The sequence below is a fragment of the Streptomyces sp. NPDC016845 genome (assembly GCF_044332585.1).
Taxonomy (GTDB): Bacteria; Actinomycetota; Actinomycetes; order Streptomycetales; family Streptomycetaceae; genus Streptomyces.
On the sequence record NZ_JBIRPI010000028.1, the window covers coordinates 1 to 57,311 of the forward strand.

At 69.9% G+C, this 57,311-nt stretch carries 49 protein-coding genes and 4 pseudogenes (1 of these 53 running past the window's edge); 21 read left to right on the plus strand and 32 right to left on the minus strand.

The features are described 5' to 3' along the window. Positions 1-1,189 precede the first annotated feature (1,189 nt). Complete coding sequence (locus tag ACH4RC_RS37175) at positions 1,190-1,678, minus strand: STAS domain-containing protein (RefSeq protein ID WP_398208718.1); 489 nt, start codon at positions 1,676-1,678, stop codon at positions 1,190-1,192. A 124-nt stretch (positions 1,679-1,802) separates the two neighbouring features. On the opposite strand from ACH4RC_RS37175, the gene ACH4RC_RS37180 reads away from it, so the two are divergent. Next, a complete protein-coding gene (locus ACH4RC_RS37180; RefSeq protein ID WP_398208719.1) occupies positions 1,803-2,132 on the plus strand; it encodes a helix-turn-helix transcriptional regulator in 330 nt (109 codons plus the stop codon). Between the two features lie 273 nt (positions 2,133-2,405). On the opposite strand, the gene ACH4RC_RS37185 is transcribed toward ACH4RC_RS37180, so the two are convergent. After that, positions 2,406-2,852, minus strand: coding sequence for an ATP-binding protein (locus tag ACH4RC_RS37185; RefSeq protein ID WP_398208721.1), 447 nt, complete (start codon positions 2,850-2,852; stop codon positions 2,406-2,408). 189 nt (positions 2,853-3,041) lie between these two features. Here ACH4RC_RS37185 and ACH4RC_RS37190 point away from each other — a divergent pair, with 189 nt between their 5' ends. Continuing rightward, positions 3,042-3,419, plus strand: a complete 378-nt coding sequence (locus ACH4RC_RS37190; RefSeq protein ID WP_398208722.1) for an STAS domain-containing protein — start codon at positions 3,042-3,044, stop codon at positions 3,417-3,419. A gap of 171 nt (positions 3,420-3,590) precedes the next feature. On the opposite strand, the gene ACH4RC_RS37195 is transcribed toward ACH4RC_RS37190, so the two are convergent. The 7 genes from ACH4RC_RS37195 to ACH4RC_RS37225 all read right to left on the minus strand — a co-directional run bounded on the left by ACH4RC_RS37195 (position 3,591) and on the right by ACH4RC_RS37225 (position 9,627). Continuing rightward, positions 3,591-4,541: an anti-sigma factor RsbA family regulatory protein gene (locus ACH4RC_RS37195; protein ID WP_398208724.1), complete on the minus strand. Its 951-nt coding sequence runs from the start codon at positions 4,539-4,541 to the stop codon at positions 3,591-3,593. Then, positions 4,538-4,873: an STAS domain-containing protein gene (locus ACH4RC_RS37200; protein ID WP_398208726.1), complete on the minus strand. Its 336-nt coding sequence runs from the start codon at positions 4,871-4,873 to the stop codon at positions 4,538-4,540. Before ACH4RC_RS37200 ends, ACH4RC_RS37195 begins: the two co-directional genes overlap by 4 nt. A 297-nt stretch (positions 4,874-5,170) precedes the next feature. After that, positions 5,171-5,815 (minus strand): hypothetical protein, encoded by a 645-nt coding sequence (locus ACH4RC_RS37205; RefSeq protein ID WP_398208728.1) that lies wholly within the window; start codon positions 5,813-5,815, stop codon positions 5,171-5,173. Between the two features lie 169 nt (positions 5,816-5,984). Continuing rightward, positions 5,985-6,755, minus strand: coding sequence for an ANTAR domain-containing protein (locus tag ACH4RC_RS37210; protein WP_398208730.1), 771 nt, complete (start codon positions 6,753-6,755; stop codon positions 5,985-5,987). Between the two features lie 128 nt (positions 6,756-6,883). Further along, positions 6,884-7,204 (minus strand): STAS domain-containing protein, encoded by a 321-nt coding sequence (locus tag ACH4RC_RS37215; RefSeq protein ID WP_398208732.1) that lies wholly within the window; start codon positions 7,202-7,204, stop codon positions 6,884-6,886. A gap of 952 nt (positions 7,205-8,156) precedes the next feature. Continuing rightward, complete coding sequence (locus ACH4RC_RS37220; RefSeq protein WP_398208734.1) at positions 8,157-8,552, minus strand: ANTAR domain-containing protein; 396 nt, start codon at positions 8,550-8,552, stop codon at positions 8,157-8,159. A gap of 439 nt (positions 8,553-8,991) precedes the next feature. Continuing rightward, positions 8,992-9,627 carry a GAF and ANTAR domain-containing protein gene (locus tag ACH4RC_RS37225; RefSeq protein WP_398208736.1) on the minus strand — a complete coding sequence of 212 codons (636 nt, stop codon included), beginning with the start codon at positions 9,625-9,627 and terminating at the stop codon, positions 8,992-8,994. Positions 9,628-9,936: 309 nt separating this feature from the next. Between ACH4RC_RS37225 and ACH4RC_RS37230 the strand changes: the two genes are divergently transcribed. After that, complete coding sequence (locus ACH4RC_RS37230; protein ID WP_398208738.1) at positions 9,937-12,159, plus strand: NACHT domain-containing protein; 2,223 nt, start codon at positions 9,937-9,939, stop codon at positions 12,157-12,159. Positions 12,160-12,344: 185 nt separating this feature from the next. Here ACH4RC_RS37230 and ACH4RC_RS37235 read toward each other — a convergent pair whose 3' ends face one another. Further along, positions 12,345-12,818, minus strand: a complete 474-nt coding sequence (locus tag ACH4RC_RS37235) for a DUF4238 domain-containing protein (protein ID WP_398208740.1) — start codon at positions 12,816-12,818, stop codon at positions 12,345-12,347. Between the two features lie 185 nt (positions 12,819-13,003). Here ACH4RC_RS37235 and ACH4RC_RS37240 point away from each other — a divergent pair, with 185 nt between their 5' ends. From ACH4RC_RS37240 to ACH4RC_RS37255, 4 genes are all read left to right on the plus strand, one after another. After that, the gene (locus ACH4RC_RS37240; RefSeq protein WP_398208742.1) at positions 13,004-13,372 is read left to right on the plus strand and encodes a DUF6313 family protein; all 369 of its coding nucleotides are present in this window, start codon (positions 13,004-13,006) and stop codon (positions 13,370-13,372) included. Further along, a complete protein-coding gene (locus ACH4RC_RS37245) occupies positions 13,369-13,629 on the plus strand; it encodes a DUF6313 family protein (RefSeq protein ID WP_398208744.1) in 261 nt (86 codons plus the stop codon). The genes ACH4RC_RS37240 and ACH4RC_RS37245 overlap by 4 nt, the downstream gene beginning before the upstream one ends. A gap of 339 nt (positions 13,630-13,968) precedes the next feature. After that, positions 13,969-14,151, plus strand: a complete 183-nt coding sequence (locus tag ACH4RC_RS37250) for a helix-turn-helix domain-containing protein (RefSeq protein ID WP_398208851.1) — start codon at positions 13,969-13,971, stop codon at positions 14,149-14,151. A gap of 40 nt (positions 14,152-14,191) precedes the next feature. Then, positions 14,192-14,635 carry a helicase associated domain-containing protein gene (locus ACH4RC_RS37255; protein ID WP_398208746.1) on the plus strand — a complete coding sequence of 148 codons (444 nt, stop codon included), beginning with the start codon at positions 14,192-14,194 and terminating at the stop codon, positions 14,633-14,635. A gap of 270 nt (positions 14,636-14,905) precedes the next feature. Here the strand turns inward: ACH4RC_RS37255 and ACH4RC_RS37260 are convergent, their stop codons facing one another. From ACH4RC_RS37260 to ACH4RC_RS37275, 4 genes are read right to left on the minus strand one after another with little or no spacing between them, the layout of a single operon-like run. Then, positions 14,906-16,432 carry an ISKra4 family transposase gene (locus ACH4RC_RS37260; protein WP_398208748.1) on the minus strand — a complete coding sequence of 509 codons (1,527 nt, stop codon included), beginning with the start codon at positions 16,430-16,432 and terminating at the stop codon, positions 14,906-14,908. Between the two features lie 60 nt (positions 16,433-16,492). Beyond that, on the minus strand, positions 16,493-16,996 hold the full coding sequence (locus tag ACH4RC_RS37265) for a hypothetical protein (protein ID WP_398208750.1): 504 nt from the start codon (positions 16,994-16,996) through the stop codon (positions 16,493-16,495). Beyond that, entirely contained in the window at positions 16,974-17,852 is an 879-nt protein-coding gene (locus ACH4RC_RS37270) for a hypothetical protein (RefSeq protein ID WP_398208752.1), read from the minus strand. Before ACH4RC_RS37270 ends, ACH4RC_RS37265 begins: the two co-directional genes overlap by 23 nt. Before the next feature lie 45 nt (positions 17,853-17,897). Next, positions 17,898-18,563 carry a hypothetical protein gene (locus tag ACH4RC_RS37275; protein ID WP_398208854.1) on the minus strand — a complete coding sequence of 222 codons (666 nt, stop codon included), beginning with the start codon at positions 18,561-18,563 and terminating at the stop codon, positions 17,898-17,900. On the opposite strand from ACH4RC_RS37275, the pseudogene ACH4RC_RS37280 reads away from it, so the two are divergent. After that, positions 18,552-18,683: pseudogene (locus tag ACH4RC_RS37280) on the plus strand (DUF664 domain-containing protein); the annotation flags it as partial. The gene ACH4RC_RS37275 and the pseudogene ACH4RC_RS37280 sit on opposite strands and share 12 nt — an antisense overlap. A gap of 50 nt (positions 18,684-18,733) precedes the next feature. Here ACH4RC_RS37280 and ACH4RC_RS37285 read toward each other — a convergent pair. Beyond that, positions 18,734-19,135: a hypothetical protein gene (locus ACH4RC_RS37285; protein WP_398208754.1), complete on the minus strand. Its 402-nt coding sequence runs from the start codon at positions 19,133-19,135 to the stop codon at positions 18,734-18,736. Between the two features lie 385 nt (positions 19,136-19,520). Between ACH4RC_RS37285 and ACH4RC_RS37290 the strand changes: the two are divergent. Further along, positions 19,521-19,712: pseudogene (locus tag ACH4RC_RS37290) on the plus strand (transcriptional regulator); the annotation flags it as partial. 189 nt (positions 19,713-19,901) lie between these two features. Further along, positions 19,902-20,072: a helix-turn-helix domain-containing protein gene (locus ACH4RC_RS37295; protein WP_398208756.1), complete on the plus strand. Its 171-nt coding sequence runs from the start codon at positions 19,902-19,904 to the stop codon at positions 20,070-20,072. Positions 20,073-20,084: 12 nt separating this feature from the next. On the opposite strand, the pseudogene ACH4RC_RS37300 reads toward ACH4RC_RS37295, so the two are convergent. The 3 genes and pseudogenes from ACH4RC_RS37300 to ACH4RC_RS37310 all read right to left on the minus strand — a co-directional run bounded on the left by ACH4RC_RS37300 (position 20,085) and on the right by ACH4RC_RS37310 (position 22,371). Then, positions 20,085-20,930, minus strand: a pseudogene (locus ACH4RC_RS37300) (IS5 family transposase). 390 nt (positions 20,931-21,320) lie between these two features. Further along, positions 21,321-21,824 (minus strand): hypothetical protein, encoded by a 504-nt coding sequence (locus ACH4RC_RS37305; RefSeq protein ID WP_398208758.1) that lies wholly within the window; start codon positions 21,822-21,824, stop codon positions 21,321-21,323. Positions 21,825-22,248: 424 nt separating this feature from the next. After that, positions 22,249-22,371: a hypothetical protein gene (locus ACH4RC_RS37310; protein WP_398208760.1), complete on the minus strand. Its 123-nt coding sequence runs from the start codon at positions 22,369-22,371 to the stop codon at positions 22,249-22,251. 512 nt (positions 22,372-22,883) lie between these two features. Between ACH4RC_RS37310 and ACH4RC_RS37315 the strand changes: the two genes are divergently transcribed. After that, on the plus strand, positions 22,884-26,186 hold the full coding sequence (locus tag ACH4RC_RS37315) for a hypothetical protein (protein ID WP_398208762.1): 3,303 nt from the start codon (positions 22,884-22,886) through the stop codon (positions 26,184-26,186). After that, the gene (locus ACH4RC_RS37320) at positions 26,183-32,035 is read left to right on the plus strand and encodes a toxin TcdB middle/N-terminal domain-containing protein (protein ID WP_398208764.1); all 5,853 of its coding nucleotides are present in this window, start codon (positions 26,183-26,185) and stop codon (positions 32,033-32,035) included. The genes ACH4RC_RS37315 and ACH4RC_RS37320 overlap by 4 nt, the downstream gene beginning before the upstream one ends. 118 nt (positions 32,036-32,153) lie before the next feature. On the opposite strand, the gene ACH4RC_RS37325 is transcribed toward ACH4RC_RS37320, so the two are convergent. Then, positions 32,154-32,504, minus strand: coding sequence for a hypothetical protein (locus ACH4RC_RS37325; RefSeq protein WP_398208766.1), 351 nt, complete (start codon positions 32,502-32,504; stop codon positions 32,154-32,156). A 193-nt stretch (positions 32,505-32,697) separates the two neighbouring features. On the opposite strand from ACH4RC_RS37325, the gene ACH4RC_RS37330 reads away from it, so the two are divergent. Beyond that, complete coding sequence (locus ACH4RC_RS37330; RefSeq protein WP_398208768.1) at positions 32,698-33,012, plus strand: transposase; 315 nt, start codon at positions 32,698-32,700, stop codon at positions 33,010-33,012. Positions 33,013-33,064: 52 nt separating this feature from the next. Beyond that, positions 33,065-34,537: pseudogene (locus tag ACH4RC_RS37335) on the plus strand (ISL3 family transposase). 214 nt (positions 34,538-34,751) lie between these two features. Here ACH4RC_RS37335 and ACH4RC_RS37340 read toward each other — a convergent pair. The 3 genes from ACH4RC_RS37340 to ACH4RC_RS37350 form a co-directional block, all read right to left on the minus strand. After that, entirely contained in the window at positions 34,752-36,044 is a 1,293-nt protein-coding gene (locus tag ACH4RC_RS37340; protein ID WP_398208770.1) for a serine hydrolase domain-containing protein, read from the minus strand. 225 nt (positions 36,045-36,269) lie between these two features. Continuing rightward, a complete protein-coding gene (locus tag ACH4RC_RS37345) occupies positions 36,270-36,935 on the minus strand; it encodes a response regulator (protein WP_398208772.1) in 666 nt (221 codons plus the stop codon). After that, a complete protein-coding gene (locus ACH4RC_RS37350; protein ID WP_398208774.1) occupies positions 36,928-38,121 on the minus strand; it encodes a sensor histidine kinase in 1,194 nt (397 codons plus the stop codon). Before ACH4RC_RS37350 ends, ACH4RC_RS37345 begins: the two co-directional genes overlap by 8 nt. A 144-nt stretch (positions 38,122-38,265) precedes the next feature. Here ACH4RC_RS37350 and ACH4RC_RS37355 point away from each other — a divergent pair, with 144 nt between their 5' ends. After that, on the plus strand, positions 38,266-40,524 hold the full coding sequence (locus ACH4RC_RS37355) for an RHS repeat-associated core domain-containing protein (protein ID WP_398208775.1): 2,259 nt from the start codon (positions 38,266-38,268) through the stop codon (positions 40,522-40,524). A 20-nt stretch (positions 40,525-40,544) separates the two neighbouring features. After that, entirely contained in the window at positions 40,545-40,742 is a 198-nt protein-coding gene (locus ACH4RC_RS37360) for a hypothetical protein (RefSeq protein ID WP_398208777.1), read from the plus strand. 776 nt (positions 40,743-41,518) lie between these two features. Here the strand turns inward: ACH4RC_RS37360 and ACH4RC_RS37365 are convergent. Next, positions 41,519-42,361: a helix-turn-helix domain-containing protein gene (locus tag ACH4RC_RS37365; RefSeq protein ID WP_398208779.1), complete on the minus strand. Its 843-nt coding sequence runs from the start codon at positions 42,359-42,361 to the stop codon at positions 41,519-41,521. 102 nt (positions 42,362-42,463) lie between these two features. Between ACH4RC_RS37365 and ACH4RC_RS37370 the strand changes: the two genes are divergently transcribed. Beyond that, positions 42,464-43,348 carry an oxidoreductase gene (locus tag ACH4RC_RS37370; protein WP_398208780.1) on the plus strand — a complete coding sequence of 295 codons (885 nt, stop codon included), beginning with the start codon at positions 42,464-42,466 and terminating at the stop codon, positions 43,346-43,348. A 59-nt stretch (positions 43,349-43,407) separates the two neighbouring features. Then, positions 43,408-43,596: a hypothetical protein gene (locus tag ACH4RC_RS37375; protein ID WP_398208855.1), complete on the plus strand. Its 189-nt coding sequence runs from the start codon at positions 43,408-43,410 to the stop codon at positions 43,594-43,596. A 779-nt stretch (positions 43,597-44,375) separates the two neighbouring features. On the opposite strand, the gene ACH4RC_RS37380 is transcribed toward ACH4RC_RS37375, so the two are convergent. Both ACH4RC_RS37380 and ACH4RC_RS37385 read right to left on the minus strand, forming a co-directional pair. Then, positions 44,376-44,735, minus strand: a complete 360-nt coding sequence (locus ACH4RC_RS37380) for a helix-turn-helix transcriptional regulator (RefSeq protein WP_398208781.1) — start codon at positions 44,733-44,735, stop codon at positions 44,376-44,378. Between the two features lie 2,480 nt (positions 44,736-47,215). Continuing rightward, complete coding sequence (locus ACH4RC_RS37385; protein ID WP_398208783.1) at positions 47,216-47,722, minus strand: STAS domain-containing protein; 507 nt, start codon at positions 47,720-47,722, stop codon at positions 47,216-47,218. Positions 47,723-47,794: 72 nt separating this feature from the next. On the opposite strand from ACH4RC_RS37385, the gene ACH4RC_RS37390 reads away from it, so the two are divergent. Then, positions 47,795-48,124 (plus strand): helix-turn-helix transcriptional regulator, encoded by a 330-nt coding sequence (locus ACH4RC_RS37390; protein ID WP_398208785.1) that lies wholly within the window; start codon positions 47,795-47,797, stop codon positions 48,122-48,124. Between the two features lie 865 nt (positions 48,125-48,989). Here ACH4RC_RS37390 and ACH4RC_RS37395 read toward each other — a convergent pair. The 5 genes from ACH4RC_RS37395 to ACH4RC_RS37415 form a co-directional block, all read right to left on the minus strand. Continuing rightward, positions 48,990-49,364 (minus strand): ANTAR domain-containing protein, encoded by a 375-nt coding sequence (locus tag ACH4RC_RS37395; RefSeq protein WP_398208786.1) that lies wholly within the window; start codon positions 49,362-49,364, stop codon positions 48,990-48,992. A gap of 775 nt (positions 49,365-50,139) precedes the next feature. After that, entirely contained in the window at positions 50,140-50,526 is a 387-nt protein-coding gene (locus ACH4RC_RS37400; RefSeq protein WP_398208788.1) for a hypothetical protein, read from the minus strand. Next, entirely contained in the window at positions 50,523-50,795 is a 273-nt protein-coding gene (locus ACH4RC_RS37405) for a hypothetical protein (protein WP_398208790.1), read from the minus strand. Before ACH4RC_RS37405 ends, ACH4RC_RS37400 begins: the two co-directional genes overlap by 4 nt. 840 nt (positions 50,796-51,635) lie before the next feature. Then, complete coding sequence (locus ACH4RC_RS37410; RefSeq protein WP_398208791.1) at positions 51,636-52,013, minus strand: hypothetical protein; 378 nt, start codon at positions 52,011-52,013, stop codon at positions 51,636-51,638. 169 nt (positions 52,014-52,182) lie between these two features. Next, entirely contained in the window at positions 52,183-53,010 is an 828-nt protein-coding gene (locus ACH4RC_RS37415) for an alpha/beta fold hydrolase (protein ID WP_398208793.1), read from the minus strand. A gap of 94 nt (positions 53,011-53,104) precedes the next feature. On the opposite strand from ACH4RC_RS37415, the gene ACH4RC_RS37420 reads away from it, so the two are divergent. Then, positions 53,105-53,533: a MarR family winged helix-turn-helix transcriptional regulator gene (locus ACH4RC_RS37420; RefSeq protein ID WP_398208852.1), complete on the plus strand. Its 429-nt coding sequence runs from the start codon at positions 53,105-53,107 to the stop codon at positions 53,531-53,533. Between the two features lie 185 nt (positions 53,534-53,718). Here ACH4RC_RS37420 and ACH4RC_RS37425 read toward each other — a convergent pair whose 3' ends face one another. Next, entirely contained in the window at positions 53,719-54,930 is a 1,212-nt protein-coding gene (locus ACH4RC_RS37425) for a glycosyltransferase (protein ID WP_398208795.1), read from the minus strand. Further along, on the minus strand, positions 54,927-55,727 hold the full coding sequence (locus tag ACH4RC_RS37430) for a MerR family transcriptional regulator (RefSeq protein ID WP_398208796.1): 801 nt from the start codon (positions 55,725-55,727) through the stop codon (positions 54,927-54,929). The genes ACH4RC_RS37425 and ACH4RC_RS37430 overlap by 4 nt, the downstream gene beginning before the upstream one ends. 732 nt (positions 55,728-56,459) lie before the next feature. On the opposite strand from ACH4RC_RS37430, the gene ACH4RC_RS37435 reads away from it, so the two are divergent. Further along, on the plus strand, positions 56,460-57,311 hold the 5' portion of the coding sequence (locus ACH4RC_RS37435; protein ID WP_398208798.1) for a hypothetical protein. The gene runs 51 nt beyond the window's last position; only the first 852 of its 903 coding nucleotides appear in the window; the start codon lies at positions 56,460-56,462; its stop codon lies off the right edge, out of view.

The window sequence follows — 57,311 nt, forward strand, 5'->3', positions numbered from 1 at the left end:
CTCGCTATGACGTGGGCAAAACGACCAGACGACCCGAGAGCATCGCTGAACGTAATCAACTCAAAGCTCACAAACCATAAAAAACAAGCTGAGGCGGAATCCAGTGCCTGGCACGCCGCGCCGATGTCGCCCTGGTCGGCCTGGTGCTGGGCCACCAGCAGGTTCACGGCCGCCAGGGCGTAGCCGGCGGCCGCGGTGGGGCCGGGGTCGGCGGGACGGTTCTCCGCGCGCGGTGGGGCGGGCGTCGCGGCGTTTCCTGGCCGTCGGGCACGTGATGACCGACTGCGGTGGCCCCCGTGGCCGGCCGAGGGACGGGCAGGGCGACGGACCGGCGGCCACGGCCTGTACACAGCCCCTGCCTCACCACGCGCAAAGGTGCTGGCCCCCTGCTCGAGGAACGGCTCACTGCCCCGCCTCCGGATTGACGCGGCGTCAACCGCACCGCACGGTCGCCGTAACCGCGGCCCGGGATGAGCGTTCATGTGATGAACGGCGGGTGCACCGCCGGTCTCCGGTCGGCCGCGGTCCTCGAACCCCTCGGCCGGCCGGAGGCCCTCTTCCGCCTTGTGCGCAGCCGTATCTGGTGTCTCGCTCCGTGCTGGCAGGACGAGCCCACGATCCACTCCGGCCCGGACCCCGGTGATGCGCATGATCGACGGGGCGTGCCGTGCCGGGCGGTGTCCACCCAGGCGCGTTTACCTGGTCGTACCAACCAGGCCCGCTAAGCGGAGGTTGAGTACCAAGGCGCGTTCCTGACCGGCTGAGCCTCGTGTGGGGGTGGAGCACCACAGAGGAGGGCGGTGCTCCACCAGTACCCCTGCCGACGGAAGACGAGCGGGAGGAGGCCCTCCGACAGCAGGGGACACCCACAGCCTCCACACTCCCGCACACAATCGGGAAAAAGAGGGCAGACACACCGCAATCGGACGGGTAGCACGTTCCGGTATGGGTCCCTCAGCGGACGTACCTGCGGCTTGCTGAGGCAGGCCAGGCTGGTCGCCCGAGACGCAGGGCACGCCGGAAGCGCTCGGCCTGGCAGGCACCGGCCACCGGGCCGGCAACTCCCGGCGAGCCAGATCCGGCCGGCTATCGGGTGGGACAAGTACGCGCAGTGCGGCGTCCGTCCCCGGACTCCCTTAAGCAATGCCCCCTGGCATGCCGGGGGTATCGCAGGATGCGTTCAGCCGGTTCACTGCGGCGTGGGCTGGGGGGCGGCCCGGGACGGCTGCGGGGGCAGTGCAGGAACCGTCGTCGTGAGGCAGGGCCGGCCTGCCGGGTCGGCGGCATCCGGGACATTGATGGTGGAGGCGGCGGTGAACAGGGCGGCCGTCTGGGTCAGGTGCAGCAGGCGGGTGACGGCCGGGCCGGCCGCGGCGATCGTCACCGTCTTGCCCGTCATCAGTGCCGCCCGGCGCACACGCAGCAGCGCGTTCAGGCCGGCGCAGTCGCAAAAGCGCAGGGCCCGCAGGTCAAGGGCTATGCCGTGGCGCGAGTTGTGGAGGGCGGAGCGCAGGTCGTGCTCCCAGCCGGGTGCGGCCTCCAGGTCGACCTCGCCGTGGACCGCGACCAGGGGGTAGGTGCCGTGTCCGCGCACCCGGACGCGCGCTCCGGGGCCGGGGTGCGAAGGGTGGGTGGCGGGCGGCGCGGGCGGGGCAGCGCCGTCTGCGTGATCTGGCATGGCTACCCCCAGGGGTCGGCTGCAGCGGTGGGTTCAGAATCGCCTGAAGCGTACGTCACGTCAACAGATACATGAAATCTCTTTCATGTATGTGGCGTCACAGGTTGTTCCGTAAACTGGCCGTATGCAGCCATCGAGCGAATCGCACACCGGGTGGACGTTCCTGACCAACCACGCCCGGGTCCTGGCCGCCATCGCTGATGACCGGCACGTGCGTGTACGGGACCTGGCCGTGCACTGCCGGCTCACCGAGCGCGCCGTCCTGCGGATCATCACCGACCTCGAAGAGGCCGGCTACCTCTCCCACGTCCGCGAGGGCCGCAGCAACCGCTACTCCATCGATCCCGCCAAAGTGCTGCGCCACCCCGCCGAAGCCGACGTCCCCGTCGCCTCCCTCCTCTCGGTGCTGGTCAAGGACGAAGCCGACCGCACCCGGCCCTTCGACCACGCCTGACCCCTCTCCAGGCATCACGACCCGCTCCGGCAGGGACAGAGCCAGGCAGGGCGCGAGGGACTCTGGCCATGTGCGGCGCACGCGGCACATGGCCGGGCGCGTGCGGTCGGCGGCTGGCCGAAGGCCCAGCGGGACACGTCCTATTCGTCCTGTTCGTCTGGGCGGCCGATGCACACCTGCGGCGAGGGACGGCCGGTGGCGAACGGCGGGCGCGCAGCATGGCCAGGGGTGTCGGGGATACGGCAGGCGGCGCTGGCGGGCGTGCTGGTGCCGCTACTGCGGGCGGCGGCCCGAGGGCGCTGCACCGGGGTCGTCGGCCAGGGCGACGGTGGCGATGACACGTTTGCCGACCGGCTCGCGCCGGGCCTCGAAACTCTGCGCGCACAGCAGGACGATCTCCAGGCCGTGCTGGCCGACCCGGCCCACGTCCGCCGCGCACGCCAGCGGCAGTAGCGGATCGGAATCACACACCTCCACCCGCACCGCGTGGGCCAGGAGGGTGAGGTCCATCAGCAGCGGGCCCGGGGCGTACTTGCAGGCGTTGGTCACCAGTTCGCTCACCACCAGCTGCGTCACCTCCACCGCCCGCCGGGACACCGCAAGGCGGCGGACGTGCTGGGCGCGGGTGAGGAAGTCCGCCGAGAAGCGGCGTGCCCGGGCGATGCAGCCACCGTCGCCCTCCAGGGCCAGGGAGGCGTGCAGGTTGCCGGTGTCCGTCATGATGCCGCCTTCGCGGGGGCCGACGGCGCAGTTTGAACCACTCGCTTCCCCCGGTCTGGGCCGCGCGTACCCCGCACTCCGCCTTCCACACCGGTTCGCACGAAAGCCCTCCCCCGTGTACAAAACGGTTGTCGTCAAAGGCCGTTGACCCCTCCGGCAAGCTCACCTGAGTGTGGGAGCATCCCGGATATGGCACCCCAACCGAGGACGGGATCCGCGGGCCCGGACCTGCCGGGCGCGCTGACCGTCACCTCGCACGTCCACGACGGTGTCCTCGTCCTGCACCTGGCAGGCGCCCTCGACCACAACAGCGGCCAGGCCCTGCGCCGCGCCCTGGACACCGCGGACCCGCAGCTCTGCCGCATCGTCTGCGACCTGGCCGAACTCACCTTCATGGACTCCACCGGCATCAACCTCTTCATCACCATCCACCAGCGCGTCTCCCCGGCCGGCGGCTGGCTGCGGCTGGCCGCCGCAGGTGAGACCGTCCTGCGTCCCCTGGAGATCGTCGGCCTGGACCAGATCATTGACCTGTACCCCACCCTGGGCGACGCCCTCACCGCCTGACGGCCACGGGCCGGAGCACCCCGTAACTGCCCGGGTGATCGCCCGCGCACCGGCCCGGCCGCGCATCCAGCACTACCTCACCGGGGACCTGCCCCGCCCGGAGTCAAGCGTGCACCGCGTTCTCCTCCACGGCCCTCGGTCTGGTCCTACGGGGGTAACCGGAGCTGGCCTTCAGGCGCGGAAGTAGACCTGGATGGTCGTCCCGTGACCCGGAGCACTGTGGGTGCGCACGAGGTCGGCCACCACGTTCACCAGGAGGAGACCCCGCCCGCCGAGCTGGTCGCGGGCGGGCAGGTGGCGCCCCGCGAGCGGATCGGTAAGGACTCCGTCGTCGTGGACCTCGAAGACGACCTGCCCGTCCTCCCACCACAGACGCAGGCGGCCCTCCTCGCCGCCGTGCACCACGCTGTTGGTCGTCAGCTCGCCGACGGCCAGTTCGAAGTCGCCCAGGCGGTCCTCGCCGAGGCCGAGCCTGGCCGCCCACGCGGTGGCGTACCGGCGCACGGCCGTCAGCGTCGCCTTCGTGAACACCGTCGCCACCACGCCGGGCGGTGCGGGCAGGGGCTCGTTGTAGCGGGCGACCAACGCTGTCGGGGCGAAGTGGCGGCTGCGCTGAACCGTGCCGGACCGGATCACGGTGGGGTGGGTGGCGAGGGCGTCGGCCAGGACCGGCTCGGTCAGGCGGGTGGCGTCGTAGGGGCAGAGAATCGTCACGCCGCGTCCCTCGAACGCCAGGTTGATCAGCGCCTCGTGCTGCGCGCAGGCGGGGTACTCAGCCGGGGTGCGGCCGGGCCAGATCGGTTCACCGATGATCCGCGCCCGGCGTGTGGGGTGGCTGTCGGCGAAGGCGCGCAGCACGCGGGGGATGATGCGGCCGGGGTTGCGTCCGGCCTGCTCCATGTCGAGCAGGCGCACCTGCCCGGCCTGCGCGCCCAGTTCGGCCCGGATCAGGGCGAGGTTGGCGGCGGGTACCGCCACCGCCACGGGGTCACCGGCGGCCAGCCCTTCGCGGACGAACGCGGCCGTGCCTGCCACGTACTCCTGTTCGTCCTTGTAGAAGAGCGCCGGGTGGTCGAAGTGCTCGGCGGCAGGCGGCAGACAAGGTGCGGACACGGTGCTCATACGGCGGCCACCTCGATGGCGGGCAGGTCGGGCCAGAAGAGTTCCAGCAGACGGCTCAGGGCGGCCGGTGGACGGTCCAGGACCAGGCGGTGGCCGGGGCCCAGTCCCTGAGCGGTGACTGCCAGGGCCGTGGCGCCTGCCATGTCGACGAAGGAGAGGTCGGAGAGTTCAAGGTGGACGGGGCCGCCCGGCTGCCGCGCCAGCCGACTCAGCGCGTGCTCCCACACGTCCTGCGTGCTCAGGCAGACCTCTCCGGCGACCTTGAGCCCGGCACGATCTGTCAGGGGGTGGATGCGCAACTCGGCCGCGGATGCGTCCTCTTCAGCGGGCACCGCATGCCTCGCCCGTGGTACGGACACTCGCTCCCCCGCCCTCTCGCAATGTCAAGCACTGTACTCCCCCGGTCACTGGCCACCGCGCCATGCAGGCGAGCGCCGGGATGCTGGTTCACCGCCTACCGGGACCACGTCGCGGCCGGATGGGAACGGTCGTATGCGTGATGCCACGCAGTCAGGGAAGGCCAGCGCCAGGGCATGCGATGAGCAGTTGCACCGAGGCGCCACGGCTCGGCAACTGCGGCGGGGCGAGGATGCGCGAGGTGCTGGCCCGAACGTCGGGACTGCACCGGCTCAACCCTCCAGCTCGTCGAGTAGATCGGTGCACACCTGCGGCAGGGGTCGGCCGGTGGCGAACGCGCGGGCGCGTAGCAGGGCCAGCGCGTCGGTGATGTCGATGTCGCGGCGGGCGGCCAGGCGTCCGGCGGCCCGCTGCGCCCGGCCCCAGTGGGCATCGATCATCTCGGCCGGCTCCCACGGCAGGGGCTGCGCGCCGCCGACGTGCTGCAGGGAACGCCGCAGCAGGATGCCGGCGACCGCCCTCGCTGCGGCGCTGGCCGCGGGGAGAGGGTCCTCGCCGTGACACCAGGGGGTGTGGCGGACCAGATCGATCGCGCCGATCGGCTGCCTGGTGTTTGCGGGCGTGAGCGGCAGGGCCAGGAGCAGCGCGACGTGGGGCAGCTCTTCGCGCAGGCGGGAGCCGAAGACGGGCCACTGGGACAGGTACTCGCCGGGGTCCAGGCACACCACCGGGCTCCCGTATTCGGAGGCCTGCATGCACGGCCCCTGCCCGGACTCGAACTGCAGCTCCTCCACGCGCAGCGCATCCGCGCCGCTGGCACACAGCACCTGGCGTGCCTCGGTGTGCGTCAGCAGCGACATCGAGGCCCCCGCCACGTTCAGGCTGTCGCACAGGGCGCGGCACAGCCGGTGGGGCAACCCGGCTTCCTCGCCTTTCGCGGCACGCTCGATCGTCCGTACCACCCGTGCAACGTTCACCCGCCACGGGTGCCCACCTATGCCGCGCCCATGTCCTGGGCGCCCCGGCATACGCACCACACCGGGGTCAGGCGCATCGGCCGGTGGGTGCCGGTGGCCCTGCCCCCCTTCACCCGGGCCGCTCGCTGCCGGGCTCGGCGTTCTGGCCGAAGTGGGCGGCCGGCACAGGTGGCAGAAGGCCGGAGTCGATGACCTCCGAGGCGGTGGTGTTGATCGGCTCCTGGCGGCGGCGGGCGTGGGAACGGATGGCGTCGAAGGCATCGTTGACGGAGATGTTGTGGCGGGTGGCGACGATGCCCTTGGCCTGCTCGATCAGGACGCGACTGTGCAAGGCCGTGTGCAGCTGCGTGTTGACGGTTTCGTGCTCGCTCCGGGCGCGGGCGTGCAGCAGGCCGATCGTGGCGGCGTCGGCCAGGGCCTGGGCCAGCAGCAGCTCTCCGGCGGCCGGGCGGGCGCGCTCGCCGGTGCGGAGCAGGAGCAGGGCGCCGATCTCCTCCTCGCGCAGCCGCATCGGCACCGCACCGGGCGGGGCGTATCCGGCCTGCGCACAGGCGAGGTCCAGGGTCGGCCAGCGGGCGGGCCCCTGGTCGAAGGTCTGGTGGTCAGGGGCGACGGCGTGCCGGGACTGGCAGGCCTGAACGGCGGGGCCTTCCAGGCAGGCGGCCTCGATCACCCTCTGCAGAGCGGGCGCCGAGGCACGCGGCACGGGACAGTAGAGGGACGGGCCGGGACGGGCCAGGAGCACGACGGCCTCGGTGGCCTCCAGCAACTCAGTGCAGCGCGCGGTCAGCCGCTGCAAGAAGACGTCCTGGTCGAAGTCCTGGACAAGAGTGTCGGCGAGTTCCACGAACGTGGCCGCCAGCTGTTCTTCCCTGCTCATGAGGCAGCATCCTCTGCTAAAAAGTCTGTGTTGTACGCGAACCGGGCAACTCGCCCCTGCCGCGGCTGTCGTGGGGGGACACCGGCGCAGGCCGCCTGCGGCTGCGCCCCGACGGCCGACCGAGGAGCTCAGGCCAGCGCGGCCGCCACCGTGGGATACGCACCGATCACGGCGGCGACTCCCACACGTTCGAGGACGGCCAGCACCTGCTCACTCGCACCGGCCAGCCGCAGCCGGCCACCGGCCTTGGCCGCCCGGTGGTGAGCGGTGAGCAGAATGCTCAGGCCGGCGGAGTCCATGAAACGCACCGCGGCGAGGTCGACAACGATCCGCGGCGCGAACGCGGTGCAGGCGGCGGTAAGAAAGCGGCACAGGCGCGGACCGCTGGTGCAGTCAAGGTCACCGCACACCGTGAGCACCACCGCCCCACGCACGACGGCAGCGGTCACGCTCCAAGGGTCGGCTCCAAAGCTGTCACGGTTCTCGGGCACGGATTCCTATCAATCGCTGCCCGCCCCGCACGGGCGAGCCCGCACGGCAGCCTAGGCACACGGGAAGCGGCCCGTACAACGGTGTGTAGCAACGGCAGTTCGGGGCACGCGTCGCCTTTTGCGCCGGATGCGGTGTGGGGACATACCGCCCCGCAGTGGCCGACCGGGAGACCGGACAAGGGTGGTCCCTCCGGCTGCTTTCCGAACCGGAGGAACCGGAGCGGACGCCGTGCGCACCGGGGTGCACGCCCGCCCGGCCACCGTGTCCCCTTTTGCGTTTCCTCTACACCTGAGTCCCCGTGCCCTGAGGCTGGTTCTTCCGCTGGACTGCGTCCATGCGGCGTCGGTGCGGAAAAGCGGGGTGGGAGCCCGGTTTCTCGCGAGGCGTCGCATTGACGGCGGCACAACCTGCGAGGGTGCATGGCTCGTTGAGCGCGTGATGCAGCCCCGACCGGGGTGTGTCCGAGGCTGGCCTTCCGGCGAGGACCCGCCCCGCGAAGAAGGAGCTGGGCGGCGTCCGGGCCGCCGTGGTGCTCGTCAACAATTCGACAGGATGCGGCTGCGCGTCTTTCGCTGCGGAAGGCGGCACTCTACGCTCGACGCAGACGGGACGGCTGGCGTGATGCCGCCGCCCCTTTGAGGTTCCCAAACCCCGAACCGTCTGTTGAGACGGCTGGAGCCGCACCGCCGACGACTACACGGCTCCAGCACCGGCCCTCTGGGTGTCGACCGTCCTACGAGGCATCCCGCTAGCCTCGCGTCCGTCCAGAGGGCGCCTCACCCGCAGCAGGCAAGCACCGCTGCGCGGGCCCCGGGGCCACTGCGCCCGGAGACGCCCACAGCCTTCCACCATCGCGCCCACCTGTCTGCCGCTCGCGCAGCCGTCACGGGGACGCTTTGACGCTTGATCTCACCTCGTGCAGGTGCCAGCGCGGGATGCCCGCGTCCGTGCGCCCGCCGGACGGCCGCGCCCCGGCTCGAAGACCTCGTTGCGGGCACACAACTGCCGGTACAGCTCGGTGCGCACCTTGACGGGCAGGACGCCGCTCTGGCCCCAGCGGACGGTCAGGAGCGCCACCCGCCGCAGCTTGATGTTCGTCCGCTGCGACACCTCCCGCAGCACATCGAAGGCGTCGGCGGGCGAGATACCGGCGACACCGATCAGGACACCGATCGCCCGGTCGACATCCGCATGGGAGACGACCGCCTCCTTCAACTGCGCGACTTCCCGCTCCAGCTCCGCCACCCGCGCCTGGGCCTCCTCCAGCTCCGGGCCGGCGGGCTGCCGCGCTTGATCGAACGTCACCTCTTGCCTCCGGGGTCCTGGGGGGCATCGGGCCCTCTTCCTACCGCCGTCCCGCCTACCCCGGACCCCGTTTTGGCACGCCGCCGTCCCGGTCACAGCCGTGGCCTGCTCATCCTTGTGCACGACGCAGCGAACAGCCGTGCGGCACGGTACGGGCCCGGGCCCCTTCTCGTGCGCAGGTCCCGAGGACCCGGCGGATCTCGGGGGGTGCGCCTTCGACGTGCTGCAGGCTCGCCCCCGGTCGGTAGCACCGGCGAGAGACGCCGGGGCGCCGTTGTCACCCCGCGAAAGGATCGACGTCGGCGCCGGCGAAGCGTGCGGCGGGAAGGCACCGGCTCGCGCCGAGGGCCCTGCGCTCCGGCGCCTGATCGGTTTCACGAACGAGCCGCCTCGCGCTACCTGCTCGGCGCTGGCGCCCTGCATTCGGCCCCGGGGCGGGTCACAGGTCTGCACCGGCCAGGACGGCGGCGGACAGCTCCGGCAGCGGCTGCCCCGAGGCTGTCCACCTGGCTCGCAGCAGGCTCAGCGCCTCTTCTGTGCTGATGTTGCGACGCTCGGCCAGCATGCCGCTGGCCTGGTGGGTGCCGCCCCAGCGCGCGTCGATCACCTCCACCGGCTCCCACCCGCCCGGTGCACCCGGCTCCGTCTCCTGCAGCAGAGCGCGGCCGCGCTCCAGCAGGGCCTCGGTCACCGCCTCGGCCGCAACTTCCGCCTGCTCCACGCCTATGCCGTGGCGGGGCTGCGCGCGTCGGTAGATCACGTCCATCGAGCCCACGCTCTGACCCTGCGCCATCAGCGGAACCGCCTGTACCGCTCCGATCTCGGGCAGCCGCTCATCCAGCAGCGGCCCGAACACCGGCCACACCGACTGCGGCTGGCGCACGTCACTCCACACCACCGTCACCGCATGCCCTGCCGCAGTGAAACAAGGCCCCTCCCCCACCGCGAACTGCAACACACCAAATTCTGCGCCCAGTTCACCCGACGCACACAGCAACTGGCGCTGCGGCAGGTGTGTCAGCAGCGCAACCGCCACCGCATCCGCACCGAGCCCCTCCCGCACCACCGCACACATCCGCCGTGGCACTTCTCCCGCCTCCGGTACCCCTTCACCGCTACCCGTACCCGCCGGCCTATGGCGTCCACCACGATCCCAACTTCCCTTGCCCGTACTGTCCACGGCAACGAGTACCGCGCACACGACATTGATGCCGAACCCGCGGGACTATCCCCGGGCGGGCGCCCCGGCTCCTTCCCTGCACGCCGGGCGGCGGCTTGACGAGGTCGCGGCCTGAGGTGAAGTGTTCGCCTGCCGCCGGCGCACGCCATCTGTCACACTCCACAGCGAGGTTGCACGTCGGCGAGGGCGGGGAATTCGTACCTCATGGGGGGATTCGGCGGCAGAGGCACCGCCGGGGAAGGCTTCGGCGCCCGGCGCAGGCTCTGGCTGACGGTCGGCTGTCTGCTCTCCGGGGCCGGGGCGGTCGGTCTGCTGTGGGCGGTGCGGGCCGCCCAGCGCCCGGGACTCGACGCTTCTGCACTGGCCGGGGTACTCAGTTTCGGCACGAGCGTGCCCGGTCTGTTGGTCGGCCTCGCCTCGCTGGGAGTGGCGTGGGAAGGGTATCGGGCGGACCGCCGGGAGGCCGCGGACGGCGTTCAGCTCTCCGCCGTCGCGGACAGCCTCGCGCTCGCCCTGCGCAACACCTGGAGCACCGAGGCGAAAGTGCGGCAGGTGGACGGGAGCGGTGCCCTCACCGTCTCCTGGCTCCCTGCACCCGCTGAGCTGACCGAGTCCTGGCAGAGGATCTCGGGAACTGCCACCTCCTGGCCGTCGAGCGCCGCACGCGACCCCCGTACGTGGGCGGCCCACCCAGGAGGTCTCGGCGGAACCGGGCCCAGGCGCCTGGCGGAAGTGTTCGCACAGGTGCCCACGCGGCGCCTGATCCTGCTGGGCCGGGAGGGGTCGGGCAAGTCCGTCCTGCTGGCCCAACTGCCGCGGCAGCTCCTCGAATCGCGCGACACCAACAGTCCCGAGCCCGTCCCCGTACTGCTTTCGCTCGCGTCCTGGGACCCGGTGCGGGAGCCCGATCTGTTCGCCTGGATGGACCGCAGACTGGCCAGGGACTTCGAGTTCCTGGGCCCGCCCGCACCCGAGCCGCAGCGCTCGGTCAGCCGGGCGCGGGCGCTGCTCGACAGCCGGTACCTCCTTCCGGTGCTGGACGGTTTCGACGAAATCAAGGAAAGCTTCCGGATGGAGGCGCTGCGGAGGATCAACGCCGCGCTGAAGTCCGGCCAGGGCATCGTCCTGGCCTGCCGCACTGCGGACTACCGCGGTGCCCTGCTCGACGAGCCGACCGACGGAGGTGCCCGGCCGGCGCCCCTGTCCGGGGCCGCCGGGATCGAACTCCAGGACCTGACGGCGGAGTCGGTGCGCGGCCGCCTCTGCGAGGGCGACGACGCCCTCCTCACGGAACGCTGGCGGCCGGTCACCGAGCAGCTCCACGACGCCTCCCGGCCGGTCACCGGCGCCCTCGCCACCCCGCTGATGGTGTCATTGGCCGTCGACATCCACAATCCGTTGCCCGGAGACGTCGTCGCGCGCTTCCCGTCCCCCGCCGACCTCGTCGTGGCCCCGACCACGGGTGCACCGCGCACGCGCGGCGAAATCGAGGACATGCTGCTGTCCGGCGTGCTGCCCGCCGCGTACGCCCGGTACGACGAGGGGCGCCCGGCACGCTGGACGACCGCACAGGCGGAACGGACCCTGACACTCCTCGCCCGCCATCTGCGGAACAACCTGAACGGGACGACGGATATCGAGTGGTGGGCCCTGCGCCGGACCGCACCCCGCATCGTCCACTCCTTCGTACTCGGGCTGCCGCTGTGGGTAGCACTCGCCGTCGCCCTCGCCGTACTGCCCGCCTCCGACGTGCCCTGGTGGCAGGTCGCCATGGTCGGAGTCGTCGCCGGAGGGTGGGCACTGGGCACCCTGCACGCCTTTCTCACACCGAAGACGGAACCCGCCGACCGGATCCGCGTCTCGTGGCCGGGGGTCGCGGCGACGGCCGCCGTCTGCGGCGCGGTGGCCTACCGGGAGGATCCGGGCACCGCGGTACTGGTCGTTCCGCTGGTGCTGCTCGCCGTCTTCCTGGGGTTCGGCTGGAAGGCGACCAAGGACGCGGACATGATGATCGCGCTGGATCCGCTGTCCCTGCTGGCGCGCGACCGCAGGGCCGCACGCACCCTCGTCATCGGTTTTCCCCTGCTAGCGGCGCTTTTGATGACCGGTCTGCTCGTCGTCGGATCCGTCGTCCGGGGCCCGTCGGTGTTCGCCGGCGTTCCCTTAAGCGAGTTGGGTTCCACCTTGGCGGGGCTGCTCGCCCTCGGCCTGTACTCCGGGGTGCTGGTGGCGTTCCGGCACACCGCTTCACCCGCCCTGTCAATCACGTGCTGGTACCTGGCCCTGCGCCACGGCACCCCACGCGACCTGATGGCCTTCCTCGCCAACGCCCACCAGCAGCGCGCCGTGCTCCGCCGCGTCGGAGCCGTCTACCAGTTCCGCCACCTCGACCTCCAACGCCACCTCGCCGACCACCGACCGGACTAGCGCCGGGCGGCGGCCGCAGGGCCGGGAGGGCCGGGCAGCCTTTCGGTGACGTCGGAGGTCCGGGACGATGTCCTCGTCCTGCACCTGGCGGGCGCGCTCGACCGCCCCGGCGGACAGGAGGTTGGGCGCGTCCTGGACGCCGCTCTTCGCCCATCGCCGGCGCCCTGTGCCCACGCCCTGAGGAACTATGACCTGACTGGGTAGTCTGGCGGACGACATATACACGCCGGGTTTTGCAGGCCGGTGCGGTTCGCCGCATGCCGACGTTGCGGGGGCGCCGACGGGCGGGGTGGCGGGAACAGATGCCCTCCTACCTGTTCGTCCCACGCTCTGAAGGCGCGCGTGCGCACCAGCTGCCATGCCAGCCCCTCAAGCAGCGTGTCCCCGTCCCAGTCCTCCAGCGGCCAGTGGCCCTGGCGGACCTTCCGCATAACCAGTGCGAGCGGGGTGTCGACGCGGTTGCCCAGGTAGGTCTCCAACACGGTACGGCGCTCCCCCGCGGCGAGCGGGTCACTATTGAAGTGCCGGGCCGCAGCCGCTGCGCGAAGTGGTGTCCGGTATTCCGCACCGTCACGCCAGCGCCCCAGCACGTGACCGTCCTCGGCGAAGGCGCGCAGCCAGTGACGTGGCACCAGATGATGCGTTTTGGACACTCCCATGCCCGCAGAGCCTACGCAGGATCGCGGTGACCGGTCCCACTGTTGAGCGGAGGAAATGCACGACCGCTTGGGGGTGGGAGTGCCCGTTGCGTGCTCTTTTCTGGGGTGGGGGGTGTCGCTACCTTCAGGGGGTGACTACTCCGCCGTTGCCTTCGCCTCCGCCAGGCGATCGTTTGGTGGACAGGTTGCGGGACGAGTACCGCGGGTTGTCCCGGTTCAACCGGCCGGTCTACTGGCTGTTGACGCGCGGGCTGTGGTGGCTGCTGGGCTTTGGATCCCTGTATGTGCTCTGCGGCTTCCTCATCGGGTGGACCACCTCGTACGAGGTGATGGTCGGCATCACGTCGCCGGCGCAGACCCGGTTGCGCGCCTTGAGCTGGATGCTGTCGTTGACGGGCTGGCTGGCCACTCCGGCGGCGGTCGGAGGGATCGTCGGCTATCTGGTGAACCGGCAAGTAGACCGGCGCAGACGTGAGTCGGAGTCGGCGGTGCTGGCCCGCATGCTCAGGGAAGCCGGCTTCGAGGCGCCTCCGACTGGCGGGGGGAGCTCGTGACCTCGCTGAAAGAGCTGTACGACCGCGGCGGCGAGTCCAAGCACTTCGCCGAGGAGTTCACCAACAAGGCGCACGCCGGCGACTGGAGCCGGAGCAGGGATCACTGGACGCGGGTGGTGCGCCATATCGCCGATCACGTGGCCGAGTTCGACGAACTCTCTGCGGAACAGGCTCTGCACCGCGCGGAGCAGTTGGCACAAGCGCAGTGCCTCATGCTCGCGCAAGTGGGAAGGTGTTGGGCATGCGCCACTCCGTGACGCAGGCACGCTCGGGCGCAGAGATTGGAGGCGGTGCACGTGCCTGAAAAGGTACCGGCCGGCTCCCTGATGGAAGAGATGCTCGCAGAGGCATTGCCGGAAGCCTCGGACGACGTGGTGGCCGCCGCGGCCGCAGTCGTGTCGGTCGTGGGGCGCCGCGAGACCACCGCCGCCGATGCCGAAGCCATGCGAAGCCTGCTGACCATGCTCGGCCTGCCGCCCGAGGCCGCCAGTGGATCCGGAGGTGCGACCGTTTTGGCACCCTCGGCACAGCGCCCTGCCCCGGCATCTCCGGCAAAGCGGGCGACTCCGGCAGGAGAAGCCCGTCCCCTCAACGAAATGCGGTTCCTGACGCCGGCCGAGGTGGCCTACGTCATGCAGGTCTCGAAGATGACCATCTACAGGCTTGTCCAAAGCGGCCACCTGCCCGCGATCCGGGTCGGCCGCTCGTTCCGCGTGCCCGAAGGGGCGGTCCAGGAGTACCTGCGGGACACGCACCGGACGGGACACAACCCAGCCTGAGATGGGGGCCACGCCGGCCTACGGACAGCGCAAGTGCAGCGTGTCGATCACCGACGACGATGACCCCGGCTGGTGCCCCGCGTGGGATGCGGGCTGGCAGCGCTGCCTGCGCCTGCTCCAGGCGCACCTGGCTGGCGGCGCGAGCCTGCTCACAGAGGCGGGGGGTGTGGTCCAGGGCGAGGACCTCGGACGCTGGGTCACCGCCCAGCGCCACGGCTTCGAGCAGCTGCTCCCGGCGCAGCAGTGGCTGGTGGGTGTCCTCGGCATCGAGGCGGCCGAAACCGAGGAGCGGCCGGTGAAGCGGACCCAGGAAGACAAATGGCTCCTCAACCTCGCCGCCGCCCGCCAGTTCCACGCTCGCCAGGGGCATCTCAACGTGCCGCGGAAGCATGTTGAGGAGCTGCCGCTGGAGCTGGCCGGGCCCGCCGCCACCAGACGCGAGACCACGCCGGAGGGGACCATCCGGATCGGCCTGGGGATGTGAACGGCGAACGTACGCCGCCGCGCCAACAAACTCACCGACGAACGGCGGTCGGCGCTGGACCAGCTCGGCATGCGCTGGTGAGGTGCATGCGCACGGGACGATTCTGCGTCACAGCTCATGCCGACCGACGCTTCCGGACTCGTGTGCCCGCCCTCCGGCGCGCGGCCAGAACCCCCGGCTCAAGCCTCATATGCGGAGGAACGACGAACTTCGGCCGGTTGAACAGGATGACGAGTACTTGGGTGTGGCTCTTTCTGAGTGAGATGGGGGTCAGGCCGTGAGGGAGTATCGGGGCTGGTCAACTGGGTAGTTCCGTTGATGTTCGGCGGCGAGGTGGTGCTGCCAGTAGGTGTCGAGGTCGCCGTTGGCGGCGACGGCGCGGAGTTTGAGCACGGCTTCGGCGCCCTTGAGGCCCCAGCGGGCGCCGCTGATGTCGAGGCGGTCGGCGATGAGGTGCCTGGCTGCTCCCTCGATGATTCCGGTGGCGATGGGCCATCCGGCCTCAAGTGCCCGGTCGTAGTGGAGGAAGTCGTTGTTGTTGCGCAGGTAGCGGACACAGACGTCCGCGCCCTGACGCTGCTCCTGGGGCAGGCCGGACGCATCGGCCTGGGCCTGCAGGGTGTCGGCGACGCCCGCGGCGTCGCCGTGCAAGATGGCCAGCGCCTGCGTGGCGGCCCAGTCCTCGGTGCTCTTGTCGCCGGTGTGGTGGAAGCACCAGGCCGCCGCCCAGATCTTCTCCAGGACGTGGATGATGTCGATGACGATGTGCACGTCGACGTGGTGGAAGCGGGCTTCGGCCCGGACCAGGTCGAGTTGATGGCGGGCGCCGTCGACGAGGACGACCCAGCTGCGGCGATGATGAGGATCGCGGGCCTGTGCATGGGCAAAGACCTGCCCGACAACATGTTCCGCGTCGTGGCGGACGGATGCGCACAGCCACTTCTGCCGGGCGAGAGGGCCAGGTCGCGGGGTGTCATCGCCGGCTCGTTTGCCGGGCGGGGCGATCACGTCGTGCGGGCGGCGTGGTGCGGGCTCGGCGTCGTAGACCGCGCCGAGCGTGGCCATGCGCTTGCGGGCGTTCTTTTCCCCGATGGCCAGGCGGGTGCGGAAGGTCCGCTGACGGCGGGCGGCGGCCTGCCGGGGGGCCTCGCGCAGGGCCTCGGGCCTCATCACGATGCCCTTGCCGTCCGCCGACAGCACCAACACCGTCGCGGCGGTGCAAGGCTGAACGACTCTGGCTTCGTAGTAGGCGTCGATGTCACCGGCGGCCTCGACGAGTATCTGGGCGAGCCGGCGCTTGCCCAGGATCGGGCCGCACCGGCGGTCAACCGTCTCCTTGGTGGCGTCGTAGGACGTCCGGATCGCGTGCTGGATGACGAGGCGGGCCAGGCCGTGGGAATGTCGCCCTTTCGGTAGCGACAGGACGGCATCGGCCGGGTGCACGTTGGCTGTCTGCAGGCGGCGCCATGCGCAGCGGGACACCGTGACCGTGCCGAACACGGTTGCCAGCAGTCGCTGGTGGCCCGTCTCCAGACGCGGGCGGAGCAGGCCGTCAGCACCGACCACGGCCGGCCGGCTCTTCGACACGGCCTCCCGTTCGCGTCGCTCCCGCAGGTCCAGGTGGTCCTGGAACAGTTGCCGCAGCAGGTCGCGGCCCCGCATCTCAAGGAGCTCCTCCAGCTCGTGATGGGGCAGCTCACCGCTGTGGGGCGAGGCCAGATCCGTCACGAGCACGCCGAACATTTTCGTCGCTTCCTCAAACGAGTCAGCACTCGGCGGCATGTCGTACCGTCGCATCGCGCTCTTCTTCCTGCGGGCGTTTTGGCTGGTTACCTCCGACCGTAGGAAGAAGAGCCCTCAGCCGCCAGAGTCCTGGTCACCAGGCCCGAAGCCGTCCGTCGGCGCGACCATTGCGAACAGGCCAGGGCTGTCCTCGCTCAGCCACCCCCGACTCGCCAGACGCTTCAGCTTCACCCGTACCGACTCCACCTTCGAGGCGCCGTCACCCCAGCCGATCGCCACCGAGACCGCCTTTGACCGCATCGGCCGCCCCGCCGCCTGCAGCACCTCCATGATGTCCCGGTACGACGACGGCAGCACCGAAGCCGCCGTCCCCGCCTCCCGCATCGGCACCGTCGTCACCCCGATCGGCCCGGCCATCTCCGCCCGGTGCCGGCCCGCCCTCTCCTGCTGGTCCGCGGCCGCGTCGTCGAGGATCTCCCGCACCACCTGGCGGGCGATATCCACCCGCGCGAGCATCTCCTCGAACCCCTCGAGTTGCTCACCCAACTCCGCAACCTGCAGGCGCAGTTCCTCCACTCGCTGCCGGATCGCCCACTCACGCCGTTCCAGCTCCTCCAACAGAGACGCCATGACCCCACCCCCTCACCCCGAAGGTAGGAGCGACCAGCACCCACGACCAGCCCACCTGCAAAAAACCCCAGCTCAGCCAGTCACTCGAAAGGAACCGGACCCCCATTCCTTTGCGGCAGCTCTTTTCTCCGGCGGACAGCCGGGTGCGGAAAGTGTGCTGAGCCCGCTCGGCCGCTTTCCGGGTCACTTCGCGCAGGTGACCGGGGCGCATGACGATTCCTTTGCCGTCGACGCTGAGCACCAGCAGCGTGTTGCTGGCGGCCGGAGCCGGTATGCGGGTGGCGTAGAAGGCGGCGATGTCGACCGCGGCGGCCCGCACGAGCTGTTCGGCCTGCCGCTTGCCGATGACCGGCTGCCCGCAGTGGCGGGCGATCGCCTCCAGCGCGGTGTCGTAGGAGCCACGGACGGCCTCGAGCACGGCCAGTTTCCGCACGCCCAGGCTGTAGCGCTCATGGGGCAGGCTCAGGACGGCGTCGGCCGGATAGAGGTTCGCCAGGCCGGGAGCGCGCAGGGCGCATCGAGTGACGGTCACCGGCCCCAGTGTGGTGGTCAGTTGGCGGTGGTGGCCGGTCTCCAGGCGGGTGCGGCCAGCGGCGAGGGCGGCCCGGCCGGTGGCGTTCAGGGAGGTCAGGGTGGCTGCTTCCTCGGCGGCGCGCAGGTTTAGGTGGCCTTGCGGGAGCAGACGGGCCACCTCCCGGGCGCCTGTCTCGGCGATGTCTTCCGCCTGGTCGTGAGACAGGTGCAAGGCGTCGGGGCTGGAGAGGGTGGTGATGAGAGAAGTGAGGCAAGAAGCGGCATGGTCAAAGGGGTCAGCCGCCTGCGGGGCGGCATACGCTCCGTTCATCGGGCTCTCGCTCTTCGAGTGTGGAATTGGTTGGCACCTTCGACGCTAGGGACGAGAGCCCGAGTCCACACCGGCGTGACCCGGCACCGCAGGCGGCTGATCCTGCTCCGGCGCATTCGCAGCCGCCGGCGCGGCGAACAGTCCCGGTTCCGCCTCGGTCAGCCAGCCTCGCTCGACGAGTCGTTTCAGTTTCGAGCGGAAGCCCTCGACCTTGCTCTTGTCCGTCGACAGGCCCAGCGCCGCACACAGATGATGTGCCCGCATCGGGTGCACCGCATCGGCGAGGACCTCGACGATGTCCTGGTACACGGGCGGCAGTTCCGCAACGGCCAGGCCCGGGCGGTAGTCCGGGATCAGACGCACCCCCACCGGTGACCCCGCCGCCCGGATCTCACCCGCCAGGCCCGGATCCGCCGGCTCGGCCTCCGGTATGTCCTGGCCGGGTCCGGTGACGTCACCGGACAGGATGTCCGTCATCGTCTCCCGCGTGATCTCCAGCCGGGTAAGCACCGCTTCATGATCGGCCAGCCGTTCGGACAACGCTGCGATCCGGTCCTGCAGTTCGCCGATCCGCTCCCGCTCGACAGCTTCCCGCCGCTCGATCTCCTCTTGCCACGAAACCATCGCCACCACCCCGGAAGACCCGACCAGTCGACACCACGACGATCGAGCACACAGCACCCGCTCAGCAACCACCCAGGTCAACGCCAATCCACAGCTCACTCAGGAAGAGCCGCACCCATCCTCTTTCACCTGCTTCAGGAGTACGCCCGCCACGTCGGTCACCTCGACGTCGCGCGCGAGCTCATCGACGGCCAGACCGGCGAGTGAGTCACCTGTGGCTGCTGAGGTATTGCAGGACAACCTTTGGCTATCGCGCCTCACGTGATCGCGAGCAAAGCGACCCACAACGCGGCAGACAGGGCGGGCAATAAGTATGCGATCAGCACTAGAGCAACTGGTCCGCGATTCCAGAGCGCACGGGTCTCCGCATACTCAGGCAGCCTCTGCGCCGCCCGCTCCTGCACTACCCGGTAGTACATGAGATGCCGATGACACACGTACAGCCACGTGAAGGCTAGAGCCACCCCGAACCCTCCGACCAGGCGGGTTGCACCCACATGCTTGTCCGAGGTGAGCAGTGTGGTGAACGCCACCGCGAAGAGGGACTGCCCGACAAGGAACAGGTTGCATCGTTCGAACATGGTGGTGTTCTCGTGAATGATGTGCTCCCACAGCCGCTGATCTTCAGCTAGGCGCTGGGCGTCCGCGTCCTGCGTCATGGAGACGGTCTGCCCAGTCGCTAGGCGGAGCTACCGCATCCGTCAGGACGTGGCAGGATCACAGAAGCACTCCGAACGCCGACTCCGCCCGACATGTCCCGTTGCGGGGCAGGCAGCAGGCTTTCCGCGAAGCCCGGACAGCCCCGACGACGACGGCCGCACCGGGCGGAACCCACCGTCACTGCACCAGACACCCCGGTGGCGCTCGTCGCCGCAGCGGTGGTCGCGGCCGTCACGGTCGCCAGGCCTGGGGTGCTGACCTGCAGCAATGATATTTCGAGCCCGGCTGGATCAGCACGAGCGGTGATCATGCCTCGGCCGGTGAACGCAACCGTGAGCGGGTGGTCTGCGGACAGAGTTATCGGCACGCACAGGGGCTGGCAACGGAGGCGGCACCCGCGTGGGGATACACCCGCTCAACCAGTCCTAGGTGACCCGCCCCCGGCAGCGCGTCGTCGAACACCGCGCTCTGAACGTCCGACGGTGGGAGACCCGCGCGCAGGCCTGGGCAGACGGCGCCGACCATGCCCTGGACGCCGCCTGGATCGACCACGTGGTCGACCTCGGATCCCAGTAGGGCCAGTACGAGCACGTCACCAACATCGGGTTCGGGGCGTGAGCGGATACCTCCGGGCCCACGAAGCAGCTGACCTGGGCATCGGCAGTCCGCAGGAGCAGGGTGGTCTCCCGATCGCAGCGGATTGTCAGTGGCGTGCTCTAGCGTCTGCATCAGCCGCTACACGTCGGAGAGTTGAGGAGGTGTCGGGTGGCAGAGGAAGTCTTGCGGGCGTGCAAGTTCGCCCTTGATCCGGCACCGGCTCAGGCTGAGGCGCTGGCCCGGCATGCGGGTGCCGCGCGGTGGGGGTTGGGCCTTGACCCCGGATGTTGGACACACGAGACACTGGATCCTGAGGATCTGAGAGGACGTTCCGGTTGAAAACCGGATAGTTCATGGATTGCGCCAACTTATGGGCGTTTCGCCGGTTGCTCGTTTCGCGAGGGTCGAGATCATCGCGATGCGGATCATGCTTTCGGAGTGTGCGGGTTTGGTCTCGTAGTCGCGGGCGAGGCGGCGGTGCATCATGATCCATCCGAAACTTCGCTCCACGACCCAACGCCTGGGGATCACGGAAAAGCCTTTGGCCTGCTCGTTTCGTGAGACCACGTCGACATCGATGCCGAGGGCGGCGCCGTGTTCGATGGCCTTGGTCTTGTAGCCGGTGTCGACCCACGCCTTGGTGATCGTGGGGTGGTCGGCGGCTAGCTGGGTGAGGAGCTGCTTGCCGGCCTCGTTGTCCGAGACGCTGGCCGCGGTCACGATGACCAGCAGTAACAGGCCGAGCGTGTCGACGACGATGCTGCGCTTGCGGCCCACGATCTTCTTCCCGGCGTCCGTGCCCTAAGTGTCGGTGGGGACACTGGTCGCGGTCTTGACACTCTGCGCATCGATCACGCAGGCGGTGGGCTCGGCGGTGCGTCCCGCCTGCTCACGCACCATCCGGTGCAGGTGGACGCCGAGTTTCTCAATGGTGCCGTCGGCACTCCAGGCGCTGAAGTAGCCGAACACGGTGGTGTGCGGCGGGAAGTCGTGCGGAAGGTAGCGCCAGGGGGCGCCGGTCCGGTTGAGGAAGAGGATCGCGTTCATGACTTCCCGCAGGTCAGTGACCTTCCCGCCGAGGTTGAGCGAGGTCTTCTGCCGCTCGGTCCGCCAGGCCGTCAAGGTCGGTTCGATCAACGCCCAGCGGGCGTCGGAGAGGTCGCTCAGGTACGGCAGGCGCTGCGGCGAGGAGGTCATGGGGATACTCATGCACGAGGCCCCTGCCCGGGTATATCGCTCGATCGAGCGAGGCAAAAGCCGCGTTCAGTAGGTTCTTCGAACCAGACAGGAGCTATCAGGAGTAACCGGGGTGAACTGCAAGATCGCGGTTGCTGAAGCCGTGGCCGCAAAAAGGCTGTTCTGCCTGTATGTAGCCAATCCCGGCACGGGAGAACTACTGCAAACCATCCTATAGGTGACACGAACGTCCTCTCAGAATGCAGGGTCAAGGCCCGCCCTTGTTGCGGCGGCGAACACGTCGATGGCATCCAAGGCGTCGTAGGGTTCCACAACGGCTCTTCTTTCTGTGCTTCGGTCTGGCTGGTTACCTCCGAAGTTAGAGAGAAGAGCCATTATCGTTCCGCGAGTTCACCGATCCCGGCGCATCGGCGCGAACCGTCCGGGCTGGTCCTCTACCAGCCACCCCCGCTCCACCAGACGCTTCAATTTCCCCCGCGTCCCTTCGATCTTCCCGGTCACCGCCGGCAGCCCGATCCGGGGCACGATCTGCTTTGCCTGCATCGGCGACGACGCGTCCGCCACGACCTCCACGATGTCGCGGTAGACATCCGGCAGCACATCCACCGACAAGCCCTCGCGCCAGTGCGGCACCATGACCGTCCCGACCACCCGCACCCCTGACTCCACCCGGGCCGCGGGCTCCGCTGCCACTACCGGTCCGGCATCCACGTCCCGTCCGGACAACTCAGTGAGGACCTCGGCCACCGTCTCCCGCGTCACTTGCAGCCGCGCAAGCACTTCCCGCTCACCCGCGAGCCGCGCGGTCAACTCCGCGACCTGTGCTTCGAGTGCCTCCACCCGGGCCCGGGCCGCCGCCTCCCGCGCCTCCAGCTCCCCGATCAACGACCCCATCAGCGCCGCCTCCTCCACCCTCAAGGTAGAGACCCGGCCCGCCCACCATCACCCCAAAGGGCGTTATCCCAGCTCAACCCTTCCCCCGAGGAGAGCCACACCCCCTTCGAACTGCATCTCGACCCCGTCCGGACCTACGCGTTCTCCCAGTAGGACCGCAATGCGCGCGCGGACGACGTCCACGACACGCCCGACGGAACCCGTCCACCCAACTTCTCTACGACTACTTTCTGTGGTGAACGACGGCTCGCAAGCGGACCTGCGGCCGAGCTGGGCTAGTTCGTATAAGACCAGCTCGGCGAGCTCGGCCTGGTCCTCAGCGACATCGTGCTCTGGACGACGAAGTACTTCGCCGCCGCCTGCACGTCCGCCGACCTGCGAAACGACAAGCTCGCGGACGTTCAACGCAGGAGCAGACTCAGGCTCAGGCGTCCTCGATGTCCATGCAGACGATGTAATGACCCTCGACGCGGTGGACGTGGCAGGAGGACCGTGCGGGGATGACGGAACCGTCGAGGGACCGGACGACCTGGCTGATCCGGACCACGACCCTGTCATCTGGTGGTCGAGGTGGTCTACTTGGAGACACTCGCGCCGTAGACCTCGGCCAGGTGGCCGGAGCCGCCACCGTGCGTCAGGACACGCGCGGACTCGGCGGTGCAGGCAACTCCTCTTCCTGGTATGCGATTTGGTGGCATAAGAAAAGTACGCGACGTGACGGACCAGCATTAGACGTTCGGGGCCGTTCGCAACGTCATGCCCGCAGTGTTGCGTTGACACGCCTCTCCGCAGGCGGCAGGTTCCCCGTACCTGGGCATACACCTCCGCACCCGTTCACCGTGCCCTCACCGCATCGGCGCCAGGAGGCACCATGAGTCCAGACACGGCCGTCCTGCTGTACTCCGCCCACCCGCTGGGCGTCGCTTCGGCAGGGGAGGCGACGATGGCTCCGGGATCGCCGCGCACCGCTGTGCTCGACGAGATCAAGGCCGACCTGGACGAGGCCCACGGCCTTTGCTGGCCGGGGAGTACCTGGGGGCGACGCAATCCTACGAGTCCGTGCGCAACCGGATTTTCCGGCTCCTCGCCGACGGGGGGTCGGCTGGGGCGGCGGCGGTCAATCCCCACTTCGGCGCGCCGCACGACATCACGCACCTGAAGGAAGTCGTCCGGGCCGGAACAGTACTGCTGGGAGACTTGGTGCCCGGTACTCCCGACACGCCTGTCATCCAGGCGGACATCGACCGGACCAGGCTCGGCGGCTACGGGGAAGCTGCCAAGGCACTGCCGCGGCCCGGTACGGAGAGGGCCGTGCCCTTCACCGAGATGGCCACACTGGGCATGGTCGCCTTTGACAACGGCGAATACGACCTGGCGGCGAAGAGGCTGTCGGCGGCGGCCGACCTGGCGAAGGACGACAAGGTCGCCCGGGCCGGCCTCCTGCTCAACGCAGGGGCCGCGGCCGCCCAGGCGGGCCGCAACGATCAGGCAGTGAAGCTCCTGACCACCGCGGCCGACGGTTTCCGCAGTGCAGAGGACACGCTCGGCTCAGCGCAGGCCCTGCATAACCTGGCCGTCGCGATGGCGGCGACTGGTGAGGTATCCAAGACCGAAGAGGTGTTCAAGCAGACCGACCAGCAGTCCGGCAAGGCGGCGGGCGCGGTTGGGCACGCCCTGGAAGTGATGCGGTCGATCGGTCGGGCCGATGTCGCCGCTGAGCTGGACGGCACGGGCGTGGCTGATGCCGTCGGCGGTGCGACGGGCAGCTCGGCCTCCGGTGTGCGCGTCGGCACCGGCAGCAGTGGGCTGCTGGCGGGTGGAGCGGACGGCTACCGGGCCGTGAGCGCCGAGGTGCAGAGGTCGCTGGGCCGGGGCATCCGGCTCATCGTCCGCGATCCGCTGATTTCCACGGCATGGCGCAGCGCCCCCCTTGTGGGCACCCTGGAACAGGACGACCGCAAGGTCCGCTACACGGCGGGGTTCGCGCTGGGCTCCGAGATCAGGACCGTCAGCTGGCAGAAGACGGCCGCGCCGTCGGTCGGCACTCTCCTGTCGGCCGCCTACGAGACCCGGCCCACCGCGAAGATCTACCTGGAGCTTCGCTGGTCGGTCCTGACCGCGGTCGACCTGTCCGTCCATCTCGCCCACCTGTTCTACTATGTGATCCCCGTCGGCCTCGCGGAGGCCTACGCGGGGCTCGGCGACTGGGCCAACGCCCGACTGTGGCTCTACCGGGCCGCCGAGTACCCCTACCTGAACCGGGCCCTTGAGACACCGGTGCTGTGGCTGCGGCTCGCGCAGACCTACCTCGACGAGGGCGACATGCTGTACCGGCAGGGCGAGTTCGCCGGAGCGCTGGCCGCCTACAGTGGAGTAGTGGCCGCCGAGGGCACCCGCGGCGGCGCCGAGTTGTACACGCGGCCCGCGCTCGCAGGCGTCGGCACCCTCGTCGCCGCGCTGCTGGCCACCCCAGAGACGCTGCCCGGCGACCTCGACGCCGGTCTCGGCGCGGTCGTACTGGATATCGCCGCCAAGGTGGCCCAACTCGGCCAGAACCTGGACTGGTTCGGAGTCCCCGTCGATTTCGTGCCGCCGTTCACCTTCGACTACCTGCAGAACGCCGCGCGGTTCCTCGGCCAGCAGGCGCAGGCCGCCGAGCGTGACTTTATTCAGTTCATGGACCGCTACGACACCGGGAAACTGACCCGGCTGCAGTTACAGCAGGCGGTGGCCTCGGCCACCGCCGACCAGGCCGTGGCCGACCAGCAGACCCTCGCCGCACAGGAGGAAGTCCAACTCGCCCGGACCGCACAGCAACTCGCCGACCTGCGCCGGGCCGACGCGCAGGCGGCGCGCCAGGCCTACAGCGCGATGGCCAACGAACAGATCGGGCTGGAGCGGCAGATCGCCTGGTACAGCTCTCAGAACAGCTGGGAGCTCAACAACCCGATTCCCGGCGACGGGCGGCAGATCCACGAGGTGATCGCCGCCGACCGGCAGCGGCTCGGCGTGATCAGCCGCGACTACGAGCTGCTCCGGATGCAGCAGAACATCAACGAACTCGCCCTAGCCTCCCAGCAGTCGGGCGATCAGCTGGCTATGTCGCAGGCCAGGGCGCAGGCCGCGAACCTCTCGGCGCAGGCCGCGAAGCTGCGTCGGCAACAGGCCCAGCAGCTGGTCAGCGGGTTCGAACAAGGCTTCTTCACCCCGGAGGTGTGGCGGCGGCTGGCCGACTTCATGCAGGGGCAGGTCCTGCGGTACCTCTACTGGGCAACCCGGGTCGCCCGGCTGATGGAACGGGCCTACGAGTTCGACTACGACACCACCGTCGACCGGATCCGCACGGACTACTCTGCCGGTGCCGTGAACGGGATGCTCGGCTCCGACCAACTCCTCGCCGACATCGACTACTTCACCTACGACCGGATCACTCGCACCACCCACAAGACGCTGCGGGCCGGCCTGGTCGTCTCGCTCGCGGAGAAGTTCCCGTTTGCGTTCGCCGGATTCCGCAGCACCGGTCAGATCTCGTTCAACACCCTGCTCTCCGACCTGGAGCGCGACCATCCCGGCTCGTACAACCACCGTATCCAGGCCGTCGAGGTCGCGGTGGTCGGACTGGTCCCGTCCGGTGGCCTGCGCGGCACGCTGGTCAACAGCGGCATCTCCCAGTACCGGGCGCTCGACGGGACCGTGAAGTGGCGGCTGCAGAACGTCGACACACTCCTGCTCGGCTCGTACGGGCGTGACGACGCCGTGCTGTTCCGGCCCCGGCCGGAGCTGCTCACCGTGTTCGAGGGGGTCGGCATGGCCTCCGGCTGGACGCTGCGGTACCCGCCCGACGTCAACGACGTCGACTTCCGGTTCATCGTCGACGTCCAGGTCACCTTCCACTTCGAGGCGCAATTCGACCGGGCCCTCGCCGCCACGGTCTCGGCGATCCCGCTGCCTCCGGAGGCGCTGCGGGCGAGCACGTCGTTCAGCGTGAGCAACGACTTCCCGGACCGGTTCTTCCTGTGGCGCAGCCAAGGCACGACGACCCTGCCGATCGGGCCCGAATACCTGCCGCATCACCACGTGAACCCGGTCGTGCGCACTGTGTCGCTGCAGTTGCTCGGCGCCGACGGCCCGGCCCCAGCCGTACCCCTCACGATCACCGCACCCGGCGGCGCCACCGCCGACGTCACCCCGGACGGCACCGGGCGGGTGCCGTCGACCACACCGGCCCTGGCCGCTCTGCACGGTGCCGCCGTGGCGGGGGACTGGGGGTTGGCCACCACAGCGGATGGTTCCGACCGCGCCGCCGTGTACGACGTCCTGCTCTTCGTGGAGTACGACTACACCCGGCGAGGTGGGGCGTGAACGGCACCACTCCGGATGTCCTCAGCCTGCCGAAGGGCGGAGGCTCCGTCGGCGGTCTGGGCGGGAGTTTCACCCCGGATCTCAACACCGGCGGCGGAGGGTACGCCATCCCCCTGGACCTGCCGCAGGGCGTCGACGGGCACACTCCGCAACTGACGCTGCAGTACGCCACGGGCTTCGGCGACGGCCCCTTCGGGCTCGGCTGGTCTCTGCCCGTCCTGCGGGTCGAGCTGTCCTGCGACGGGCGGTTGCCACGCTACGACGGAACGGACCCGCTGGTCCTGCCGGGCGCCGGACCGCTGGTCGAGGTGCCAGGAGAGCCGGGCCGGCTCGTACCCGAGACCGACGGACTGGGCTGGCGGATCCATCGACAGGGGGACGGCTTCGAACTGACGGACCGCTCCGGCGTGCGCCATCTGGTCGGCACCACAGCCGCCGCCCGAATTGCGGATCCGGCCGATCCGTCGAGGGTGTACGCCTGGCTCCTGGAACGCTCGGTCCGCCCGGCCGGTGACGAGATCGTCCACACCTGGACCGGCGATCAGCTGCCGGAGTCGGTGACCTGGGCGGCGTACCGCCTCGAACTGCACTATGAGTCCCGGCCCGACCCGGTCTTCGACGGCCGTCCCGGGTTCCCCCTGACCACCACCCGGCGATGCACGTCGATCGAACTGCACTCCTCGGCGCAGGCACAGACTCTGCTGCGTCGCTACACCCTCGACTACGTCGCTGGCCGGCCGACCGGGCACAGCCTGCTCGCCGGGGTGACCCTCTCCGGGCACAGCGCGGACGGCGGCGTGGCCACCTTTTCCCGGCTCGCGTTCGGATACACCACAGGTGGCGGATTCGCCGTACGAGCGGTCGATCCGGCCGTCGCCCGGGTGCTGGCCGCACCGGACGGCACCGTCGCCGACCTGACCGGGGACGGGCTGCCGGACGCAGTCTCGCTCGGCCCGACGCCGACCGTGGCTCGCAACCGCAGCGGGCTGGCCTTCGATCCCCCGCGTCGGCTGGCCCGCACCGGTCTGCCAGGTGCCCCGCCCGACGCCCTCACTCTCGCCGCCGACCTCACTGGACGCGGCCGCGTCGACCTGGTCACCGTCGGCCGGGGCCTCCGGCATCGCTACCCGGTCGACGGCGCGGGTGTCCTCGGCGCGCCGGTGGTCAGCGCCTACGCGCCGACGTTCGCGCCCTGGGACCCCGGCGTACGTCTGCTCGACCTGGACGGAGACGGCGCCGCCGACCTGCTCAGGCTCGGCGAGGGGGTGCTGGCCACGGTGTCCACGGCCGGCGGCGCGGAGGACTGGCGGCGCGTCGATCAGAAGGCGGTCGGCGGCGACGATCCGCTCATCGGCGTCGACCTCCGTTCGCCCGACATCCACGTTGCCCCGATGACAGGCGACGGCCTGGTCGACTTGGTCGAGGTTCGCAGCGGACGGGTGCGGTACTGGCCCAACCTGGGCAACGGCCGCTGGGGGCCGCCCCGCACCGTGGCCGGCAGCCCGGTGCTGCCGGCCGGCTACAGGACAGAGCGGCTCCTGCTCGCCGACGTCGACGGGGACGGCTGCGCCGACCTGGTCTACGTGGACACCGACGCGCTACGGATCTGGCCCAACCTCGGCGGCGCCGCGTTCGGCACCGAGATCACCGTCGCTCCGGTACCCGGTGTGGCGGCCGAGCGGGTGGAACCAGTGGACCTGCGCGGTACCGGCTGCGTGGGGCTGCTGCTGACAACCCGGCATCGGACGCGACCGATGGCCTGCCTGATCGACCTCGACGCCAAGCCGTACCTGCTGAACCGGATCGACGACGGGCTCGGCCACGTCACCGAGATCAGCTACGGCACATCGCCGGCCGAAGCACGGCGGGATGCCGAACGAGGCAGGCCCTGGTCGACGTCGCTGCCGTTTTGCCTGCCCGTCGTGACCAGCGTCGTGCAGACGGCAGCCGCGGCGGCTGCCCGCACGAGCCGGTTCGCTTACCACGACGGGCACTGGGATCCGGCACTGCGCCGGTTCCTCGGTTTCGCCCGGGTCGACGAGGTGGAGGAGGGCGACGACAGCGTCGAGGCGCTGCTCAAGCGCACTGAGTTCCACCTCGGACGCACCCCCGAACGCACCGACCGCCCGCCCACCCCTGATGAACGGCTCGCCGCACAGGTGCTGCGCGGCCGAGTGATCCGCTCTGCCAGCCATCAGGCCGACGCCGACCCGGACTTCGAGCCCCCGCTGTTCGACGTACGGCAGACCTGGCAGGCGCACATCGCCGACGTGGGCGGCGCCACCGTCGCCGCCCCCCGGCTGACGGAGCGGCGGGAGAACCATCTGCACGGTGCCGCCACGCCCTGGCGCACCACCGTCACCACCACCATCGGCTGGGACGCCTTCGGCAACATCACCGAGCAACGGCAGCGCAACACCCTCGCAGCCGACCCGACGGCCACTCAGGACCTGCGCACGGTCACCGAGTACGCCACGGATCCCGGCAGCTGGACAGTCGACCGGCCGGCCCGGATCACCCAGACCGACGGCACCGGCACGGTCGTTGACGCCCGGGTTCTGCGCTACGACGGGCAGCCCTTCACCGGCCTGCCGGAGGGATCGGTGACACTCGGCCTGGTCACGTCCGAGGAACGACTGGCGCTGCGCGACGACCAGGTGAGCGCGGTGTACGGCGCCGATCCGCCCGATCTCACCGAGCTCGGGTACCACCGCAGGACGGGGGAGGACGGCTGGTGGGTGTATGTCCGCCGGTACGACCGCTCCACCCCCGGCACTCTGATCAGCCGCGACCCGCGCGGCACCCCGGTGACTCTGGCCCTCGACGCCGACCGGCTCTTCCCGGTGCGCCGCGCCGACGCCCGCGGCAATGTCATCGAGGCGACCGTGGATCGGTACGCCCTGCGGCCCGCCGCCCTTACGGACGGCAACGGCGGTGTCCGCCGCAACACGTACGATGCCCTGGCCCGGTTGGCAGCCGAGTTCCGTCCCGGCGACGAGCCGGACGCGCCCACGATCACGTACCGGTATCTGCTCGATCCGACCGGACCGGCGGTGGAGACCGTCGAGTACCCGAGCGCCGACCGCGGCGACAAGGTCACCTCCCGTCGGCTGGTCGACTCCGACGGCCGGGAGACCGGGATGGCCCGCCTCGACGGCGACGGATCCTGGCTGGTGACCGACTCGGTGTGGCGCAACGCCCGCGGCCTGGCGGCCCGTCAGTACCTGCCGTTCCGGACGCCGGTGGGGCCCGATCCTCAGGCCCCGACCGAGGCCCTGCCCCATCTCGCGACCCGCTTCGACGCGCTCGGTCGGCCGCTGCGGGTGGACCTGCCCGACGGCGCCTTTCGGCTAGGCGTGCACGTCCCGGGTCGGTCCGACATGTGGGACGAGGAGGACACCCGGGCCGGCGGCGCCCATGAGGGCACGCCCACCAGCTACCACCTCGACGTGGCCGGCAGGGTTGCCAAGGTCGTGTCCCGGTCCGGCAGTTCCGAGGTCGTCACGCGCTACCGATATGACCTGCGCGACCAACCCGTGGAAATCACCGACGCCAACGGCAGGCCCACCACAGTCACGTACGACTTGCTGGGACAGCGGATCCGGGTGGACGACCCGGCAACCGGCACGGTTGTCTTCGTCCACGACGCTGCGGGCAACCTGGTGGAGCGCCGAAACGCCGCCGGCCAGCGCGCCGGCTACCGGTTCGACGAGCTCAACCGGATGGTCCGCAGCAGCCAGGACGGACAACCCGACGTTGTCTACCGCTACCTCGACCAGGACGACGTCGGCAACGGCGGAGCCCCGGGCCGCCGCGTCGGCCGTCTCGCCGCGGTCGACGACGTGCGCGGCACCCTCACCTTCCACTACGACGTGCGCGGCGAGGTCGAACGGCGCCGGGTGGCACTGACCGGCGGCGCGGTCCACGCGCTCCGGCGCCGTACCGACCGCTTGGGACGCGTGGTGTCCATCGCCTACCCCGGGAGCGCCCCCGACACCCCCGGCCCGGTCCTGACCTACCAGTACGGCCCGCGAGGACTGCTGACCTCCGTCTCCGGAGTCATCGACTCGATCGACTACGACCCGGCAGGCAACCAGGTGACGACGGTGTACACCGGCGGAGTTCACGTCACACGGCAGTACGACACGCTCTCCCGGCTCGCCGCGACCGAGGTCAAGGACGGAGCCGGGCTGCTCCTCGACCAGGAGACGCTCACCCGCGACCACGCCGGACACGTACTCACCGTCTCCGGACCGACGCCCGCCGACGCGTGGACATACAGCCACGACGACCTGTACCAACTGACCCGCGCCGAGCCCTCGGCCGGCCCCGCCGTCGACTTCACCTACGACGCCGGGGGCAACATCCTCTCCCGCAGCGACGTGGGCACGTTCCGCTACGGCGAGCGCGGCGCCCCACCGGTGTGCGTCACCACGGCGGGAGCACAGCAGTACGGCTACGACGCGGCCGGACGGCAGACCAGCGGCCCCGCCGGAACACTCACCTACGACGGACGTGACCGCCTCGTCGGGATCACCGGACCCGCCGGCGCCGAGGTGTCCTACGGTGCCTTCGACGAACGCGCCGTACGGGAGATAACGACCGGCGGCCGAACCCGGCGGATCGTACTCCTCGACGACCTGGTCGAACTGCACGACGGCCAACTGCTGTGCATCGTCACCGACGGCCGCGGTCGGATCGGACAGTTCGTCCCCGGCGGGTCGCTCACCCGATGGCACACCGACCACCACGGCTCGGTCCGCCTTATGACCACGGGCACGGGCACGGTCGTCCAACGGATTGCGTATGACCCGTTCGGCAGGATCCGCGCCATCCAGGCCGGAGGAGACCGGCCCCGGGACACGTACGACGGCTACGAACTCCTTGAGCAGGTGGGCCTGTACCTGTCGCCGAAGCGCCCCTACGACCCCGTACTGGGCCGCTACCTCGTCCCCGACACGGTCGCCCCGGACCTGTGGCATCCGGTGGGCCTCAACCGTTACGCCTACGCCGCCAATGACCCTGTCACCGTGCGGGACCCCACAGGCCGGGTCTGGTGGCAGATCGCGCTGGCCATCGTGGCGGTAGTGGCCGTCGTGGTGCTGAGCGTGGTCACCCTCGGGGTGGGCGCCGCCTTGGTCGGGGTGCTCGTAGCGATGGCTGTCGGAGGCGCGGTTGGCGGCATCGCCGCGGCCCGGGCCGGCGGCGACATCGCGCTCGGCATCCTGCTCGGCGCGGCGCTGGCCGGCGCCGCAGCACTGGGTGGCGCGCTGGCCGGTGTCGGGTTCGCGGCCGCGTTCGGTGCCAAGTCCCTCGTGACCTTCCTGCTCTCCGGAGCGGTGAGCGGGGCGCTGCTCGGTGCCGCGACTGGATTTGCCGCCGGATTCGCTGGCGGCACGGGTTCGCTCGGCGAGATCTGGGAGAAGACCTGGCAGTCGGCCCTGGCGGGGTTCGTCACCGGTCTGGTGTTCGGGCTGGCCAGCTACGGATTCGCCCACGGTGTGTTCGGTACCGGGAACATCAGCCCCCGGCTGCCCACCGGTGCGGAGACCGAACGCGCGCTCGCGGAAGGCGCCAAGGCCGCCGGACAGGCCGGCAACACCGGCGTCGGTGCCTCGGCCGCCATCGGCCAGGGCGCGACCAGCACAGCCACCAGCCTCGCGGGCTCCGCGCTCAACTTCGGCGCGCCGACCGGCTTCAACGTCCTGCAGACCTTCGTCTTCAACCCCATCGCCGGAACCCTGCTCATCGAGTCGATCTCGGTCCTACTCGCCTTCGACCTGGCCGACGATGTCATCGACCTCATCAAGAACAGCGGCGCCAGCTATTCGAAGAGCGGCACCTTCTGATGGGGCGGTATGAGACCTGATGCCCGATTCTTCGTTTCGTGCGGGACGAGGGGGCAGGTCGTAGCGACGTCGGTCGACTACGGCCGGGGCTGGGTGAACAAGCCTGGCTCGGTCTCGGTCACGATCCCGCGGCCAGCCAGCCAGCCAGTCGCTTGAGCTTGAGGCGGACGTTGTTGATGTTGTTGGGCGAGAACGCCACGTCCGTCGCCTCGCACACCTGCCGCGCACGCAGCGGATGGCCGGCCGTGGTGAGCACCGCCATGATCTGCTGGTAGGCCGGATGGTCCGGTAGTTCCGGGGCCGGCGGCGGCGCGGGCGGTTGCGGGTCGGGCAGCTCCAGCAGTGTCTTGCGGGTGATCCGGACTTCCTCGGTAGCCCGGACGAGTTCGTCGAGCTGGGCGGTCAGCTGCGTGATCTGTTCCCGCGTGGTCTCGGCCTGCGCGGTGATCTCGCGTTCCCGCTCCTCCAACCGTGTCGAGGCGCAGGTCGTGCAAGCAATTTGCTGTGATCGGCCGCGCGCCCTTGATGCTGGCCCAGTTTAACGAAGCGTGGCCCCTGTCAGAGGGCAGTACGTGACCTGATGTCCGGTTCGGTATCGCCTGATTGTGTGACTGTGGGGACTCCCAGCCGGTCGACGGGCTTGGCCGTGCTGGAGTGACGGGGTGAGCGACCGCAAGCCCCACAAGAGCGACTTATCCGACGAACGCTGGGCGCTGATCGAGCCGGTGACACCTGCATGGAAGGCGAAGCACCCGTCCGTCAGCGGCCACCAGGGCAACTACGAGATGCGAGAGATCGTCAACGCGCTCCTGTCCCGGACCGGCTGCCAATGGGACTACCTGCCACCGCCCGGCGCGGTAAAGCACTACTTTACAAAGGGTGCAGCTCTTGGCTCTTCCAAGATTTTCGTAGGCGTTGATCGTCCGGGCGTTCGGCAGCGTGACTCGGGCTGCCGGTGCCAGGCTGGTGGTGTGTGACGTCACCATTGACGAACTGCTGCCCCGGCTGGCGGGGTTACGAGTTGAGCGGATGAGCCTTGATCCGAGGACGGTGAGGATCACCGCGTTCACCAGGAAAGATGCGCGCCGTGCGTGCCCGGGGTGTGGTCAGGAGTCGGACTGGGTGCACTCGCGGTATGTGCGTCACGTCGTGGACGAGGCGGTCGGTGGGCGGCCCGTGGTGATCGACCTTTCGGTGCGTCGGCTGTACTGCGAAAGCACGGACTGTCCGAGGACCACGTTCGTCGAGCAGGTCGACGGGCTGACGGAGCGCTACCAGCGCAGGACGCCGGCGCTGCGGAAGACAGTCGAGGCGGTTGCGGTGGTGCTGGCGGGCTCGGCCGGGGCCCGGCTGCTCGTGGTGCTGCACCAGAGGTTGTCCGCGGCGTCGGTGCTGAACTGTCTGATGCGCATGCCGCTGCCCGGCCGGACCACGCCCGTGGTGGCCGGGATCGACGAGTTCGCTCTGCTGAAGGGCCACCGCTATGCCACGATCATCACGAACGCGGACACCGGCGAGCGCATCGACGTACTGTCCGACCGCAAGGCGGGGACGGTGACCGCCTGGCTGCGTGCGCATCCCGGCGTCCGCGTGGTGTGCCGGGACGGCTCTGGCTCTTTCGCTTAAGGCCACGACCGACGCCGATCCGACGATCGTGCAGGTCGGCGACCGCTGGCGCCTCTGGCACGGCCTGGCAGGAACCGCGCTGAAGGAGGTCGGCGCACACGCCTCCTGCTGGAGCAAGTTCGGTCCGCCGCTGCCCCAGAGCAAAAGCGCCGACACCACCCGTGAGCGATGGCGGCAGGTGCACGACCTCCTCGACCAGGGCGTCGGCCTACTCGCGTGCGCCCGCCGTCTGGGCGTATCGCTCAACACCGTCAAGCGCTATGCCCGCCACAGCGAACCGGACCGCATGGTCCGCGCCCCCGTCTACCGGACCTGCTTGGTCGACCCCTACCGCGACCATCTGCGCAGACGGCGCACCGAGGACCCGGCCGTCCCCGCCACTCACCTGCTGGCGGAGATCCGGGAACAGGGCTACACCGGCAGCGCCAATCTCCTCGTCGCTACATCAACCAAGGACGCGTCGAAGCCGACCACGCCGCCCTGTCCCCCCGCAAGGTCACCGGCCTGCTCACCTGCCACCCCGACCACTTCTCCGATGACCAACGAGCTCTGCACGACCAGCTCACCGGCGCCTGCCCCGAGTTGACCGTGCTGGCCGACCAGATCCGTACCTTCGCCGAGCTGCTGGTTCCGCACGAGGACAACGCCGGAAAGCTGACGGCCTGGATCAACCGGACTCACGCTGCTGACCTGCCCTTTCTGCATTCCTTCGCAGGCGGCCTGGAGCGCGACCGCGCCGCAGTCGATGCTGCCCTCACCCTGCCCTGGCACAACGGTCGGACCGAAGGAGCCAACACGAAGATCAAATTACTCAAGCGTCTGATGTACGGCCGCGCCAGCCACCGCCTGCTGCGCCAGATCGTCCTGCTCAATTGAAGCCCGGCCCGGACGATCAACGCCTACGAAAATCTTGGAAGAGCCACTCGTTTTTTGACAGTCCCGCCGGTCTCCGGTGCCCATGCTCAGGAGGCGGTGCGGCATGTGAGTCGTCCGGCCTCTCGTGCAGGGCGCGCGTGAAGGCAGCCGTCATGTGCAGGTCGGCAGCGAGGGGGTCGCCGCCGGAGGCGGAGGCGGCTGGTGTCCGCGGCCGTCAACGGGTCGGGCTGTCCGAGGGCTGGGGCTTGCCGAGCATCTGGCAGGTCGCGGCTTCGACGAGGGCCTTGTTCGTGGTGGCGGCCTTCTTTTCCTTGATTCCGAAGTTTGTGCTGGTGAAGACAGCGACGCTACGGGTACCGGTGGCGTCGGTGTAGATCTCGCTGGAGTAGCCGGGCAGACCGCCGGTGTGCCCCCAGACGGTGCCGCAGGCCGTGTCCACCCGCATCAGCCCCAGTCCGTAGCCGCCGCCTTCCTCAGGCGCGTCCACGGTGGTACGCATCTGCGTCATCTGGGCCTTCGGCAGCAGCTCGCCGGAGTTCAGCGCGGTGAGGAAGGTCTGCCAGTCCGCCGCGGTGGAGACCATGCCGCCTGCTGCCCAGGACCAGCTCGGGTCGATGGCGGCGGTGTCGACGTTGTCGTCGGGACGTTCGGGTCCGGCGAACCCGACGCCGTCGGGCAGGTCCACGGTTGCGGACAGGATCTGCTTCAGCCGCGCGGCGTCCGGCTCGTAGCCGGTGACGTGCTGCTTGCCGCTGCTCTTGCCGGTGTCCCACTCTGCGTTCGTGGCGAGGGAGGAGTCCTTCATGCCCAGCGGCTTGGTGATCTTCTGCTCGATCAGCTCGGCCAGACTTCTCCCGGTGGCCTTCTCCAGGATCAGCCCGAGGGCTTCGTAATTGGCGTTGCTGTAGGAGTATGTCTTGCCAGGCTCGGTCGGCGGGTCCTGCTCGGGGGTGATGGCGAGCAGTTCCTGCGGCGTCCAGGTGCGCTTCTCCTGGCCGGTGAGGGAGGGCAGGAACTGCGGGGTCAGCAGGAAGTCGCCCAGGCCGCTGGTGTGGTTGAGCAGCATCCGTACGGTGATGTCCTCGCCGCCCTTGACCACTCCGGGCAGCCACTTCTCGAGCGTGTCGTCGAGGCTGATCTTCCGCTGGGCGACCTGCTGCAGGACGAGGGTCGCGGTGACCGTCTTGGTGTTGGACCCGACTCGGAACCGGTCGCCGGCGGCGATGCGGTGATCGTCCTTGGTCCAGGCGGCCTGCTTGGCGATCTCGACGGGTTTCCCGTCGCCGGAGTCGACCCGGACGATGACGCCGAGGGAGCCGGTGTCGGCGGCCTGCTGCGCGAGGCGGGCCAGTCGCGCGTCGGCCGCCGGGCTCGCCGCGCTCTGCCCGGCCGCCGGTTCGGCCTCGTCCGAGCAGCTCACGAGCGCCGCGCCCAGGCAGGTCGTCAAGGCGATGGCCAGCGCTCCGCGGCGGATTCGGTGGCGGCGGGGCAGTGTGGGTGCGGACATGGGAAGTTCCCTTCGGCGCGTGACGATGTGCTGTGTGCGTCGAGGGACTGGACGATCGCCTGTTGAGCGGCCGTTCGGCGGGTCCCGCGCACACCATCCATTCAGTCAGTGGCGCTCCGCTGGCACATCGCTCGATGGCGGGCTTCCCACCGGCGCGGGGTCCCTCCAAGGAATGACCCCGCGGGGCACGGCGCCCCGCCAGCCCGCCCGCCGACCGGAGGCGGGTCAGGTCAGGGTGTTCCTGGCCAGCACCGCCACCTGGGCCCGGCTCTGGCAGCCGGTCTTCGTGAGGACGCGGCTCACGTGCGTCTTGACCGTGTGCAGACTGACGACGAGCCGTTCGGCGATCTCGGCGTTGCTCAGACCGTCCCTGATCAGACGCAGTACGTCGATCTCCCGCTCGGTGAGGTCCCGCAGCCTGGCCAGATCCTGGTCGCTGGGCCGGCGCCGGCCACTGAGATGGCCCTCGATGATCCGCTGGGTCACCGCCGGGCTCAGCGCGCTGTGCCCGGCCGCCGCGGCACGCACGGCCCCGGTCAGCTCTTCGTACGAACTGTTCTTCAGCAGGAAGCCGGACGCCCCGGCCGCCAGCGCATCGTCGACGTAAGCGTCCAGGTCGAACGTGGTCAGCATGAGCACCCGGCTGCGCCCCGGCCCGAGCAGTCCCCGGCGGCCCAGCTCGGCCAGCGCCCACAGGCCGTCGCGGCGCGGCATCCGGATGTCCATCAGCAGCACGTCGGGGCGCAGCCGCGCGCACGCCTCGACGGCTTCCTCACCGTTGTCCGCGGTGCCCGCCACGGTGAGGTCCGCCTGGCTGTCCAGGATCGCGCTCAGCCCGGCACGGATGACCGGCTCGTCGTCCACGACGAGCACGCTGATCTGCTCAAACATCTGCACGCTCCCACGGCATCGTGGCCGTGACGCGGAAGCCGCCGTCACCGGTCGGGCCCACGGCGAGCTCGCCGCCCAACGCGCCCACCCGCTCCTCCATGCTGACCAGGCCGAGCCCGATGCCCGCGCCGGCTGCGGCCCGCCGCACCGCGCGGCCGTTCACGACCTCACACCGCAACTCTCCGTCATCTGTGCCGTGGACGGTCAACTGGACAGGCGCTCCGGGCGCGTGCCGACGGGCGTTGACCAGTGCCTCCTGCACGACGCGGTACACCGCCAGCTGGACCGGCGCCGGAACTGCCTCCGGTGCGAGATCCATCGTCAGCTCGACCGTTCCGCCCGCGCCACGGTGGCTGTCCAGCAACGCCTCCAGCTCACCGAGGTCCGGCACGGGCTGAAGCGGGACGGCGCCCGCGGGGTCGCGCAGCATCCGCAGCAGGTCACGCAGCTCGCCGCTGCTCTGCCGGCCCGCCGCAGCCAGCCCGTCGACCTGGGCACAGGCCCAGTCGGGCAGCTCGCCGCCGCGGGCCCGCAGCGTCTCCGCATGCACGACGAGCAGAGTCAGCGAGTGGGCGACCACGTCGTGCATCTCACCCGCAATCCTTGTCCGCTCGCGCTGCGTGGCCTGCGCCGCCTCCAGGGTCTGTGCCCGGCGTGCATCGGCCGCCCGCCGCTCGGCCGCGGCCAGCAGTTCCTGCCGGGTGCGCGCGGCGAACCCCATCACCCACGCCAGCGGCATCGGGGCCAGCGCGGCGAGGACGTCCAGGCCGCCCTGGAAGTCGCCGGAGTCGGTCGTCATCCGGTTCAGCCACAGACCGGCCACGCCCAGCACGGTGACGCCGAGGACCGCCGACACGGTCCGCCTCCAGTTCGCGCCGTTGTGGCCCAGGTTGTAGAGCAGTACCGCCAGTGGCAGGAAGACCAGCGGCGACAGCTTGGCTCCCGCGCCCGCACTGCCCACCAGCGCCGCCAGAAGGGACGCGAAAACCACGACGAAGGCGGTGGCCGGCAGCCTCCGCCGCAGCAGCAGGACCACCACGCCCACCGCCTCGTACACCATGAGCGATACCCAGGCCGGCACGGAGGTGTCCACGTACGGCTGCGACAACAGCGCCGGCACAAACGTCAATACGACCAGCCCGGCATCGGCACCCCACCGGGGCCACCTGCCGTTTCTCACTCTCATCCGTCCGACACTACGACCTCGCACACAGGCCCTCATCACTCCAAAGAGCCACTTCGCGTCAAGCGTCTGACCAAGGTCACGACGGCGGAGGGCCGGCAGACGAAGTTCACCTGGGACAGCGACAAGGTCGCCTCCGTCACCCGGGTGGTCACCAACTCCACCGGCGCCGGCAACACCACGGCCTTCCGCTGGATCCTGCCCCCCGACAACAACCCCGACGCCGAAGGCGTGGTGCGCGTCACCGACCCGCGCGGCAAGAACACCCTCAAGACGGTCGACGGCTACTGGCGCACCAAGAAGACCGAGGACCCACTCGGCCACACCCGCTCCAAGTCCTGGGGCCCGGACAACGACATCGCCACCGCCACCGACGCGATGGGCGCGGCCCCGGAGGACGGCAACGTCACCAGCTACAAGTACGACAGCGCCTTCAACCCCACCACGGTCACCATCCCCACCGGCGCCTCGGCGACGGCGACCTGGGTCAAGAAGGGCAGCGGCTACTTCCCCGAGACCGCCACCACGGCCTCGGCGGAAAAGACCACCAACGCTTACGACACCTCCGGCAACCTGCTCACCTCCACCGACTCCACCACCAGCGGCACCGGCGCCAAGTGGACCTACGACTACAACCCCAAGACAGGGACCATGGACTGCGGCGGCCTGCCCGGCCAGCGCTGCAGCGCCACCGACCCGCGGGACAAAAAGACGTCCTACGAGTACGACTCCAAGGGCAACCTGACCAAGGTCACCCCGCCCTCCCCGCTCAAGCCGATCACCTACACCTACGACGACCTCGGCCGTCAGAAGACGATGACCGACGGCCGCGGCACCACCACCACCTACACCTACGACAACCGCGACCGCATCAAGACCCAGACCGCCGGTTCCGCGACCGCCACGTTCACCTACGACGGTGACGGCAACCTCAAGACACGCACCACCCCTGCCGGCACGTCGACGTTCACCTATGACGAGCAGAACCGCGAGCGCACCCGCACTCTGCCCGGCACCCCGGCCACGTCGATCACCTACGACGCCACCGGCAACGTCGCCACCGCCACCGACGCAGCGGGCACGGTGACCTACGGCTATGACGACGCCAACGAGCTGACCTCGGTCACCGAACCCGGCGGCGCCAAGACAACCTTCACCTACGACAAGAACGGTGACCGCACCAAGACGACCTTCCCCGGCGGCACCACGCAGTCCGTCACCTCCGACGATTCCAGCCGCCCCACGAAGGTCGAGGCCAAGTCCGGCTCGACGACCCTGTCGACGATCGCCTACGACTACGCCAATGCGGGCAAGGACACCGACAAGGTCCGCAAGCGCACCACTGACGGCGCGGCCCTGGCCTACACCTACGACACCCTGGGCCGCCTGACCAAGGCCGTGGAGACCAAGAGCGGCTCCAACACGGCTGGCTGGTCCTACTGCTACGACAAGGCCGGCAACCGCACGGGGCGTTCGTCGGGTACGTCGCTGCCCTCCAGCTGTGACGACGCGCAGCAGAAGGCCGTCTACAACGACGCGGGCGAGCTGACCTCGTTCAACGGCAACGACGCCTTCACCTACGACGGCGCGGGCAACGAGACCTCCGCCGCCAGCCCGACGGGCACCCGCACCGACGAGTCCTGGACGCCGTTCACCCAGCTCGGCGCCTACACCCAGTCCGGCACCACCACCGACCAGACCTACGCGGGCACCGACAACACGCAGCGCCTGAAGTCCGGTTCGACGACGTTCACCAACGCCGCGGTCGGCCTGACCGGTCAGAGCGTCTCCGGCGCGGCGACCGGTTTCATCCGCGAGCCCTCGGGCACGCTGGTCGCCATGAAGAGCGGAGGCGCCAGCCAGTACTACCTGACCGACGCCCAGAACTCCGTCATCGGCCTGGTCGACGCCTCCGGCAAGCGCACCGCCACCTACTCCTACGGCCCCTACGGCGAGACCCGCACCAACAGCGGCACCAACCAGCCGTTCCGCTACACGAGCACCTACCAGGACCCGTCGGGTCTGTACAAGATGGGCGCCCGCTACTACGACCCCAACCTCGGCCGCTTCACCCAGCCCGACCCCTCCGGCCAGGAGAGCAACGCCTACCTCTACGCGGCCGGAGACCCCGTGAACCGCACGGATCCCAGCGGTCTGTTCTCGTTCGCGGACGCGGCCGGTGTCGTCGCCGGCACGGTGGCGGGCGGTCTCGGCGCGGCGGCAGTCGGCGCCGCATGCGTGGGCACGGCCGGTGCCGCCTGCGTCGGTGCCGCCGTCGTCACTGGCGCCCTGTGGGGGGCGGGAGGCGGAGCCGCCGGTGCGGCCATCGCGGGTGGAACACAGGCGGAACGAGAGAACGGCATGTGGGGCGGCCTGATCGGCGGAGCGGTAGGAAGCTTGTTCTGAGGAGCGATGTGGAGCGACGTGTGAGCAGCAACAAGCAAGGCGCCCTGGTGACAGTCGTCAGTTGTACGGCACTGACCTGCGTCGTGGGGATCATCGCAGCAGCGTTCGGTCTCTTCGACTGGCCGATCTGGCAGTCTGCCGTGATCTTTGCCGTAGCAGGACTGATCGGGGGCTGCATCGCCGTCGCGCGTCGAAGGACGCGATCCGAAAGCCGCTGAGGCGCACAGACCCCGAGTGAGCGTGTCACCACCGCCCCGGGCACTCCGGTGCCCGGGGCACTCGATGTCATCCTTGCAGGCCCGACCCTGGCACCTCGTCGGAGCGCCCGGCCGGGCCGATCTGCAGTAGCCGCTCACGCCCGCTGCATCTACGCAGCGGACTGGACGGCGACCAAGCGCGATCCACGCCTTCACCGACGCCGACGACCACGACGCCCTGGCCCCGCTGCACGCACTGCGCAACGAGGCCCTGAACCCCGACTGACCTGGGCCCGACGCCCGGAGCGCCGGTGGACCGAAGGTGGCGTACCCGGTGGACGACGCGCCCACGATGACGAACGTCTCGTGCCGCCACACGCAGCACGAAGGCCTTCATCGTTCCGGGAGTTCGGTGTTTTCCCCGGCCGGCCGGTGAGCCAGGGAGAACCGACCGGGCCAGGGCTTCGGCGTAGTCGTGTGACGCCCGGTTCGTAGCGACCTGTCGGCTTGATGGGGGCTGGAAGCTGTGCAGGTACGGGCTTCCACGGATCAAGCGTCGGCGCACCGACCGCGAGACCGGCAGAACCACCGGCAAGACGGTCTGTGCCGTCGTCGGTTCGACTGCCGCGCAGGCCACTCCGGTCCTGCTCGTCCAACTCGTACGGGATCACCGGAAGATCGAGACCCTGCACCACGTCTGCGACACCACCTTCGCTGCTTCGCGCCGGTAGGAATCGCGTCACCAAGCGCGACGCCGCTCACGCGGACGGCACCGACGAGTGACGGACTGACGGACGTCATGGGGTAACCGTGTGGACGGCGCTGACCCGCAGGAACTCCAGGCGTTCGGCGTCGGGGCTGCCTGCCGCGGCGGTGTACACGGTGATCTTCAAGTCGGAGCCGGGGACGGTCAGGACGTCGCAGTCCAGGGTGAGTTCACCGGTGAGTCGGTGGTGCATCACCTTGCGAGAGGTGACGTGTCGCCCTGCTGCTCCTGAGTTCCACAGGTCGCGAAACCGCGGGCTGGCGTCGCCGACCTCCGCGATGAGGGAGCGAAGGTTCTCATCCTCCGGATAGGCGGTCACGGCCTGGCGCAGGTCGGCGATGAGGGCGCGCTCGTTGCCCTCGTCGGGTCCATGCATGTTCGCCCATGCCGGTGCCTGGCAGAAGGTGGCCCGGATCACGTTGCGGTCGGTCGCCGGCCGTCCGGCCGGGTCGCCGTTCAGGGCGCTCCAGAGCGCGTTCCACGTGATGAGGGTCCAGTCCGCCGCGAAGACGGCCACCGGGTAGTCGACCATGCGGGTGATGAGGCGCTGGACACCAGGGGGAACATGCACCGGTACGGTGCGGCCGGACGGCACGGGGAGCCCGGCAGCCTGGTGGAGGACGGCGGTTTCCTGCTCGTCGAGTTGCAGGGCCCTGGCCAGCGCGGCCGCGATCGCCGCACTGGGACGCCGGGACCGGCCCTGCTCCAGGCGCACGAGATAGTCGGCGCTGACCCCGGCCAGGCCCGCCAGTTCCTCACGACGCAGTCCAGGGGCCCGGCGCCTGCCGTGTGCGCTCAGGCCGACGTCGGTGGGTGAGCATCGGTCACGCCAGGCGCGCAGCAGGTCACCCAGATCATTCTCCGCAGACGACATGCCCCCATGATGGGCGCGGCACCGCCGGTTTACCTGGTAACGCCGTTCCTACGGTAGCGGCGGGCACTGGCTACCCTTCTCCGGCCCGACGAACCTCGACCTATGACGAACCCTCTTGCCGGCCGCACCGCCGTCGTCACCGGATCCAACAGCGGAATCGGCCGTGCCACCGCCCGATCCCTCGCCGAGCAGGGCGTCCGCGTCATCCTCGCGGTCCGCGACCTCGACAAGGGCCGGGCCGCCGCAGCGCAGATGCACGGCCCGACCGAGGTGCGCCGACTCGACCTTGCCGACCTGCCCTCAGTGCGAGACTTCGCCAAAACATTTACCGGTCCCGTCGATCTGCTGATCAACAACGCGGGCGTCATGATGCAGCCGCTGGGGCGTACGGCCGACGGCTTCGAACTCCATTTCGGCATCAACCACCTGGGGCACTTCGCACTCACCAACCTGCTCCTGCCACAAATCAGAGGGCGAGTCGTCACCGTCGCAGCCGGCGGCCACCGGGCCGGAACGCTGGACTTGGACGACCCCAACTGGGAGCGCCGGCCGTACAAGCCGTTCGCCGGCTATGCGCAGTCAAAGCTCGCCAACATGCTCTTCACCGCCGAACTCCAGCGCCGCCTCACCGCGGCCGGCTCCGATGTCATCGCCACCGTCGCCAACCCCGGCCTGGCCGACACGAACCTGATCGGCCACGCCAGCAGCACACGTGTCCGCATCATGAACGCCCTTCTGCGTCCCCTGTCACAGGACGAGGACGGTGGCGCACAGACCACGCTCTACGCGGCCACCGCCGACATCCCGGGCAACAGCTACATCTCCCCGAGCGGCTTCCTGGAGGCCCGCGGCCTCCCCGAGATCGCCGGCCGCTCCAAGGCTGCCCAGGATCCCGAACTCGCCCGCCGCCTCTGGACCCTCTCCGAAGAATTGACCCGCACCGCATTTCCCCTGACCATGCCGGAACACCCCCGCGGACAGAGGTGACCACACGACAAGGGAGTGTCCAATAGACGGCGGATCCGATGATCAAGGAGACGCCTGAAATGAGCGAGACCATCTTCGCCGAGGACGCCTCCCAACTGCGGACCGGCAATGCGCCCCGCGCGATGGCCACCTGGCGCAACCTCGCTATCGGGGCACTCCGGGCAGCCGGAGCGAAGAACATCGCGGCAGGTCTTCGCCGCAACGCCCGTGACCCTCGCCGCCCGCTCGCACTCCTCGGCCTCGCGTGATCACGCAACGGGCATCACACAACTACGCCGAAGCCTTGCACACACTTTGGCACCACCAATGACGGGAAACAGCCGAACGTTGCACAACCCTCTCTTACGCAACGCATTGGAGAACCGTGACGCCTATCCGTTTTCGCTGACCGGAAAGCGGTAGTGCTCATTGGCACTTACTAGCAAGCGCTATTCGGGCCCTGCTCCACAAGGGGTTCGCGGGACCGGAGGTTAAGCAGGTCACCGCAACCACCATGGCCGTCGACAGCCGCTCCCGTCGCGCCATGGAGAAAGCTGTCCTGTTCTTCGTCCAGGATTTCACCGAAAACTGGCCGCAGGCGAGCAAGGGTTCCCCGCACGATGAAGGCGAGTACGAACGCACCCGCACCCAGTGGGAGCAGCTCAATAGACGTCAACGGCCCAGCCGACAACTCCCGATCAGCTATCCGGCAGTAACGGCCACCCGCCCTCAAAACGGAAGGTCCGGGAGGGGCACCGCAGGACGGGGAGCGGGAAGGCAAGTCATCGACGCAGACAGGGTGCGGCGCGTAGGGAGCAGGCAAAGGGTCCCGTCATGGCAGCCGCTGGCGTGGAGACCCGTAACGAGCCCGAGAGATCGCCGAGAAAGCACCCGCCGCGCTGACGGCGGGGCCTAGTCCACGGACTGCAACCCACGCTAGCGCTGGCGGCCGCGGTCACCAGGGTGCAGGGGCGACAAACACCTTCTGGGCGGCCGCAGTTCGCGGGCCATGGCACAGCTTGGGGCAGGCGGTGCAGCTGCCGCCCGGTCACCGGCGCAGGGTGCGGCGGGGCAGCTGTCCGTACAGGCGCAGGTAGGCGGCGGCGAAGCGGCCCGGATTGCTGAAATGCCAGCGCCGGGCAACCTCCGCTACCGTCCGCGGACCACCCGCGCCGCAGCAGGCGTCGCACAACTCCTGGTGCGCATGAGCGAGCCGGACATCGCGCAGATAGCGCATCGGAGTCGTGCCCTGGCGGGCGAAGGCGTACTGCAGGGTGCGCGGGCTCGCGTGCACTGCAGCGGCGATGTCCGCCAGGCGGAACTCACCGTCGGCATGCTCGCGGATGAACTTCTGAGCCAGGCAGACCATGGACGGCGCCGGGCGCGGCGACAGCTCTCCCTGACGCACCGTGGCCTCCGGTGTCGTGCCGCAGCTTCAGGCGGGCCGAGCCGGGCGGAGCGGATGGCTGGCACACCACGGGGTGCTCTCCCCCGGGCTCCCGTTGTCTTACTGCCGAAGCGGGCCCCGCATGCCCGTCCCGGTCCGGCCTGGCGGTCACGTCTTGTGAGTATGGCCCACCAGACACGGCCCGCACAGGGCCGTTCGGACCACCGCGTCATTGCCGGCCTGGTTGAAGGCGCACGCGCGAGGGTGAAAAGTTGCCGTCGCCGCGCCCAACCACGACGGTGCAGGGCACTTCAGTACCCGCCAGACAAGCCGTTCAATGCCGCACCGCACAAACGGTCACCCCCCCACCGGCGCCCCGGGGCGCGCGCCCCGGGGTGCGGCCTTCGCCTCGACGCCGGTCACCATGGGGCCATGCGAAGAGAGCATGGACTCATATGGCGGGTCTGTGCCCTCCCGCCCACGGTTACGTTTATCGGGACCGGCGTTGAGCCCGGCGAGCGTACGTCCCCCGCCCCGGGAGACAGCTCAGGTGAGGGCCTGGCGTGGCCGCCTCGACCCGGCCGCAACGCGCCCCCGATGCCTATCCATCGCCCCTCACGTGGGCACGCCACCGCCGGGCTGGCAGACACGCGTCGTCGATACCAGGAACCGCCGTCCTGCTCTACGTCCGCAGTGAACTCGACAGCGATACCGCACCCTTCTGGAGACCGTCCTGGCGCCGCTGGCCGCCCGGCACGTGGAAGTCGGCCTCGGGCGCCATGCATCGACTCCAGCGGCGTCCACCTCCTCACCCGCCACCACCGCCACGCCGCCGCAGCCGGCGGGCACCTGCGCCTGGTCGCCGCTACCCGCGCCGTACACCGCGTCCTGGACATCACCGGCACCACCCACCTGCTGACCGGGCCCCGGGCTCATCTCGGGGGGGCTCGTTTCCGGCGGCCGCGCCCGCAGATTTCCGGCGGCGGGCGGTGGGGTGTGGCGCAGCAGGCACTGGCGGTGCGGCTCTGGACGCAGCCGGGCCTGGAGGCGGCCGGGGCGCGCCCAGGTGATCACTTCGAGGGCGGCCTGCCGCAGCCGGGTGTGGTGCGCATGGGGACTTTCCGCAGGACGGCCCAGGCCTCCTCGGGGGGTGAGACGGCCGGACAGGCAGATGATGCCCTGCTCAAAGCGGCCCCCATGAGCGGCGAGCCTGGACCGGCTGGTGCATCGGGGACGCTCTGGCGCGCGGCACGCATCCGCGGGCACTGGGCCACTCGGTCTTACATGCGGAGGGCGCCTGGCTGCCGAAGCACCCGGCCGCCGGCGGTCGGGGTGTCCCGGCGCGCCGTGCTCTGTAGTCTCCATGCCGCTCAGACCGGTCCTCCGCCCAGGGCCGAGCACGGCAGACGCCTGTGCCACACGGGGCCGCGCGACCGGGACGCCCCGACGCGGTGGTGATCCGCCTCGCCCCGAGCGGCCGACGCACTGACTTTCACTCGTTCGGGTGATGGCCCCCTGGGTGGCTTTCGGGGACCGGCAGGCACGCAAAGATGCGGCGAAACGGTGTACGGCACGGCGTGGAAGGGCCGGGAAGGTGGACGATGCAGCGTGGTACCGGTGGCTGGAGCAGATGACGCTGGAGATGAGCGGCGCCGCCCTCTATCGCTTTGCAAGCAACACGCTGTTCAGTGACGGCAGATGGTCCGTCACCCAGCAGGAGGCCGCCGCCACCGGACACGTCCTGGATGACCTGCGCTCGCGCGCAGCGCTGCAGGGGGCGGGCGAGACCCTGCAGCTGCAGACCTGCGCTCGCGCGCAGCGCTGCAGGGGGCGGGCGAGACCCTGCAGCTGGCCGGGGCCCGGTTCGAGGTAGGGATCCGGCATCCAGGGTCCAGCCCGCAGGATCCCGAACGGATCCTCGCCCTCACCGATGCGGACGCCCGGCCAACCACGGTCGTCTGCATCGCCCGTATTCCGCAGGCACTCGTCCTCGGCCAGGTCAACAGCGCGGCCGCGGGCGGGACGTTGGACGCCGCGGTCAAGCATGCCGCCATACGCATCACCATGGCCGGCTGACCCTGCCGCCGCAGCATCGGCACGTCCTCAGCGCCGACGGAACCGGTAGGGCGAAGCCGGGCGTGCAGGCGCTGCGCGCGCAGGAAGCCGGGGCCTGCTCGATCAGGCTGCAGGAGAAGAGCCGGGCGTGCAGGCGCACGGTGTCGCTTCGGTGCCAGCCCGGGCCACAGTACTCGGGCGATGCCCTGAATGCGCTGCAGGTTCTGCGTCTTCGCACCCGCCACCTCGCCCCACAGGCATTGATGAGTATCTGGTGGCAGCGGGCCCGGGCGGGCACCGGTCCGAGACGGCATGCAGTGCCTGGCTGAATGCAGGTCTGCGGTCAGCAGCGCGCTTACGGCAGACCCCACCTGCTGACGCGCCGCACGCTGCCCCCAAATGGTGCGGCAACGCCCGGTCCCCCAGCACCGAGCACCGGGCACGTCTCAATGCATCGACAGCTGGGGTGCGGCCGGCGTCGGCTGCTGCGGCAGCGCAGCGGTTGACACCGCGGGGACGGGGACGTCGGTGAACAGGGCGTGCGTGCCGGTCACCTGCAGCAGGCGGGCGACGAGCGGGCTGGCCGAGCGGACGGTCACCGGCTTGCCCGTGGCCAGGGCCGTGCGCCGCACGCGCAGCAACACCCCCAGACCCGCGCAGTCACAGAACCGCAGGGCCTGCAGGTCGAGCTCGAGTCCCCGGGCGGAGTCGTTGAGGGCGGATCGCAGGTCGTGCTCGAAGCCGGGCGCGGTCTCCAGGTCCACCTCGCCGTGCACCGCAACAAGGGTGCGGAGCCCGAGCGGGCGGACCTCGAGGCGCACGCTCGCCGCGGCGGCGGCATGCGACAGTCCCGCGGCGGCACGCGGTACAGGCGGAGCAGCGCAGCTTGCGTGGTCCGGCACAGCCACTCCCCAGGTATCGGCGTCGGTGGTGTTCAGGATCGCTTGAAGCATACTTCACGTCAACTAATACACGAAATATATTTCGTGTTTCCTGTGTCAGCTCGGGTTTCGTACCATGACGGGATGCAGGAACACAGCGAATCGCACACCGGATGGACCTTTCTGACCAACCACGCACGGGTCCTGGCGGCCATCGCCGACGACCGCCACGTACGCGTACGGGACCTGGCCGTGCACTGCAGGCTCACCGAACGCGCGGTTCAGCGGATCATCACCGACCTCGAAGAGGCCGGCTACCTCTCCCACGTCCGCGAGGGCCGCAGCAACCGCTACGCCATCGACCCCGCCAAGGTCCTGCGCCACCCCGCCGAAGCCGACGTCCCCGTCGCCTCCCTGCTCTCCGTCCTGGTCAGGGACGAAGCCGACCGCACCCGGCTGCTCGACCACGCCTGACCTCTGCGGCCGAAGCGACCGCGGCGGCAGGCTCAGCATGGCCGGGCGGCCCCGCCCACATGCCCCGTCACGCTTCCTGAGGGTCTTGATGTGCAGGTACACCTGTCCGTACGCCACCGCCCGCCGCTGGATTGCGCACCGTGCAACACAGGGCCGCCGCGCTCGCTCTTCGCCGCCGCCCTGGCGGCTTCCGTGCGGCGGGCCAGGATGCACGATCAGGCCGTTTCACCGACTCTACGCGTCCGCAAAAAAGTTGAGAGCAAGAGTCTTCGGGCGGGGGAGCCCCCGTGCCCGGCCACCGTACGAGGACTGCCTTGCCGGCCCGCGGCCGACTCGATCCGCGCAACGGTGCCGCGCCCTGCGGCACCGCCGCCCGCCCGCCCGCTTCTTGGAACCACCACCGGGATGCGGCTACACGGCTTTGATTCGCCCGACGTAGTGCCGGCAAGCGGGAGGCGAGAGGAAGGGCGAGCGTGAAGGACGACTCGGCTGGGCACAGCTGTTGCTGAGGGCCGCCAGTCCGCTCCCCCACGGCAACGACTCAGCGGCCCTCACCCCGAGCCATGTGACGTTCACCGACTCCACCGGCATCACTCCGCTCACCCGCCATGACCGCCAAGCACCGCGGCCGCCCGCGACCGATCGCCGCCGGCCGGACCGTACGCCGCGTCCTGGACATCACCGGCGCCCCCCAGCTCCCCGGCGAACCCGGCCCGCCCCGGCCCGATGACACCCCCAACCGCTGGCCCGCCGCCCTGGACGCGACCGTCGCTCGGACACGGCCGAGGCGTGCGCCGTACCGGGGCGGTCGGCACTGCCGCTCGCAGCAGCGGCGCCGGGCCGCCTCTCTGACCCGGCGAGGGTTTCAGCCCGCCTTCGGGGGACAGTCGGCGGGCGGGTTCGGCAGTGAGCTCGAAGTCGGCTCCCCCGGACCCTGCCGGGGGGCTTGCTTCCCCTGGCCCTCCGGCCGGGCGCGGGGCGCCTTGGCCGGTACGGGCGGGGCGTGCCGCACAAGGCACTGGCGCTGCAACTCGCGGCGCAGATGTGCCTCCAGCCGACCGGTGTGCGCCCAGGTGATGATCTGCAGGGCGACGTCGCGAAGCTTGGTGTTCGTCCGCATCGAGACCTCCCGCAGCACGTCCCACGCCTCCGCCGGCGGGATCCGGCCCGCCAGGCAGATGACGCCCTTGGCCTGATCGACATCGGCGTGCGCGACCACCGCCTCCTGCAGCTGCGCCACCCGATCCTCCAGCGCTGCTATACGCGCCGCCGCGTCCCTGAGTACAACATCGTCGGGATCCGGCAACCTGCTCATAATTCCTCCGCAAGCGGGGGCCTTCGGCTGTGCTTGTTCCAGCCTTGTCTGCCCGGCCCCGGCTGCACAACGCATCCAAGAGCAGGTGGCAGGTGCACAGAACCGACGGTGCCCCACGATTCGCTCCTGCCTCATCGCACCTGGACAGCCTCCTCCGGTGCAGACCAGCTCAGGGCCGGTCCGGGTCATGGTCCGGGGTACATCCGGCCATGACCCGTCTGTGCTCCTTCGCGGCTGGGCCCCCGACCTCTCAGGCCGGGCTCGTGCTGCATGGCCCGGTTGAAGGACTTCTTGAGCGGGTTGCGGCGCCCTCGTAGCGAGCTGGGAAAGCCGTCGGGGTAGTACTTGAAAGATCCGCAGGCCGCTGTCGGTCGACACCTGAAAATAGATGCACTCGTCGCCGCCCCGGCCGATCACCGCGGTCACACGTTTCTGAGCACCCTCGAGCATCCGGTAGAGCAAGGCCTCGACGTGACGGTCGAACGACGGCTGGCCGATCTGCTCCCACGTGATGGTCACGCAACTCCTCCAGCAGCCCGGCCTGTTCACTGAGGCAGCAAGCTGTACCAGCCGCATCTAAACGGACATCAAGGTCTCACCAGGCACCTTTGCCGCCTCCGGTCGACTCCTGCCGTACACCGCGGCCGGTAGGCACCAGGAGGGGCCGCGGCGCCCACCGCCCATAGCTGTGCCTTCGGCGCTACTGGTTCAGATCCATGACCGGCGCGCCGAGTCCTTCGTAGGCGCGGGAGTCGGTGGTGGCGATGAGAGCACCGTCGGGGCGCTCCAGGGTAGGGCGGGTGGCGTGGACGGCGGCTCCAATCCCGAACGGCACTGCGTGGCGGTGCAGGTCGGCGACGGCGTGGGCGGTGGCGTAGTCGGCGTCCAGGGTGTGAAGCACGTCGAGGATGCCGAGGTAGTCCACGATGCCGGCCCGTTCGCGTTCGGCTTCCAGCGCGCACACGATCGGCACCCACAGCCGCACGGTCGGATCGCCGGCGGCTACGTGGATGAGGCCGGAAACCTGCTTGTGGCCGCCCAGCGCCAGCAGGGTCGCGGTGTCCAGGACGTAGTGCTCGAGGATCACGCTGCCCCGCCCGGGGCGGGGCGCTGGCGGGCGGCCTGGGCCTGGCGCATCCGCTCGCGCAGCGCACCGGCTTCATCGGCGTCGACGGTGTGGCCGAACTCGGCGGCCAGGAAGGCGTCCGTGCGCTTGGACCGCTCAAGCAGTTGCGCGGGGGTGAGCGCGGTGGCCGCGAACTCCTCGATCAGAGCCCGCATCGTCATATTCCGCGCCTCGGCCAGCGCCGCGAGCTTGTCCCGGGTCTCCGCACCGATCTTGATCGTCGTATCCACCCAGCCGAGTATACCGACAAGAATACCGCAGGTCGAGGGGCGTTTCAGTCGCCGTAATCCTGCACCTGCCAGCCCTCGGGTACCTCGCGTACGTCGAAGCCCGGGGCCATGATCTGGTGGAGGGTTTCGCCGTCGCTCCAGTCGTGCAAGGTGTCGGAGAGTGTGGCAATAGTGGCTCGTCGACGTTGTCGAAGAGGATGACGGGTTCGACGGCGAGGTTGTGCTCCTGCGTCGCGTGCCGGGGCTCGGGGCGGCCCAGCCGACGACCGGTACGACCATGATGGTCTTGACGTCGGGCCACTTGAAGGCTACCCGCCATCCGTCGGGCGCGGTTGCGAAGGTGAAATGTGCAGCAGTCATGAACGACGATTTTTGACGACCGGCTTGGATGCATCGGATGTTGGGGCGAGCGTCCGCCCGGTGGTGGCCTGCGCGCAATGCAGGCCGCGCTTGCCGCGAACGCGGTCTCGATGCCGTCCTCGGTCAGCTCGCGGCGGGTGCGGGTCGCTCCGGCCTTGTTGATCAGTACATCCAGGCCGCCGGCCCGGAGGCTGACCTCTCGGGCGAGCCGGTGGACATCACGCAGGCGGGACATGTCGGCAGTGATCGCTGTGACGCTGTCGTTCCGGGTGGAGGGCGCAGTCCTGCCAGCCGGCGTGCCGTCTCCTTGCCGATACCCCCGGTGCTGCCCGTGACCAGCCGGTCTTGCCTTCCATGATCACCACTTCTTTCCTGCACCAGCGTCTACTGCGGATCCACACGGACCACAGCGTGCGGCAGACGTGACACGCGCTGTCCTGCCTTCTGTCTTCTGCGGTCTGCCTCGCGCTCCGGTCTGGTTCAGCGGCGGAGCAGTGCCAGCAGGCTGAGGCCGAACATCAGGACACCCAGCGGCAGGTGGACCAAGGGAACGTGTGCGACGCCGAGGACGACCTGGGCGGAGGCCAGGAGAAGGAAGCCGGTGGCGTGCCAGACGGGTCGCGGTGAGCCGCCGCCTGGCTTCCACGCGAGTATCGCGGCGAGCAGGTAGAGCATCGAGGCGCCGTACATCACGCGGGCGCCGATGCTGTGCATCGTCTCGCCGTGAGCGGAGGTGAGCAGCCATCCGGCACTGATGGCCTGCAGGAAGATGGTCGCCGTCTGCAGGGCGATCGATATCTGCAGGAACAACGAGGTGCGCGCGAGGGGCGGCGCGTGCGTGGTCAGTTCAGCGGTCATGTCACGGTCTCTCTTTCTACTCTTGGGCCGCGATGGAGTAGCGCGCGGCTCCTCCGGGTCTGCAACTGCCGGCTGCGAGACGCGCGCGCTTTGCGGTGTGTCGGCTCCTGGCGGATGGGAACCGATGGCGGTCGCCGCGCGGGGGATGCGGCTGGGCGCGGCGGTGTGGTCAGTGCAGGAAGTCGAGCAGTCGCCTGTTCAGTTCGTCGGGGGCGGCCAAGGGCAGGGAGTGGTGGGTGGCCCCGGCAAGGACGTGCACCTCGGCCTGTGGGATGTTCCGGCGGGCCTTGGCCGCGGCTTTGGCGGCGTGGTGGGCGCGGCTGTGTTCGGCGAGCAGGACCAGGACCGGCAGGCGCAGGCCCTTGGTGCGGGGGCGGCGCCCAGTGATGATCTTGCGGCCGGGGACGGTGGTGGCCGACGCATACAGGCGCTGCCAGGTCTCCTCCAGCGGGACGCTGCCGGTTTCCCAGGCCAGGAAGGCGCGGGCGCGGGCCTGGCTGGGGCGGATGAGGGCGGGCAGGGCGTGCAACAGGTAGTGGGGGCGGAAGGCGGTAAAGACTTGAGTGGGGTCGATGAGGGCAAGGCGATTGACGCGCTGCGGTGCGTGCAGTGCGTAGGTGGCGGCCAGCCAGGCGCCGTAGGAGTGGCCGCACAGGTGCGCGCGGGCGAGCTGGAGGTTGTCCAGGAGGGCGTCCAGCCAGGCCAGCAGGTCCGCGGCGCGTTTCAGCGGGATGCCCTGGCGCCGGGTGCGGCCGGCGTCCCCCAGCAGATCTACCGCGTACACCCGGCAGCGCTTCCCCAGGGCGGGGATGTTGGCGAACCAGACCAGACCGGTGGCCGAACCGCCGGGCAGCAGCACCACCGGCTCGCCGTCGGCGGGACCATGCACGTGCACCCGGGTGGGGCCGTAGGGGGTGGGGGCGTCCTGCTCCTCGGTGGACGCGGGCCACCGGGCGCGCAGTTCGTCATAGGCACCGTCGAAAGCAGACTTCGACACAGACCATCCTCCTCGCTCACCAATATTCTCGCTCGGCGAGATAATATGCACGAAGCCTCAGGGAGTGTGCGTGAACGACGATCAAAGCCCGGCCATGGACCTGGTCCACCTGCTGCGCGCGGTGACCGTGCAATTCGACCTGCTCGGCGCCGAGTTCGCCACCCGCAACGGGCTGCATCCCACCGACGTGCGTGCGCTGATCCACCTGCTGGGCGCCCAACGGCAGAGCATCCGTGCCACACCCGGCTGGCTGGGCGAGCAGTTGCGCCTCAACTCGGCCGGCACCACCGCCCTCATCGACCGCCTGGAGCATCTCGGACTGATCCGCCGCAGCCGGGACACCGCCGACCGGCGCCGCGTCCTGCTCACCGTGGAGGACAAGGCCCACGAACTCGGCTGGGCCTTCTTCGGACCGGTGATCAGCGAAGTAACAAGTGTTGCTGAGAAGTTCAGCGCGGGCGAACTGGAAACAGTGCGGCACTTTCTGACAGCAGTCCTCCAGTCCACCCGGCAGGCACGCTGACCGTGCACGCTGACCGCCCCCGTACGGCGCGGGTGCCGCACGAGGAGCCGAATGGCCCGAGAGTCCGAGGAGGGGTAGAGACCGGCATGGCCGGTCACACCGGGCGCGCGAAGCCACAACGCCGCAAACGGTGGACTGCTTCGGCATCGGATACGCGAGATCGCGCGGGGGGCCGGCGGCCGTCATCAGTCGGTCAGCCGTTGGATAGTTTTGAGCGCCTGCCCTGCGCCGTCCTCGGCCGCCAGGTGCTGCGCCGCTTTTGCGGCGGCCCGGCTGTAGGCCTGCTGCTTCACCACCCGGGCCAGTGCCTCGGCCAGGCGTTCGGCGGTCAGGGAGCGGAAGGGGATCGGTTCGGTGGCAGCTCCCAGGTCGGCCAGTCGGCGCGCCCAGAACGGCTGGTCCGCCGTCACCGGCACCACGACCGCGGGCACCCCGGCGCGCAGTGCGGCCGCCGCGGTGCCGGCTCCGCCGTGGTGGACCACCCCAGCCAGGCGCGGGAAGAGCAGGGCGTGCGGCACGTCCCCGATCGTGAGCACGTCGTCGCCGTCGGCGGCAAGCAGGGCGCTGCCGGCCTGGAGGATGCCGCGCAGTCCGGCGCGGCGCAGGGCGCGGGCGGCGATATCGCTCAGGCGTTTCCCGTCGCCGGAGGCCATGCTGCCGAAGCCGATCAGGACGGGCCGGGAGCCGGCGTCCAGGAAGTCCTCCAGTACGGGAGGCAGTTGCTCAGTCGCGTTGTGGTGGGGCCACCAGTTGCCGACGATGTCCAGGCCGGGACGCCAGTCGGAGGGTCGGGGCACCAGGGCCGTGCTGAAGCCGTGCAGGATGGGCCAGTTCGCCTGCTCCACTCGTCGGCGCATCGCGGAAGGAGAGACCGGCGGCAGATCCAGGCGGCGGCGCAGCTGGGTGACCGCCTGGTCGTAGAGGCGGTCGGCCATGTGCAGTGTGAAGCGACCCGTAGCGCGGTTGGCCCGGCGGCCCAGGGAGCGAGCCCCTGTGACGACGGGCGGAAAGTCACCGGTCGGTTGAGTGGGCTGGAGGTACACCCCCAGGCTCGGGGTGCCGGTGGCTTCCGTGAGGTGCCAGCCCAGGGGCGCCGTGGTGGCCGACAGCAGGAGCAGATCCGTACCCGCCTCTACCGCGTCGGCGAAGCCCTCACCGAGTCGTGTGGTGAAGGCGGCAGCGGCACGCATCAGTTCGCGTTTTGTCGTTGCCGCGCCGCTTTCCCGGGTGTCGGCGGGAAGACTGCGGAACGTCAGCCCCGCCTCCCGTACGAGCGGGGCGAAGGCGTCGGTGGCGGCGAGCGTGACGTCGTATCCGGCCCGTTGCAGTTCGGCACCGAGCCCCGTGTAGGGGGCGACGTCGCCGCGCGATCCGGCCGCGGCGATCAGAATTCTCATCGGTCCTCCTCGGATTCGCTCCGGCTTCCTGGGTGGCGGGCGGCGTTGGCGCGGATGGCCCGGCTCAGGTAGGCGGCCAGGCCGGGGCGTTGCTGCGTGGGCGGGAGGATGAGGGCGAAGGCGCGTGCGTCGGCGAGGAAGTCGTCGGCGAGGCGCTGGTGCATGTCGGGCGGGCAGGCGGTGAACCAGCGGGCGATGTGCAGGCGGTGCTCTTCGGCCAGGTCCATGGCCCGCCCGCCGTCGCTCGGCTCGCCCTCGTCGAAGGCGGCCAGGAGTTCCGCGCGCCAGGCGGCGGCCTCGCCCATGAGCCGGGCCCAGTCGTCTTTGCTGTGGGCGGCCGCGCGGGCCATCGCCTGCCGCTGCCCCGGCGTGTGCGCCCACTTCAGCTCCGCCTCGGTGGCATAACTCAGGTCGAAGGTGATCTCGCCGAAGACCGCGAAGCGTTCCTCCGGACTCATGGCCACCCCGGTCCGGTGGACCTCGATCGCCTTCTGCGCCACATCGGCCAGCCGCTGCAGCCGGGCGCTCTCCTCCAGCAACTGCCGCTGCCGGGCCCGCAGGTGCGCAAGCGCGCTCGCCTGCGGATCCTTGAGGATCACGGTGATCTCGTCGAGTGAGAAGCCGAGTTCGCGGTAGAAGAGGATCTGCTGGAGACGGACCAGGTCGGCCTCGTTGTAGAGCCGGTACCCGGCCTGGCTGCGGTCACTGGGCGACAGCAGCCCCGCCTTGTCGTAATGGTGCAGCGTGCGCACCGTCACCTGGGCAAAGGCCGCGACCTGCCCCACCGAGTAGCTCATCCACCCGCCCCCTTTCCTCGGCCCCCAGCCTCAAGCCTGACGTATGGGGAGGGTCAAACAGGGCGCCGCACTCGGCCCGCAACCTGTGCCCGCCGGATTCCGCACCGAGGAGGGACGGGCCCTGCCGAAGTAGCGTCACCGACTGCCCGACGCGGGAGGAACCGAGATGTGAGAGAAATGTGTCGGAATTGTGGTTACGGGGAGTGTGTGGGGGAACTCAGGCCAGCGCCGTGCTTGGGACAACAGGTGACGGTTCAGCACTGCGAGACAGCGCATGAGTGGATCCCGCGCCTGGCCGGTCCTCACGGCTGTGAGGACCGGCCAGGCGCATGGACCCTTGTGCGAGCAACGGACGTACAGCCTGTCCTGCCGCCTCTTCTGTGCCGTGGCGCCTCTGCAGTTACATCCGCACCCGCCCACAAAGCCGCTACGGACCCGGTCGACGGCAAGCCCCGTAACGCGCTGGTGCGACCGCGCTTCATGGCCCAGCCCCCGCTGCTGCCCACTACGCCGTACGAACTGCAGCGCGCCGACGGCAGGTACTCACGCGTGGAGATCGCGATCCGCCGGGCCCAGGTGCGAAACCTGCAGGCAGCGGACGTGACCGGCCTTGTCCTCGACGGCCCTGCAACCGGCTCGCCGCCGCTGATGCTCAGCTGGAGCGAGCCTGGCAGACGGCACAGGGGCGATCCCTCTCGCCACGGTCATGACAGCGGGTTGTATGTTGCGGGTATGGGGCGGGGGAAGACACAGGAAGCCAGCAGACGTCGGCGGCTGAGCTGGCCGAACGACGAGTGGAACCGTGCGGCCGCACTGTGCACGGGGCAGCTGCCGCTGGTATGGCTGGCCTGGTGGTTCGCCATGGAGGCGGGCCGGGACGACTACGACCAGGGCGGCGGCGCCTTCCTGGGCATCTTCTGCGTGCTGCTGCTGTTGCCGTTGCTCGGTGTCGCGCACGCGAGCGTGCAGATCATGCCCGCCTTGACCCTGGCCCGCCTGCGGCCCCGCGCCGCCCCGGGGCCGGAGTGGCTGTGGCATCTGGCCGCGTCCGTTCTGATCGGCCTGGGATGGTCGGCGCTGGGGCGGCTGTCGTGGGGATGGCCGGTCACCGACACGCTCCCGTGGTTCGCCGGTGTCGGCGTTCTGCCGGTACTGGTCTCCGCCCGCCTGCCCGGACGCTCGCAAGGTTCGCAGGGATCGTGGGGTGTCTGGCTTCGTTCGGCGGGCGTGAGTTGCGCCCTCTTCATCGTGTGCGGGGTGCCGGCGGCCTCGCTGGCAGGCCATTACGAACCTCCTCAGCTGTCCGCCGGGCAGCTCCTCGGCAACTGGCGCGGGGCGGACGGCGGCGTGCTGAAGCTGGCCGCGGGCGGCCGGGCGGAGCTGAGCCGTGTACCGGCCCACAACGACGTCGACGAAGACGGTGACTTCTCCCTGTGCGACGGGACCGGCACGTGGACACTCGAGAGAGGCAGTGACCTACGGGACACCGACCGGGACGGCGTCCTCCTACGACTCGACGGCGAGTGCGGCCAGGAGACCTTCTGGACGATCGGCGGTACCGCACAGGACCCCGAGCTGTTCGTC

Coding starts and splice junctions, on each gene's coding strand:
- ACH4RC_RS37175 (WP_398208718.1), bottom strand. CDS start 1,678: ATGCCAGATCACGCAGACGGCGCTGCCCCGCCCGCGCCGCCCGCCACC.
- ACH4RC_RS37180 (WP_398208719.1), top strand. CDS start 1,803: ATGCAGCCATCGAGCGAATCGCACACCGGGTGGACGTTCCTGACCAAC.
- ACH4RC_RS37185 (WP_398208721.1), bottom strand. CDS start 2,852: ATGACGGACACCGGCAACCTGCACGCCTCCCTGGCCCTGGAGGGCGAC.
- ACH4RC_RS37190 (WP_398208722.1), top strand. CDS start 3,042: ATGGCACCCCAACCGAGGACGGGATCCGCGGGCCCGGACCTGCCGGGC.
- ACH4RC_RS37195 (WP_398208724.1), bottom strand. CDS start 4,541: ATGAGCACCGTGTCCGCACCTTGTCTGCCGCCTGCCGCCGAGCACTTC.
- ACH4RC_RS37210 (WP_398208730.1), bottom strand. CDS start 6,755: ATGAGCAGGGAAGAACAGCTGGCGGCCACGTTCGTGGAACTCGCCGAC.
- ACH4RC_RS37225 (WP_398208736.1), bottom strand. CDS start 9,627: ATGTGTGCGGTGGTGCGGGAGGGGCTCGGTGCGGATGCGGTGGCGGTT.
- ACH4RC_RS37230 (WP_398208738.1), top strand. CDS start 9,937: ATGGGGGGATTCGGCGGCAGAGGCACCGCCGGGGAAGGCTTCGGCGCC.
- ACH4RC_RS37235 (WP_398208740.1), bottom strand. CDS start 12,818: ATGGGAGTGTCCAAAACGCATCATCTGGTGCCACGTCACTGGCTGCGC.
- ACH4RC_RS37250 (WP_398208851.1), top strand. CDS start 13,969: ATGCGGTTCCTGACGCCGGCCGAGGTGGCCTACGTCATGCAGGTCTCG.
- ACH4RC_RS37260 (WP_398208748.1), bottom strand. CDS start 16,432: ATGCGACGGTACGACATGCCGCCGAGTGCTGACTCGTTTGAGGAAGCG.
- ACH4RC_RS37270 (WP_398208752.1), bottom strand. CDS start 17,852: ATGAACGGAGCGTATGCCGCCCCGCAGGCGGCTGACCCCTTTGACCAT.
- ACH4RC_RS37285 (WP_398208754.1), bottom strand. CDS start 19,135: ATGACGCAGGACGCGGACGCCCAGCGCCTAGCTGAAGATCAGCGGCTG.
- ACH4RC_RS37305 (WP_398208758.1), bottom strand. CDS start 21,824: ATGGGGTCGTTGATCGGGGAGCTGGAGGCGCGGGAGGCGGCGGCCCGG.
- ACH4RC_RS37340 (WP_398208770.1), bottom strand. CDS start 36,044: ATGTCCGCACCCACACTGCCCCGCCGCCACCGAATCCGCCGCGGAGCG.
- ACH4RC_RS37345 (WP_398208772.1), bottom strand. CDS start 36,935: ATGTTTGAGCAGATCAGCGTGCTCGTCGTGGACGACGAGCCGGTCATC.
- ACH4RC_RS37350 (WP_398208774.1), bottom strand. CDS start 38,121: ATGAGAGTGAGAAACGGCAGGTGGCCCCGGTGGGGTGCCGATGCCGGG.
- ACH4RC_RS37365 (WP_398208779.1), bottom strand. CDS start 42,361: ATGTCGTCTGCGGAGAATGATCTGGGTGACCTGCTGCGCGCCTGGCGT.
- ACH4RC_RS37370 (WP_398208780.1), top strand. CDS start 42,464: ATGACGAACCCTCTTGCCGGCCGCACCGCCGTCGTCACCGGATCCAAC.
- ACH4RC_RS37375 (WP_398208855.1), top strand. CDS start 43,408: ATGAGCGAGACCATCTTCGCCGAGGACGCCTCCCAACTGCGGACCGGC.
- ACH4RC_RS37385 (WP_398208783.1), bottom strand. CDS start 47,722: ATGCTTCAAGCGATCCTGAACACCACCGACGCCGATACCTGGGGAGTG.
- ACH4RC_RS37390 (WP_398208785.1), top strand. CDS start 47,795: ATGCAGGAACACAGCGAATCGCACACCGGATGGACCTTTCTGACCAAC.
- ACH4RC_RS37410 (WP_398208791.1), bottom strand. CDS start 52,013: ATGACCGCTGAACTGACCACGCACGCGCCGCCCCTCGCGCGCACCTCG.
- ACH4RC_RS37420 (WP_398208852.1), top strand. CDS start 53,105: ATGGACCTGGTCCACCTGCTGCGCGCGGTGACCGTGCAATTCGACCTG.
- ACH4RC_RS37425 (WP_398208795.1), bottom strand. CDS start 54,930: ATGAGAATTCTGATCGCCGCGGCCGGATCGCGCGGCGACGTCGCCCCC.
- ACH4RC_RS37430 (WP_398208796.1), bottom strand. CDS start 55,727: ATGAGCTACTCGGTGGGGCAGGTCGCGGCCTTTGCCCAGGTGACGGTG.